Here is a 57,671-nt window from a genome sequence, read left to right on the forward strand (position 1 = left end):
TAAATCGTTGTTCTTTATCATCGGAGGAATGATTCTTCTTGGACTCAGCTGGTTCTTGAACCGCCGGAAAAAGCAGGTTTTGGAGGATGCAAAGGAGGGGAATCGGCATGAGTAACGGAAATGCGGTTTCGGTAAAGCGCCGTTCCTTGCTTGTGTACGGATTGGCGGTGCTTCAGGCGCTGGTGCTGGTCGGGGTCGCCGTGTCCTATTATGCGGTCGGCTGGTTCGGTCAAGATGTCCGTGTCCGAACGGTGCCTGTCGATCCCAGAGATTTGCTGTACGGGGATTATGTGACTTTAAGCTATGACATTAGCCGGTTGGACCCTTCCTTATGGAAGGACTCAAAAAACAAAGCGGAGCGGGGCAAAGCGATTTATGTGGTTGCGGCCCCGGGAAGCGACGGGTTGATTGAGCCCAAGGCCGCTTATGGGTCGAAGCCCTCCGTCGGGGAGGGGGAGGTCGTCTTGAAAGGGCGAATCGATTACAGCTGGGATGAAGCGATTGCGGTGAAATATGGCATTGAAACATATTTCGTTCCGGAGAATACGGGCAAACCGTTGGAGGAGAAGGCGGACCGATTGATTGTTCACCTGAAGGTGGCGTCCTGGGGTCAAGCTGCCATTCAGGGATTAGAGGAACGAAAAGACTGAAAAAGGCAGAGGCGAAGCGATTTTGCCTCTGTTTGTTATATTCTGCGTGCGGATGCCGTTTACTTGCAACAAAGGGCGTTCCCTTTTACAATAGGGGGTATTGATTTTGTGACATACATAGAGGGAGTATATCATGAGCGGATTAACCGATTTGCTGATTCTTGATCGGTCCAATGATCTTACGGAACCCGATGTTCTGTATCCTTTTGCCTTGGAGGAGCTGCTGTGCAGGCATGTTGGCGAGGGCGGAGTGCCTTTGGTCCACCTGTGGCGGCATCCCCGCGCCTTTGTCATGGGCCTGCGTGACAGCCGTTTGCCTCATGCGGGAGCTGCGGTCGAGCGGCTTGAAACGAAGGGCTACTCCGTAGCCGTCCGTAATTCCGGCGGAGCGGCCGTCCCGCTGGATCTCGGCGTTGTTAATATATCGCTGATCCTGCCCAAGCGTAGGCAGGGGGAAATTGATTTTCGCGATGACTTTGAGCGGATGGTTGAGCTTATCCGCTTGACCCTGCAGGAAACCGGTGCAAGTGTGAGCACGGGAGAAGTGCAGGGCGCTTATTGTCCGGGTGATTTTGACCTGAGCATTGGCGGCCGCAAGTTTTGCGGCATTGCGCAGCGGCGTCAAGCCCGCGCTTATGTCGTGCAGGCTTTTATCGTTGCCGAAGGAACGGGCATGGAAAAGGCAAGGCTGGCCCGCGAATTTTACGAACGCGCTTCGTCTGAAGGCGGCGGTGCGGATCATCCGCAGGTAACGGATGAGAGCATGGCCAGTCTGGAGGAGCTTACGGGAATCGGCAGGAACGCCGCGGTAACGTTTGCCGACGGAGCCAAACGGGTCATCCGTGAGCGTCAAACACCGGAAGGGATGGGAAGGGCCGCCTCCGGACTGTGGCTTCCTGAACGCGATCAGGTGATCGAGATGATCGGTACGTTGAAGCAGCGTTACGGTATACGAAAAAGCTAGCGGTAATTACTTAAGAAACAGCTTCAGCATCCCGGGCAGTTCGTTCTGCCAGAAGCCCCACAAATGCTTTCCGGGCTTTTCCTCATAGTTCATCGGGCAGCTCCTCGCTTCGAGGAGCTGCTTGGTCATTCGGTTAGCTGCCACAAAATCAAAGGTTCCCCGCTCCGTATGGACTTCTGTTTCATCCAACCCCACCACCATGGACAGTTTAAGCCAAGATAAATCGGTTTCCTGTGCAACACGGTCCCGAGTCGATTGGAAAAATGCCCCCGATAAGGATATTACTTTGCAAAATAGGCTAGGATAATCTAAGGCGAGATGCAAGGATACGGTTCCCCCTAACGAATCGCCTGCGACAATCCGTTCGTTTAATTCCCGCCTAACAGGGTAATGATTTTCAAGGAAGGGCACCAGCTCCATGGCGAAAAAGCGGCAGTATGCAGCAAATCTGTCGCCTTCAGGTGCGTACTCCGATGTACGGACCGACTTATCCACATCCACGCCGACGATCAGAGCCGGCTCTACATTTTCGTCATAAATCAATCGGTTCATGGTGGTGGCGATCCGGCCGAAATTGAAAAAGTCCTCGCCGTCCTGACAGTAAATTACAGGATAAGATAACAGCTCATTGTAACCGGGAGGAAGATAAATTCGCAAGGAACGATCTTCACCGAGTTCCGTGGAAAATAGGGTTTCTTTGACAATGGTTCGCTTGTAGTACAAGCTGTCATCCATGGGAGTCATCCCCTTTGTATTATAATAGTTTTGTCGAAAAGCTGTATCTGTATCACTTATTTTTAACATCTGTTATAGTAATATGCATGCGGACATTTCATATTTTTCAAGTAAGTTCTTGTCTTGTTGATGAAAACAGGTTTATAATAATAGTATAACAGAATTTTTTAAAAATCGACATTTCATGCTTTTTAAAATCTATCTTTGAGGTGAATTTGATCATGAGCAAGCCGTATATAGTTGACGTGCAAGAAGTTCAGCCGTTGTCCGTTCTGGCCGAGGATGGTACGGTAGTCAATCCGGAAGCGATGCCGAAGCTCTCCGACGATCAGTTGAAGGAAGTTATGCGCCGCATGGTATTTACACGGACATGGGACCAGCGCGCCGTAAACTTGACCCGTCAGGGCCGTCTCGGTTTTTATGCGCCGGTTTCGGGTCAGGAAGCGACGATGATCGGCAGTGAGTTCGCTTTGAATAAGGATGATTTCATCTGTCCTGGATATCGTGATATGCCGCAGATCGTGTGGCACGGTTTGCCGATGTACCAAGCGTTTTTGTATTCCAGAGGACATCAGCACGGCGGTCAAATTCCCGAGGATGTACACGTGCTGATGCCGCAAATTATTATCGGGGCACAGTATTTGCACGCAATGGGTGTAGCAATGGCGTTCAAACAGCGCGGTGAAAAGCGTGTCTCCATCACATATACCGGCGACGGAGGTTCCTCCGAAGGCGACTTCTATGAAGCGATGAACTTTGCCGGGGCTTTCAAACTGCCTTCCATTTTCGTGGTTCAAAATAACGGTTATGCCATCACGACTCCGTTCTCCAAGCAAACGGCTGCGTTGTCCGTAGCTCACAAAGCGGTAGCGGCAGGGATTGAGGGCGTACAAGTAGACGGTATGGATGTGCTTGCTGTCATCAAAGCGGTACAGGATGCAGCGGAGCGCGGACGCAATGGTGAGGGAGCGACGCTGATTGAGGCGGTCACGTACCGGTTCCTGCCGCATTCCATGTCTGGCGACGACCCGTCCAAATACCGTACGAAAGAAGAAACGGCAGAATGGGAGCAGAAGGACCCGTTGAACCGTTTCCGCAACTATCTCGTGAGCAAAGGCCTGTGGTCGGAAGAGGAAGAGGCCGCTGTGATCGAGGATGCAAAGAATACGGTGGCAGAGCAAATCAAGAAAGCCGAGCAAACGGAAAAAATGACGGTGCCGGGTCTCATCGACAGCATGTTCGAAACGACGCCGCAGCCTTTGGAAGAGCAGAAAACGGATTACTTAGCGTAAAGGGGAGGAACAATCAGCCATGGCTCAAATGACAATGATTCAAGCGATCAAGGACGCGATGCGGGTTGAGCTTCAGCGCGATCCTAACGTGGTAATATTCGGTGAAGACGTAGGTAAGGTCGGGGGCGTGTTCCGGGCTACGGAAGGGCTTCAGGCGGAATTCGGGGAAAATCGTGTATTCGATACTCCGCTGGCGGAATCGGCGATCGGCGGGATGGCGGTCGGAATGGCTGTTCAAGGGTTCAGACCGATCATGGAAATCCAGTTTATCGGGTTTATCTTTGAAGCGTTCGATCAAATTGCCGTTCAGGCAGCACGGATGCGTTACCGTTCAGGCGGTCGCTACAACGCTCCGATTGTAGTTCGCACACCGTTTGGCGGCGGAGTAAAGGCGGCGGAGCTGCATACAGATTCGCTTGAGGGTCTTATGGTGCAAACGCCGGGGATCAAAGTTGTCGTACCGTCCAATCCTTATGATGCGAAGGGCCTGCTGATTTCGGCTATTCGCGACAATGACCCGGTCTTTTTCATGGAGCACTTGAATTTATACCGTTCGTTCCGCGCCGAAGTGCCGGAAGGCGAATATACCGTTCCGATCGGCAAAGCCAATGTGGTGCGCGAAGGCTCCGATGTCACCATCATCACTTACGGAGCTATGGTGCATACCTCGCTGAAGGCCGCGGAAGAATTGGAAAAATCCCGCGGAGCGAAGGTCGAGGTCATCGATCTGCGCACGCTGGTGCCCCTTGACATCGATACGATCGTGGAATCGATCAAAAAGACGAACCGTGCGATCGTTGTACAGGAAGCGCAAAGAACGGCCGGGGTTGCGGCAGAGGTTATTGCTCAGATCAACGAAAAGGCGATCTTGCATCTTGAAGCACCTGTGCTGCGCGTAGCTCCTCCGGATACGGTATATCCTTTCGCGCAAGTGGAGGATCAATGGCTTCCGAACCCGGCGCGCATTGTTGCCGGCTTGAATAAAGTGCTGGATTTCTAATTCCGATAAATCGTAAGGACGGTGAGTGACCGATGGCAAAGTTTGAATACCGTTTTCCCGAGCTGGGTGAAGGGATTCACGAGGGCGAGATTGTCAAGTGGCATGTAAAGCCCGGAGATACGGTAAATGATGAAACGATCCTGATGGACGTTCAAAACGATAAATCGACTGTAGAAGTACCTTCCCCGGTAGAAGGGAAAATCGTCGAGCTGAAGGTCGGCGAAGGTACAGTATGTACGGTTGGCGATGTGATCGCCATTATGGAAGTGGAAGGCGAAGTGCCTCAAAGCGCAGGCGGACACGGCGAAGCTCCGAGTGCAACGCCTGCTGCTGGCGAAGCGGAGGCGTCTGCTGCCAAAGGCGGAACGGACACCGGCGCAGAATGTGCAGTTGGCGGAGCTGTTGCGGCGAATGTGAACGCAGCGAAGCTGGATACGCCAATGGCAGACGGCGCGTCTGCTTCCGAAGAAGCGGCGGCCAAAAGCGACAAGCGTGAGGTCTTGGCTACTCCGAGCGTACGAAAGCTCGCTCGTGAGAAGGGCGTGAACATCGCGGAAGTTACGGCAACCGGGAAGAACGGGCGCGTAACGAAGGAAGATGTCCTTGGCTTTGTAAACGGCGGCGGCAAGCCTGCTGCGCAGGAAGCGGCGGAAGCGGCGGCTCCAGCTGCGTCGAAAGCGGCCCCTGCGGCATCGGCTGCCGTGAGCGGGGACCGCGAGGAAGAGCGCGTGCCGCTCAAGGGCATCCGCAAGGCTATCGCCAATGCGATGGTAAAAAGTGTTTACACAGCGCCTCATGTGACGCTGATGGACGAGGTCGACGTGACACAGCTCGTCGCGCTTCGTACCAAAGCCAAGCCGATCGCCGAGAAGAAAGGCGTCAAGCTGACTTACCTTCCGTTCATTGTGAAGGCACTGGTTGCCGCTGCACGTCAATTCCCAGTGATGAACGCGATGATCGACGAAGAAAAGCAAGAGATCGTCTACAAAAAGTACTACAACATCGGGATTGCTACGGATACGGATAACGGTCTTATCGTTCCAGTGATTCCGGATGCCGACCGCAAGAGCATGTGGACAATCGCCGAGGCGATTAAGGATTTGGCGGCCCGCGGCCGTGATGGCAAACTGGGACCTAGCGAGCTGAGAGGCTCGACCATCACCATTACCAACATTGGCTCCGCCGGCGGCATGTTCTTTACACCGGTGATCAACTTCCCTGAGGTGGCGATTCTTGGTACAGGCCGCATTACGGAAAAGCCGGTGGTGAAGAATGGAGAAATCGTTGTCGCTCCTGTAATGGCCTTGTCCTTAAGCTTCGATCACCGTATTATCGACGGTGCTACGGCACAAAACTTTTTGAATTATATCAAGCAGCTGCTGGCCGATCCGGAACTGCTTGTCATGGAGGTGTAATCCGCTATGGTAGTTGGAGATGCATCGGTTGAAATCGATGTGCTTGTCATCGGAGCGGGTCCCGGCGGATATGTCGCGGCCATCCGTGCTTCCCAGCTTGGCAAGAGCGTGCTGGTGGTGGACAAGGCGGAGCTCGGAGGGGTCTGCTTGAACCGCGGCTGCATTCCGTCCAAAGCCTTGATTTCCGCAGCGCATCAGTACGAGCTGGTCAGTCATGCCGAATCGATCGGCATCTCGGCAGAGAATGTCAGTGTCGATTTTAACAAAGTCCAAGAGTGGAAAAACGGCATCGTCAAAAAGCAATCCGGCGGTGTAGGCATGCTGCTCAAGGGTAATAAAGTACAGGTGTTTAACGGCGAGGCGTTGTTTATCAACGAGCATGAAGCCCGCGTATTTAACGATAACGAAACGGCACGTTACCGCTTCAACCACTGCATCATAGCGACGGGTTCTCGTCCGATTGAGCTCAAGGCGTTCCCGTTCGGGGGCAGGGTGATCTCTTCCACAGAGGCACTGTCCCTAAGCGAAATTCCAAAGAGCATGGTCGTCATCGGCGGAGGCTATATCGGAATCGAGCTTGGACAAACCTTTGCCAAGTTCGGTACGAAGGTTACGGTGCTTGAAGGCTCGGACACCATTCTTCCTGGCTTTGAGAAGGATCTTTCCCAGCCTGTAGCACGCAACCTGAAAAAGCTGGAAGTGGACGTCGTTACGGAAGCGATGGCACAGGGCTGCGAGCAAACCGATAAGGATGTTACGGTAACCTACACGGTGAAGGGCGAGGAAAAGAAGGTAACGGCTGACTACGTTCTGGTAACGGTAGGCCGTCGTCCCAACACGGACGGCGACCTTTCCCTGGAGCTTGCTGGTGTGGAAATCGGAGAGCGCGGCCTGATCAAGGTAAACGAAAAATGCCAAACGAACGTGCCGCATATTTATGCAATTGGTGATATCGTTCCGGGTCCGGCTCTTGCCCACAAAGCTTCTTACGAAGCGAAAGTGGCGGCGGAATCGATCGCAGGGCTGCCGAGCGTAGTGGACTATAAGGTTATTCCGGCCGTCGTATTCTCCGATCCGGAAATTGCGGGCGTTGGACTTAGCGAGACAGAAGCCAAAGAAAAGGGCATCAATGTCGTCGTAGGAAAGTTCCCGTATGGAGCTAACGGACGCGCGCAGTCGATGAATGCTACTGACGGTTTCGTGAAGCTGATCGGCGACAAAGACACCGGCCTGTTGGTCGGCGGCTATGTTGTCGGTGCAGAAGCATCCAATCTGATTGCCGAGCTGACGCTGGCCATCGAGATGGGGGCTACGCTTGAAGACATTGCTCTTACGATTCACGCGCACCCGACGCTTGGCGAGATCACGATGGACGCCGCCGAAGGCGCGCTTGGCCATCCGATTCACCAGTTAGGGAAGTAAGAATGAAATCAAAAGCCGAGGATGGAGGCATTCCGTCTGTCCCCGGCTTTTTTGCCGTTTAAGCAAATCATCCCGCTGCTTCGGGCATGTTATTGATAAGCACACTTCGTTATACTTAAAGCAGAGGTGTTTGGTTGGCAGGTCAGAGTCTCTAAACGTCATCTACTGTTGTCGTTTACTATCATCGGAGTTTGACGGCAACCTTCCCGTTTAGCCAGAGATTGGACACTGAATGAGCCGCTGTCGGTTTGTTGCGAGTTCGTGTAGGCTGTCGATTAAGGATAGATCCATGCTTTGTTGCTTTTTCTGAAACAGGTGGTCTGCGAACAGACGCTGCACTTGAGCTTCGGCTTCCGGTTAGGTCCGATTTGTCCCTTTCTTTCTTTTCTTGAATCGGGATTCTGTGAATCGGGGCACCGGATGCCGTCAGTGTAAGGGCTTTGGTGGACTGGTTATATTCCAGCTGACAAGCCTGTCCCTGACTCAATCCAAGCCTCGCGGCGGTTGCTGCGGAAATCCGAAAATCCTTATCCAGCTCATTATTTGGCACGATCAATCTCAGCTTGGCGGTGACAGGGCCGCGAATTAGCGTTACTATAGCAGGAAGCTTTGCAGCCATACCGAGCATGCAGAGCTGTGCATAACCGATCGTAACCGCAGGCGCCTTATGCTTCCGTCGGACGATTTGAAGCGGAACCTGGATTCGGCTCACCAAGGCTCGCGTGAGGACAAGCGTTTTGCTCAGCTCATCATATTGTATCTGATAACGCGCCCCATCCCGCAGTTCCAGCGCTTCTGCGATTGCTGTCCCGACCTCGATATAGTGGAAGCCGCATTCATCTCCCTGTCCCCGGCGGATCAAGACTTGGCGCTCCGCTTCGTCTTTTTTAACTGTCACTACAGCTCCATCATGAAGCTCATGCAGATCGTGGGGAAATCCGTTCATGCAGTTTAGGACGAGAATCATTTCGTCTTTAGGCAATGGTTTTGAAACCGACACGTCTACGATTCCCGCCATTTTATCCATATCCTTTCAGATGCGTATTTTCTTTTTTATCCTTTGTCCTATTTTATGTATAGAGGTTTCTTAGGGTTTGTATTTTTGTCCGTATAAACATGTTCCGGCATGTCCGAGAAAGCCAAAAGGATGTATAATAAAGAAAATGATTAAGGAAGTAAAAGGGCGTGTTCAATGATGCAAGCGCATACCTGTTTTTTACAGAATGGGAACATAAACGTGCTTTGGGGTACTGGACGGTGGCTGAGCCGTGTCGTCAAGTGAATGTCAGATGAGCTCAAGCTCACCTGCGGAGCTCATGAAGAACAGATCCTTTGTAGGCATTGACGGCTGTGCATCGGGCTGGGCAGCCGTGGAGCTGACGCTTGACGGGAGCTGGACAGCCGCTGTGTTCGCAACCTTGGAGAGTCTCTGGGCAGCGTATCGGCAGTCAGAGCTATTGCTGATTGATATGCCGATCGGTATGGCTGACGGAAGTGAGCCGCGACGCTGTGACGTAATGGCACGGGAAATGCTGAAGCCTGGACGGGCATCCAGCATATTCCCTGCTCCTGTACGAGAGGTGCTGAGCGCTTCGGACTATACGCAAGCGAATGCGGTGCAGCGCAGGCTTAGCGGCCGAGGCTTATCGCGCCAATCCTGGGCGCTCGTGCCGAAGATTCGCGCGCTCGATGATCTGCTTCACAAGGATGAGGCGGCCCGGTTAAGGTTCCGCGAGTCACATCCGGAATTATGCTTCGCCCGGCTCTTTGGTGCTCCAATGCGGAATGGAAAGAAGAACCATGCGGGCTTTGACGAGCGAATGGAGTATTTGCGAGGAGTATATCCACAAGCGGATGATGTCGTCGATGAGCTGATGCTGCGATATCCTCGCAAAGCGGCTGCCCGTGACGATATCGTTGATGCGCTCGTGCTCGCGGTAACGGCATGGCTGAGCGGCGGCAGTCTGAAGCAGCTGCCCGAGGGCGGAGACCGGGACCGTATGGGAATGCAAAGGACAATAGCATATTATTGTTTTCTTAAAAGATGAAAGGTTGGAAAAGAAATGCCGAATCATTGGGCTAAAATGATGGTTGAAAAGGCTGCAGACGGTATTTGCCTTTGTAAATGGGATGGCCGTCAACTCACGGTCGAAGAGGCAAATCCGGCTTTTTTCCAGATCATCGGCTATTCAAAAGAAGAACTTTGGACGGATTCCTTTCTATCTTTTCTATCGGTTGAATACAGGGAGTGGGTATTAAAGCGTTTGGAGTTTTTTGAGCATGATGATATCCTGTTCTCAGAAGCGAGATGGACCGTGAAGCACGGCCTTCAAGTGGACGTGGAGCTTTCTTTACGCGAAACGGTTAGGGATGGAGTCTATTACTATGTTATGGTTGTTCGTGACGTCAGCGACAAGAAATGGATTTTGCGGCAAGGGGCGGGATACGATGTAAGCGGAACGCTTACAGAGAAGTTCCGCATTATCGATTGCTCACTCCACTCTGCATTGTTGGATTTACACAAAAAAGACTTGATCGCGCAGCCGTTTCTTTCTTTTGTCGGTTCAAGACATCTGCTTCAAGTAAGGCACTCGCTTCGCCAGGCCTTATGGTCCGGGTCCAGCTTCAGTATGACGCTGGATTGGGTCCATAACAACCAAAAAGCCAGTATCGAGTTTCGCTTTAAACCAATATTAAACGGCAGGAAAGAAGTCGCACGAATTGCATTTGTCGGAAGAAGCTTAACGCAGGAGCAACCACAAAAGCAGTCCGGATTGGCTCATGCGCTGCGGATGCTGATGGCGGAACGTCATATGACGGCAACCAAGCTTTCTGAGCTCACTGGTCTTTCCATAGGAACGATCTCCAAAATGAGAAACGGAAAAATCACGAATCCGCATAAATATTCCATACAATGTATTGCGGATGCTCTAAGTGTTCATATCAGCGAGCTTTGGCGCGATTAAACTTGTAAAGTTATGTAAAAATATATGAAAATAATGCAATCTTTTATCCTTTTTGTCGAAATTTAGCGAAAAACTCACACCTGAAATACATTCAACAAGCATAGATTAGTCCTTTTGTTTTAGACAATGTTGTCGGTTGTCTATATACTTGATTATAATTTAATTAAAATCACATATTCATTACGATAAATGGCAAACTTGTCGAAAGGCAAGGACGCAAAGCAATGGGCCTAAGGTTAGCAATCTAAGCTATGGCAGCCATGCCGCCGATAATGGGAGGATACATGACTCAATGCACCTTTCCCCGGCTGGAGAAAGGTGCATTTTTTCTTCATTACGATATGCTTGATCCCTTGAAAGGAGGTAGTCCCGATGTCCGACTCTATTACGGAAATTGAATTGGTCAAAATGATAAAATCCATGGCGCTGGATTCTACGGAGAATGTTACCGATTTGTCGGATTATTCCAAAGAGGAAGACTTCGGCAATGAGGGAGGGAATAAGAGCCTTAGTTGGTTCAGGGTAAGCGGAAATGAAATTTTTGTGCATACCTCGGATGAAGTTACATCACCTCTTACCATTGAAGCTATACCTCCGGTCAAGCTAACTGTAAATGGAGAAGCGGTATCCGGTGTAGTCACCGTAACATCTGAAGACAAGCTGAAATGGTCCATAGAGGAATCTCCTTTATTTGAAATCCAGGTATCCGAAGATCATATGCTAGCCTACTTGATTGTACGTTCACCTGTAAGGTATGTATGGAAGCTTAGCGAGTGTGAGCCTGCCGCCCACCTGGTTCTTAGAGCGGAGGAGGATCAATCGATCATACTTAACAAGCTTGAGCTTAACGATATTATCTATGAACTGGATCGTTTGTCGATCACGAAAAACCGGAATATCGGGGCTATTTTTGAAGAAGTTCATAACCCGACATTCGAACCGATTCTGATCGCACGGGGAAAGCCTCCCGTTCCGGGAAAGGATGCGGAACTGCAGCTGTTTTTCACAGAACAAGTGGAAACTCAGTATGTGGAAATCGGCGGCGTGATCGATTATAGAAATCATTTAAATATTCCTTCGGTAACCCCTGGAGATGTGATCGCCCGAAAAACTCCGCCGGAAGAAGGGACCGTCGGCTACGACGTTTACGGTAATTTTATTCGTCCGAATGAACCGCAGGACATTGTTATTGTAGCCAAAGACGGGGTGCAAATTCGGGAGGACGGCTTTGTTATCGCTCTTAGCGAAGGAAGACCGCGCATTACAGGCAACCAAACGAAGTTTTTTGATATTACCAAGGCATTTATCGTTCCCGGCGATGTCAATATTGAAACGGGACATATCGTTTTTTCCGGTGACATTATCGTGTATGGTAACGTTATGGAGAATATGATCGTAGAGTCGCTTGGTAATGTATATATATCCGGAAGTGTGTACAACGCCACTGTCACGGCAACCGGAAGTATTCGCATTCAAGGCAACGCCATCAAAAGCAACCTATACTCCGGTTATTTCGGGGTATTGTATAACCGTCTTTATAACAATTCGAAATTGTTAATGTCCCAATTCGAGCAGCTGCTCGAAGCAGCGAAGCTTCTCTCCGATATGGTGGAGAAGAAGGGGCAGAAGCCTCATTACGGACAAATTATACTACTGCTTGTGGAGAACAAGTTTAAAGACCTTACCAAGCTGATCAAAGAAGCATTATCGGTCATTATTAATATCAGGTCACGGGACAAGACGGCCTGGTTGAATCTGAAAGACATGCTGGAGCGATTTCTACAGCTCTCGAGAATGCCTCAAATGATCTCTAACGGTACGGTACTCGGCATTTTGAACTCTCTTAAGGAAACGGTGCAGCACGTTGGGAGCATGCAGGAAGCCAAAGTGAGGATCGATATGGGGCAATGCCATCTATCGACACTTAAATCTAACGGTGACATTTTGATCCGAAAAGAAGGGGTTTTGCAAAGCGACCTGTACTCAGCGGGCAACATTGTATTTTATGATAAAGATGCCGTATGCCGAGGCTCTCGTTTGGAAGCGGATGGCATCATCTCTGCAATGATGGTTGGCGGTCAAACGGGAGCTCCGTCGGTACTCAAATCCAAGACGAAAATCATGCTGAAGAGCATGAGCTCCGGAAGAGTATGCATAGGAAATTATTGCATCGAAATTCTGGATAGCATTGAGGATCAGACGATCGATATGGATTGGATTAAGAGTCGCGTATATGCCGCAAGAGGCATTCAAAATCCACAGACTAATGGTAAATTGGCGTGATGAAGAACGAAAAAGAAGTAAATCCGTTGATGGAAATGTCGCATCTCTTGGGCAAGAGGTTGAATAAAAATATATATAATCGATATGGACTATTAATTCTTCCGGCTTCCTCCATTCTTACAACGGAACATATTTTATCGCTTCATGAGCATGACCTAAAGCTTAGCAGTACAGATGTGATTCTTCCGAAAATTGAGCCTGAAAAGCTCGTAAGATTTGCTATCCATGAGATGAAGGAGATGTTTGTAGATATCCGTACCGCCGGTCGGGTACCTATTGAGAAAGTATGCCGTACGGTGCTCCCAGCCCTCATGCGTATTACGAGCGATTCGGACACGTATCGTATATTGTTGGCGCTGGAGCAGCAGGATGAGGACACGTTTAAGCACAGTGTCGGAGTCAGTGTATTGGCGGGTTTAATCGGCAAATGGCTCGGATTATCCGTGAATGAGCGGGTGCGTGTCAGCCTGGCGGGTTTGCTGCATGATGTGGGCAAGCTGTTTGTTCCGCAATCGATCCTTCAAAAGCCGGGCAAATTAAATGAAGACGAATACCGCGAAGTGAAGCGTCACTCTCAGTACGGTTATGATCTTCTTGTTCGCGAAGCGGGTTTGGATCCGCATGTTGCTTTGGCTGCGCTGCAGCACCATGAACGGGAGGATGGCAGCGGGTACCCTGCCGGATTGACCGGAAACCGACTGGAACTCGTTAGTAAAATCGTAGCCGTCGCCGACGTGTTTCATGCGATGTCTTCAAAAAGGGCGTACCGAAACGCATTGCCTTTATTTGATGTTCTCCAAAGTATTGCTGATCATGCTTATGGTATGCTGGAGCCGGGGATTGTTCGCTGCTTTATCCGGCATGTGACCGAATGCACGATTGGCAGTCATGTCGCCTTGTCGGATGGAACGCAAGCCACCATTGTGATGGTGCGGGAGGCCGATCCTTTTCGCCCCTTGGTGCATGGAGCCGGTGGGTTTATCGACCTGAGGGAGTGCCCGGGTTTGAAGATCGGAAGGCTAAGCGATGGAGGAACCGTTTCCGTATAGTTGAAATTGTGTAGGGCGCCGGGCGGATTACCGCTGATCGGGCGCTTTTTCAATTTGCGGCTTACGACTATCGTCATTAATGAATATAGTCGTGATTATGCCATGTTAAGGATGAAGAAGGATCAGGAAAGTCATATCGGGTTAGAGGAGATCATATAATACCCATTACAGGAGAATGAAGACGTTTTCGGACAACCTTGGCACAAGAAGGCGATCCGAAGGCGGTTGCCATTCGCAGCAAGACATGACTAGCCTGATGTGGAGGTGGTTTCTATGACCAGCAAACCTTGGCTCAAGCATTACCCGGCTGAGGTGCCACCGACCTTTGATTATCCGAAGCAGAACCTGGCACATTTCTTAAAGGAGTCCGCCCAAGCCTATCCGAAGCATGCCGCTTTAGATTTTATGGGCAAAAAGTTGTCTTATCGGGAACTGCTCGATGCAGCCTACCGGTTTGCGAATACGCTGATCCGGCTCGGAATTCGAAAGGGTCATCGTGTAGCGATAATGCTTCCCAATTGCCCGCAAGCTGTGATTTCTTACTTTGGCACTCTTCTCATGGGCGGAGTGGTTGTCATGACCAACCCGATGTACACGCCGCGTGAGCTGGAGCACCAGATCAAGGACTCGGGGGCGAGCGTGATTGTGACATTGGATTTATTGTTCGACCAGGTGAATCAGATAAAGGAGAAAGCGGATATCCGCCATATTATTGTAACGTCTCTCAAGGATTATTTGCCGGTACCTCAAAATTGGCTGTATCCTGTTTTTGCCAAGCTTAAAAGGATGAATCGAGAGGTCATTTACGGTAATGGCGTATATTCTTTTGTCAAGCTGTTAGACCGGGCATCTCCTGAGCCGTGCGGCGTGAAGCTGGATGCGGAGCATGATCTGGCACTGATTCAGTACACGGGCGGGACGACAGGTCAGGCTAAAGGCGTGATGCTTACTCATTTTAATTTGGTTGCCAATACGATTCAAAACCGACTCTGGGCTTACCGCTGCAAGCAGGCCGGTGAGGTTTATTTATCTGTGCTGCCTTTCTTCCATGTGTTCGGCTTAACGGTGCTGATGAACCAATCGGTATATTTGGCTGGAAAGCTGGTGCTGCTGCCGCGCTTTGACGTCACCATGCTGCTTGAGACCGTACGTCGTGTGAAGCCGACGGTATTCCCAGGCACCCCGACGATGTATATGAGTTTGATCCAGAATGCCCAGACCGTGCGCACCAATTTATCGTCACTGGAGGTATGTATCAGCGGCGCGGCTCCTCTTCCGTTGGAGCTTCAGCAAAGGTTTGAAGCCATGACGGGCGCCAGGCTGGTGGAAGGATATGGCTTAACAGAAACATCACCGGTTACTCATGCGAACAACATATGGGAGAAACGCAAAATCGGATCGATCGGCATCCCTTTTCCCGACACGGAAGCACGGATCGTTGATCCGGATCAGGGAACGGAGCTGCCGGCAGGGGAGATCGGAGAACTGGTCATTCGAGGACCTCAGGTGATGAAAGGCTACTGGAACCGTCCGGAGGAATCGGCATCCGCTTTGCGGGACGGCTGGCTGTATACCGGAGATATGGCCACAATGGATGAAGACGGATTTTTTACTATATTGGACCGGAAAAAGGATATCATCATTGCCGGAGGCTATAATATTTATCCGCGTGAAGTCGAAGAGGTGCTCTATGAGCATCCCGAGGTCGAAGAGGCCGTGGTGGCGGGGGTGAGCGACCCGTATCGCGGAGAAACGGTGAAAGCCTATTTGGTGATGAACAAGAACGGTGAAGCCGATGCGGAAGAATTGAACCGCTGGTGCCGGCAGCGGCTTGCAGCTTATAAGGTGCCTCATGTGTATGAATTCCGCCATTCGCTCCCCAAATCTTTGATAGGTAAGGTATTGCGCAAAAGGCTTGTGGAAGAAGAATTGGAGAGGATGAATGACGACGATGATACGCAGGATAGTTGAATGAGGAAGAAGTATATCGAGTCACGCCGTTTGAATTCATTGATGATCGAGGTGAGCTATGGCCATTCGGGATGAGCTCCAACGACTTGTGGATCGAATGAACGGCAGTCCTGAGGCGTTCCGGACGCTGCATGCGGTATATCAATTCAATATGGCAGAGGATAACGTCTTGCAGGTACGTTTTCATGCAGGACAGGTGGATCTATTGGAGGGGATGCCTTATTCTGCGGACTGCAAGCTGACGATGACGGAGGGGATGCTTCGTAAGCTGATGAACCGTCAACTGAACGCGGCAGCCGCATACATGTCGGGGGATCTGAAAATAGAAGGAAAAATGACGGTCGCTTTCCGGCTGCAGGAGGTTCTGAAGGCTTATTCATAAGGCTGTTGGCTTAGAAAAATTGGTGATGCCCCCAATTCCATTGGATCGGGGGCTGTTGCTATGAATTCCATTTGAAATATGAGTCGATTCGAATTATATCTTTTGCTCAAGCTGCGGTGAATCTCCATTAAAATTTTGAATAAATAATGAGGTTAAATCAGGATCCCACTGGGTTCCGCGACCTTCCTTCAAAATGTTCATGGCTTTCTCCACACTCATTCCTTTACGGTATGGCCGGTCGGATGTCATGGCGTCAAAGGCATCCGCTATGGCGATAATTCTGCCCATTAACGGTATATTATCGCCTGCCAGCCCATCCGGATATCCGCCTCCGTCAAAACGCTCATGATGAGATCTTACTCCGGGCAATATTTCGGACATCGCTTTAGAGGGTTCGATTTGCCGTAAAATTTTTTCGCCGAGAACCGGATGAAGCTTAATGAGCTCGAATTCTTCATCCGATAACCGGCCTTCCTTCAGAAGAACGGTATCCCGAACCCCAATTTTGCCTATGTCATGCAGTAGAGCGGTTTTTTTCAGCACGTCTAAATAGTGCTCAGAGAAATTGGCCCATTGGCCAATTTGCAAGGAATACTTGGCAACTCGCTCGGAATGCCCTGCCGTATAAGGGTCACGGGCGTCGAGTGCCGCGGCAAGTGTAGTGAAGTAGCTTTGAATCAGCAGGTTGTTCATGTTTTCCCGCATCTTTAAGCCGCTCACCATATGATTAAATCCCGCCACCAGCTTGGAAAATTCATCGGAATATATGTCGGGTGTACGGACGTCGAAGTCTCCATTTTGCACGGAGCTCATGGATCGGATGATACTGCGGATCGGATGTTGTACTTCTCTTGACAGCACCCATGCACCGAGCGAAGAGAAAGCGATGCCTGTCAATAAGATGATGGTCGCCCAGTGCAAGTAATCGACTGTGTTTTGTTTTGGAAGTACATCTTCACGAATATACCCGCTCAAAATGAACAGGAATAAAGGAAATGCACCGATCAAGAAAGCACTAAACTGAAATTTCCGTTGTACGGAAACAAGAACCTTCCCGTTAAGGGACAGATCGGTTCCATAGCTATCGATGGAAAGCTGTCTGATGTACATGGCGAGCGGACGTATGGATTGGGCAGTAAGAAAGAACTCGATAAACGCGTGCATACATGCCACAAGCGGTACGCCGATGGCTGCCAGTAACAAATAGGAATAGGGAAGGACAACCCATCCTTGTTTAACACTATATATCAGCATGATGGTAGCAGGGATAGATAACCCAAACAAATGGGGCCCGAAAATACGCTTAATCGCAAGAATGGGGAAACGATGGGTGTGAAGATAAACGGATTCAAGCATTTCGAGGGAAGGCTTGTTTTGCTGGAACAAGGTTAGGATGGGGCGCAGATCCCGATTAAAAACATACAACTCTACAACCACCATAATCATCAGCGAGATGAACAGAATGGTGAATAATCTGATAGCTTCTTGACCTGACACTTGTAATGCAGAAAATATAAAAATACTTCCTACGCCTAATACCGCTGCCGTTGATCCGATGAGATAGTCTCTGATAAGTCGTCTGATAAAATTTTTATAAATCTGCAAAATATCGCCTTCTCCTTAGTTGATGTGGGTGGACACTAGGACATCTATTTACATTCAACAAACTACATTCAACAAATCTCGGCATAATCCTTCTTTCGGCGGGAAAAGTTAATCGTTTAACTAAATAAAGCAGGGGCTATTCGCTCCCTGCTTCTTGATCATTATTGTACCCAGTATTTGCCTATTAACATCCGCATGACTTTCTTGGAACCAAGGAAGTAGGGATTTGAACGTGTTTAAAATAACTCGGATTATTCATTTTGTTGACGAGTAAATCGAATGCGGTTCGACCTATCGTATCCGGCGGTAGACTAATGGTTGTGATCGGAGGATCGGTGACCGTAGCAGCTTCAAAATCACCAAATCCGATCAAGGCGATATCTTCTGGACATTTTAGCATTAAGCTGGTTAATGCTTTCATGGATCCAATGGTCATTAAGTCATTTAGGACGAATATGCAAGAAATGCTACTTTCGCGCATAAGCAGAGATTTAGTTGCATGATACCCGCCATCGACAGTGGCATGGCCCATTTCAAGATAATTTTCATTAAATGAAATGTTATATTCCTTAAGAGCAGTTCGATATCCCTCGATACGTTGATTCGTTGTTGTTACATTAGGCCTGGCATAAATTAAGCCAATATGCTTATGGCCGTGTTGAATCAGATGTAAAGCGGCGTCATAGCCGGCTTGAAAGTCATCGGCCGTCACTCTGGGCACATCGGTTATGTTCGGATCATAGCGGATAGCGAAAACCATCGGTACCTTTTGTTCCATTAATTTTAGATCAACGGTATTGTAGGTTGGTGACAAAATAATACCGTCTACTATGCTTGGCGACAAGAGCTGAATGGTTTCCCGTTCATAATTCGAGTCCTCATTCGTGTTTACAAAAAGCAGGCGAAATGCTAATTCTCGCGCACGGGCGCCTACCCCGTTTACAATTCCCGTAACGTATGAATCTGGAAAGGCAGATACGATTAAACCCGCTGTATTGGTTTTTTGCTGCCTTAAATTTTTAGCTCTAGTATCGGGAACATAATTATATTTTTCAATAGCTTGCATGATTAGTGTATATTTCTCTTTGGATATGCGTTTTGTACCGTTGATGACGTGAGAAACTGTTGCAGTGGAAACACCAGCTTCCTTCGCAATTTCTTTCATTGTTATTTTCATATCAGTCACCTTTATTAAAACGTTTTACTATTTTTGAAAAATCCTTATTAATTATAATTGAGTATAGCAAAACGAATTCTAATATTCAACAAGCATCAGAATGAACGGCGGAGTGAAAATCGGCTTAAAAACAGTTTTTTAGAAGATTTCGAATAATTTATGCTTGACGATTACATTTATTTACTGGTATAGTTTACCGCATAAAGGTTAATGCATTAACTTTATGAAATATAGGTGTTACATGAGGCCTTCATCAGCTGATTACCGTCAGATTTGCCCTAATGTTGTTTTTTTTAAAAGAAGAGGAGTTACATATTAACAAGTTGAAAGCGCTTAAGTTTTTCCCTCGGCATAATAATCCTTGATACCGGTGATGAGACAAGCTTCGGAAAGGCCAATGAGTGCGGGGAATTTATGCTATAAAAATCCAGCTAAAGGTGATGAACGTAAATGAAGGTGGCTTTATTTGATAAGATTAAGCACATGTCTGTTATCGACAAAGAACTTCCTGAAGTAAGCGGCCGGCAAGTGTTAATTAAAGTGATCACTACAGGGATATGCGGTTCGGAAATTCATGCGTTTAACGGCAGTCATCCGTTTCGAAAGCCTCCGAGCATTCTGGGTCATGAAGCTGTAGGGCTAGTAGAGAAGACCGGAGTAGATGTTAAAACGATTGCGGTGGGTGACTTTGTAACCATCGAGCCTCATTACGGCTGTGATCAATGCGGTTATTGCTCGAAGGGAGACTATCATTTGTGTAAAGATAAAGTTGTACTAGGAACAACGAAATGGGAAGGCACATTTGCGGAATACGTTGTCGCTCCTGAACGAACCGTATATAAATTGCCTTTGGGGCTGGCGCCTGAACTTGCGGTACTGACGGAGCCCTTGGCGGTTGGGATCCATGCAGTTAACGTCGCTCAAATCAGAAAAGGGGATAAGGTAGCTATCCTCGGCTCCGGACCTATCGGACTTTTGGCAGCGGTTGCAGCTCATTATGCAGGTGCCCAAACGGTTTGTCTGACGGATGCGATTGACCGAAATCTTGAGGTTGGGCGCAATTTAGGTGCCTCTCATACAGTGAATGTTAAAAATGAAAAAATCCAAGATTATGTATTAAACAACATCGGCGAATTGGATGTCGTATTTCTCACTGTCGGGTTCCCATCGGTAGTACATGATGCTTTATCGATCGTTAGACGGAAGGGGAAGGTGATCTCCATTGCCTTGTTTGAAGAAGAGGTTGCTTTGAATTTCAATCAATTAATGATTTCGGAAACCCGGATATTTGGTTCTTCCATGTATACAAAAGAAGATTTTCTAAAAGCCATCGAGCTCATTTCAAGCCAGAAATATCCTTTAGAGCAATTGGTTACTCACCATTATCCTTTCAACGGCATTTTGGAGGCAATGCATACGGCTTTAAATAAGAAGGGTTTTCCGATTAAAGTTTTAGTTGACCTCTAATAAAAAAATAAGGGAGAGTGTTAGTTATGAAGAAAAAGTTATCGATTGGTGTCATCGGAATGGTCATGACGGGCCTGCTGCTGTCTGCTTGCGGCAGTAAACCGGCAGCGGATGTTGGGACACAAGGGGCGGAAACCAAATCAACGGGTGCTGTGAAAACGATTAAAGTGGCACATGTATTGGCGGAGAATCATCCTTATCACAAAGGATCAGTAAAGTTTAAAGAAATCGTAGAAAAAGAATCAAACGGCCGTCTGAAGGTGGAAATTTATTCAAGCGGCACGCTGGGTGGTGAAGGCCAACTGGTAAACAGCATGCAGTCCAATACGATTCAAGCGGCCATTATCGGAGGGACAATGGGAGTTGTTGATCCTAAATTTTTGGTTATCGATCTCCCCTTTGCTTTTAAGGATAGGGAGCATGCATACAAAGTTTTAGACGGCGAACTGGGCAATAAACTGTTTAGTTATCTTCCCGATAAGAAATTAAAGGGGCTTGCCTATTGGGAAAACGGATTCCGTCATATAACCAACTCGGTTCGCCCGATTAAAACGCCGGATGATTTAAAAGGAATCAAGCTGCGTGTTCCCGAAAATAAGGTCTCCATCTCGATCTTTAAAGCACTCGGTGCCGCTCCTACGCCAATTCCGTCGCCAGAGGTGTTTACTGCCCTGGAACAGAAAGTCGTTGATGGACAGGAAAATCCCATTGCTAACATTCACAGTTCTAAATATCAGGAAGTTCAAAAATATATGTCTTTGACAGGGCATATGTACGGAGCTGCTCCGTTCGTGATGAGCTTAGCGTTTTATGACGGCTTGTCGGATGATTTGAAGAAAATCGTTGATAAAGCTGCGTTAGAGGCAAGAGATTATAATCGTCAATTGATCAAGGATAATGAAGCCAAGTTGTTAGAAGAGATTAAAGCTGAGGGCGTCGAAGTCATCGAAGTGGATAGAAGCTTGTTCCAAGCCCAAACGAAATCGGTTTATACGGAAATGGAGTCTGTAGTTGGTAAAGAGTTGATTGATACCTTATTAAAGCAGTAAAGCTCAACGCGAAAGCTCCATTTATTATGGGGCTTTTGCTCTTACTTGTTTTGCCCGATGAATGCGATGCAGGGGTCACTTCGGACAAAGTTGTAGAATATTAAATCTGGTTAAGGAACGGTGGTGAATGTATGGAACGTTCTTCTAATGCATTTGATTTAGGTATTTTGGTTTGTAAGCATTGCGGTGAAGTCATGGGTTCCCTTGATACGGAAAAAGTCAGTACATTTTACGTTGAATGCCATCGAGAGGAATGTGATGGTAAGTTAAAGCCTGAAGACAACATTGACAGCTGTATTTAGGAGATTGACGTCTGAAATTGATTACCGAAATCACATCATAATAGAATACAATGGAGTCACTTTCCCGGGCTATAATCCGGCTATTAGAATTTTTGATCTGTACAGGCACCGATAGGCTGCCGCCCACATACAATAGTACTAATCTCATCATGGGGGTGGCTTGAGGTGGCTGGATTTTTTTCTGCAATCGCTTTGTTTATTAAAGAGTTAATGCTGCTGGTCTCATACGTTAAAAACAATGCGTTTCCCCAACCGCTCGCTGAAGATGAGGAGGAGAAGCATTTACGTTTAATGGCCCAAGGGGACCAACACTCCCGCAATGTGCTGATTGAACATAATCTTCGCTTAGTTGCTCATATCGTCAAAAAATTCGACAATACCGGAGAGGACCTTGAGGATCTCATTTCCATCGGAACCATTGGGTTAATCAAAGCGATCGAATCGTTCAGCCCCGATAAAGGAACCAAGCTGGCAACGTTTGCGGCGAGGTGTATAGAGAACGAGATTCTGATGCATCTGCGTTCGCTGAAAAAGACCCGCAAGGACGTTTCGCTTCATGACCCGATCGGTACGGATAAGGAAGGAAATGAAATTACATTGATTGACATCCTCGGTACGGAAGCCGACGATGTCGTGGATAAGGTTCAGCTGAAGATTGAAAAATCGAAGATTTACCGTAATTTGGATATTTTAGACGGGCGGGAGCGGGAGGTGGTCGTTGGACGCTTTGGACTTGAAGCGGGAGGTGAGGAACGTACGCAGCGCGAGATTGCCAAGGAGCTGGGGATTTCGCGTTCGTATGTATCGAGGATTGAGAAACGGGCGTTGATGAAGCTGTATCATGAATTTTATAAGCAGAAAAGATAGCGTTCATATGAAATGGCCTACTTAGAGTAGGCCATGAATTTTTTTATGGGAGAAGCGCTTTTGGGTTGTAGTGCAAAAGATTGAATTTCGGAAACCTAAATTTTTAAGAAAACAATACTTGAAATATATAGAAGGTTCTTATAAAATAAAACTGTAAGCGCTTACTGGTATTACCACATACCTCTTACATATAACAGCGCTAAAATGAATCTAAGGAGGACAACTGCATATGCGAAGTAAAGTCAGGGCATGATCAAATATCCGCCTTGATCGAGATCATTCTTGAAATCATGTGTATTTGAAGCCCTTCGTTTATACCTGATGAAAATCAGCCCCATAGTTGGTGGTCATACGATACCGGCGCTATTGGGATGCATCATGGTTTTTGCTCTTATTGATCTTGCCCTCGAAAGAATGGTTTGAAGTTGAAGTGGAGTTCTCCGACAAAAAGGATCTGCGATTTATTCTATTGACGCTCATTATCTTGCTCGATTACCGGATTACAATGAAGTATTGTATTTGGGGTATCTCCTTTCCACAGCTATTTTCTCACTCCTGTTATACGAAATATCGGGGGCAATACGTGGTTCAAATCCGTGATCAGGTACTTGTTACTGCAATTGTCATTTATGCAATTTGTTTTGCAATAAAATTTGATTTTGCCTGAAGGGCTATTCTCGATTTAACGGTCAGGAGGATATTCATGGAAACACTGCAATATTTATTATCTGGATTTGCTGCAGCGTTAACCCCAATAAATCTGCTGATGGCCGCTTTGGGAGCTTTATTTGGAACATTGGTCGGTATGCTTCCAGGGCTGGGACCTACATCCGCCATTGCAATTCTACTGCCCCTAACGACAGTCCTTGAACCCACACAAGGGGTTATCATGATGGCGGGAATTTATTATGGCGCTATGTACGGTGGTTCTACAACGGCTATCTTGCTTAATATTCCTGGGGAGATTTCCTCGGTACCTACCTGTCTCGACGGTTACCCGCTTGCGAAGCAGGGGCGAGGGGGGCCGGCACTGGGAATTGCAGCGATTGCGTCTTTTGTTGCGGGTACTTTAGGTGTTATAGGGTTGGTGTTTTTTGCTCCACTGTTGGCCGACCAGGCATTAAAGTTTGGCCCCCCCGAATACTTTGCCCTTATGATTCTGGCGTTGACAGTAATAGTCAATCTTGCGGGCAATTCAATTCTAAAAACACTCATTATGGGAATTTTTGGTTATATTCTTTCTTTGATCGGAATCGGCCCGACTGCCGGTCTTCCTAGATTTGATTTCGGTCTTAACAGTTTAATGGGTGGCATTGAAATGATTAGTATTATTATTGGCTTATTCGCCATAACAGAGGTTTTGAAAGGGGTGGAGGAGAAGCAAACGGCAATCTCTACCGACAAAATTGGAAGCGTTTACCCCGGGATTAAGGATCTGAGGGATAGTTCGAGAGCTATGTTTCGTGGTGGGTTCATTGGTTTTCTATTCGGTCTTCTGCCGGGCTGCTCTGCAGCGGTCAGTACGTTTTTTGCTTACGATATTGAAAAGAAAATGTCTAAAAAGCCTGAGGAATTTGGCAAAGGAATTATGGCCGGTGTAGCTGCCCCTGAAGCGGCTAACAATGCAACAAGCTCAGCGGGATTCATTCCTTTGCTGGCGCTAGGGATCCCTGCATCTCCTCCATTGGCTATTTTATTGGCAGGTCTGATGATTTACGGCTTAGCACCTGGTCCGGTACTGTTCGAGCAAAATGCCCCATTCGTTTGGACAGTTATCGCCAGTATGTTTATCGGTAATGTTATGCTGCTCATTCTCAATTTACCGTTGATCGGTTTATGGGCAAGGGTTACTATGATCCCTTTTGGTGTTATTGCCCCCATCATTCTCATTTTGAGTATTATAGGGACGTATACGGTGCGCAATAATGAATTCGATGTTTTAATTATGTTGATATTTGGTGGTTTAGGTTACATTTTCCATAAATACAGATGGCCGGTGGTTCCGCTGATTTTATGCTTTATTCTAGGTCCGATTGTCGAGAACGCCTTTGTTCAATCTATGGCAATGTCTGCAGGAAGCCCGCTTATCTTTTTCTCACGGCCTATTTCATTAACCATTCTCGTACTGGCCTCGATTATGCTGTTTGTTTCACTTAGACTACTGAAACACACGAAAGCCAAAGTTGTCGAAGCTGTCGGTACGGAAGCGGATATTTCAAATTAATAAAGGGGGTAATGGATCAAAGATAGTGTATGGGCTATGGGGACGGGAGTCTCACTTCCTGAGGGGAACCCCATGTTGTCTAACGATATGAGGAGCCACCGCAAAAATAGTGCAGGACAAGGAATTTCTCGAAAGCTGAAAATATCAATAAGGAAGCCTCTTAAATTCCGTCGATTTCTCAATAATTATTAATGAGGAAACCAAGTATTTTCCTCACCTCGCGATTAAAAAAGAGATTCATAAATAAAAGTTAAATTTAGGTATTGTCAGAAATAAGATAATAAATTATACTTTTGGTAATTGGTATTACCACATACCTATTACCAATATTAAAACAAAAAGGAGGTTCATCTCATGCATAAGTTTCTAATTCATAAGCAAGGTGACCATGTCGGTGTTGCCACCGCAGATATGGAGGCTGGGGAGAAGGTGATCGGCGTCTACATGGATAACGATTCTACGATTGAAGTAACTGCGGCAAGCGCTATACCGTTGGGGCACAAAATTGCAATCCAGGATATAGCCAAAAACGATCATGTAATCGAGTACGGCTTGCCGATCGGTTATGCACCGGAAGGCTTTAAGTTCGGCGATTATGTTCATACACATAACATTAAAACATTGAGGTGGTAGATATGAAACAATTATTCGGTTACAGACGTGAAAATGGTAAAGTAGGCATTCGTAATCATGTAATTATTCTTCCTGTGGATGATATCTCCAACGCGGCTTGTGAAGCGGTCGCCAATAACATTCATGGCACTATGGCCCTTCCTCATGCTTACGGACGTTTGCAGTACGGTAAGGATCTTGAACTGCACTTCCGTACAATGATTGGTATCGGCTCCAACCCGAACGTTGCCGCTGTAGTTGTAATTGGCATTGAGCCTAACTGGACGAACATTATTGCCGAAGGCATTGCCAAAACGGGCAAGCCGGTTGCGGCAGTCTCCATCGAAGGAAAGGGAGACCTTGAAGTCATTCGGCAAGCTTCTTGGAAGGCCAAAGAATTTGTCCAATGGGCATCCGAATTACATCGCGAGCCTATCGAGTTGAGTGATCTTACAATCAGCATCAAATGCGGCGAATCTGACACAACTACCGGCTTAGGTTCCTGCCCGACGGTAGCTCAAGCGGTTGATCGTTTGGTTGACGCAGGCGCAACCGTATTCTTCGGTGAAACTTCAGAGCTGACCGGCGGCGAGCATCTGATTGCCGACCGCTGCGCTACACCTGAACTACGCCAGAAGTTCATGGGTATTTACGACAACTACATTTCTGAAATAAAAGGATCGGGCGTGGATCTGCTCGGGTCCCAGCCGACACAGGGCAACATTGCAGGCGGCTTATCCACCATTGAAGAAAAAGCGCTAGGCAATATTGAGAAAACAGGCACGAAGCAGATTATCGGTGTTCTTGAACCGGCTGAAATGCCGGAAAACGGGTCAGGGCTTTACTTCATGGATACTTCATCCGCAGCAGCTGAATGTATTACCCTGATGGCTGCAGGCGGCGCGGTTCTCCATTTCTTCCCGACCGGTCAAGGAAACATCATTGGAAATCCAATTGAGCCGGTAATTAAAATAAGCGCCAATCCGAAAACAGTAGGTTCTATGAGCGAACATATCGACGTAGACTGCAGCGGTCTGCTGTCCCGTGAAATCAACCTGACCCAGGCGGGAGATATGCTGATGGATTACATGTGCCGGGTAGTTAACGGCCGTTACACGGCTGCCGAAGCTCTTGGACATAAAGAATTCGTAATGACAAAGCTATACCGCAGCGCATAAAATAAAAAACCGAGACTAGATGATATATAGTTGGATGTCGCTTATGGTATCCAACTATATGTTTTTATGAGGTGATTCTTAGTGTCTGAATGCAAAGCCGCTACTCCTTACCGGGCAATTGATCTGGTTGATTTCGGAAAACAAGTGCTCATAAAGCTGGGCATGACTGATGCGGATGCCGTTATTGCTGCCGATTCGTTGGTGCGAGCTGATCTTGAAGGGAATGAAAGCCATGGGATCAGCAGACTGCCTATCTATTCGAAGCGGATTCGGGAGGGGAGGATTTCTGCGAATCCAGGCCTTGACTTTGAACAACTGGGTACGGTCTTGAAGGTGAATGGAGGCAATGGACTGGGACAGGTGGTCGCATACCGTGCTATAGAAACAGCCATTCCTATGGCAAAGGAAAACGGTATGATCGGTGTTTTCGTTCGCAACAGCAATCACTTCGGCACCGCCGCTTACTTTTGCCAGCAAGCGTGCAAGGAAAATATGGCACTAATCGCCATGACCAACTCCCCTCCAGGAATTCCGCCATGGGGAGGAAAAAAGGCATTTTTCGGTACCAATCCGATTGCTTTCGGCTTCCCGAAACGAAATGAGCCTCATGTCATAATCGATATGTCATCCAGCGTGGTGGCACGTGGGAAAATTATTTTGGCGAATAAAACTGGAGAGAAAATCCCAATGGGCTGGGCGATTGACGAGAATGGCGTCGAAACGACGGATCCGGGTGCAGCACTTAAAGGAGCTGTTCTTCCTCTGGGTGGAGCTAAAGGGTATGCTCTGGCGATGGCTATAGAATTAATGTGCGGTGTATTGAGTGGTGCCGCATACGGCCCGCATGTAAGTAACCTTTATAAGGATGGTGACCCGGCGGCCAATGTGGGACACAGCTTTATACTGCTGGATATATCAAAGTGGATGTCCATTAACCATTATTTTGATATAATAGAAGAGTTCCTTCAAGCAGTAAAAAGCACTCCGACAGCAGCCGGTACGGATGAGATTTATTATCCGGGTGAGCGTAGGTACAAGGAGTATAAGACGCGCTCCGTTAACGGATTAACAATCTCTCATGAAGTCTTCAAAGAGCTAAAGCATCTTGGAGATGAAGTAGGAGTGGCATTTCCGGAAGGAGCGTACAAATGAAGGTTGTCATTACCGAGCTAAATTGGCCGATTGGCATTGAAATACTAGAGGCAAAAGGATGGGAAGTCGTTTACGATCCTGAACTTTGGAAAAATCGTTCGCAGCTGCTGAAGGAACTGAAATCCGCCGACGCCGTTATTGTAAGAAACCAAACCAAGGTGGATGCAGAATTATTAAGTTGGGAGCATCGCTTGAAGGTTATCGGTCGCTTGGGCGTAGGGCTGGATAACATTGATCTTCAGGCAGCGGCTGACCGAAACATTCAGGTGGTTTTTGGGAAAAATGCTAATGCAACATCCGTCGCTGAATATGTTATCTCCGGGTTGTTTTCTTCAGCACGTTTGCTTCAGGAAGCAAACGTGGATGTCAGATCCGGTGGCTGGAATCGGAAGAAGTACACAGGAACTGAGGTTTCAGGTAAAACATTAGGACTTATAGGAGTCGGGGAAATCGGCCATCGTGTGGCTATACGTGCAAGAGCGCTTGGCTTGAAAGTCATCGGGTATGACCCTTTTGTTGCACCGTACGATTTCCCGGTAATGGAAAGTGGAATCGAGCTTGTCAGTTATGACCGGGTCCTTACAGATTCAGACTATGTAAGCCTGCATGTGCCGTTAACGGCTAAAACTCGAAATCTTATTAATGGAGATTCTCTTGGCAGAATGAAAAGATCAGCTATTGTTATCAATAGCTCTCGCGGGGGAATAATTAATGAAGTTGAGTTAAATGAGGCGCTTCAGAGCGGGGTTATAGGCGGAGCGGTATTAGATGTGCTTGAGCAAGAGCCGCCCGCATTCGATCATCCGCTGCTGCAAAGGGAGAACTGTATCATTACGCCGCATATCGCAGGATTAACCAAGGAATCTCAGGCTCGAACAGCAGAGATGGTTTCGAATGAAGTCATTAATGTGATGGAAGGGCGACATTCCTTATGCAGAGTGAACGTTAGAAGGTAGGGGTTAGCATGTTTAAATCGATCAATGAGGAACGCAAAACATTTTCCCGTAAAGTAGTTGAGAATATTAAGGAGCTTATCTTGTCCGGTAAGCTAAAGCCGGGAGATAAGCTGCCGCCGGAGCGCGAGCTTGCCGAAAAAATGAATGTTAGTCGACCGACTATACGGGAAGCGTTCAAAATTTTGTCCGCTATGGGATTGCTTGATATTAAGCAAGGCAATGGCGTCTTCGTTGCTGCCCAAAGCGTGCGGCTGGACAACCTGGCATCAGTTCTGTTTATGCAGTCGGACACAATTCACGAGCTGTTTGAAGTACGTAAAATGATCGAAGCGGAAAGTGCGGCAAAAGCCGCCATAAGCGGGACGCCGGATTATCTGGAAGAAATCTTCGAAACGACCAAGGAATGCTATAACCGTGTAATCGTTTCGCCACAGTTCGGGACACGGGAAGAACGAGAGAAGTTTTTGTCCGAATCGGATCAGGCGTTTCACTTAATGGTAGCAGAGGCTGCCGGCAACGAGGTAGTCGTAAGAATTATGACTAACCTGATCGATCTTTTGCGGCAAAGCCGAATGCAATCCATGAAAATACCAGGACGGGTTGAGCAGTCGTTGAAGGAGCATATGCTGATCGCCCAAGCACTCAAAGAACAAAACGCCGAATTAGCGCGTTCCCATATGATCGAACATCTAGCCAGTGTAGAAACTGCCCTTCTGCTCGAGTTGAAAGATACAATCAAAGCAGAAGATGTAGAGGAGTAATGATAAGAACAATATCAGGGAGTTGGTAGTTTGCAAATGCCATCATTTCTACTTCGCTCCGCACCGAGTACGGTGAAGCCAGATTCGGCTCCGCGCTGGAAAGGGCTTTTAAAAGGAATTGTACTAACGGTAACGTTAGCCATCTTATCAGGGAAAATTGCTGAGCTTCCATTCTTCTCGATTATGGGCGTTATGATCATTTCCATAATGCTCGGTGTTGTGTGGAAGTCAACTATGGATGTGCCACATGACGCATCCGCAGGAATTACATTCAGTAGTAAGTATCTTCTACGGGCAGGCATCATCTTGATGGGGCTTCGTTTGAATCTAAACCAAATTCTTGATGCCGGATTTTCAGTATTAATGATCGATGTTATTGTGATCGCGTTTACCTTGGTTGTAATGATTTATTTGGGACATAAATTGGCAATCGACAAGCATCTATCCGCATTGATAGCAGTCGGAACAGCTGTATGTGGTGCGGCGGCCATCGTGGCTGTTGCGCCGCTAATCGGTGCTAAGAAGGAATTAACGGCGATTTCAGTCGCCTGCATAGCTACACTTGGAACTTTGGGTGCGATTGCTTATGTTTTTCTGTATCCGTATCTGGGTATGGACCCCTATTTGTACGGTGTGCTTGCAGGCTCGACCTTGCATGAATTGGCACACGTTATCGCGGCGGGGGTTCCAGGAGGGGATGTAGGAAGCGATGCAGCGATTGTTGTCAAGCTGGGCAGGGTTGCCTTATTAATTCCAGTTGCGTTAGTGTTGGGTTATGTCTACAGATCTAAAGCTGAACAGGAAACCAGTGAAAAAAAGGGTTTAAAAAACTTGCCCATTCCTTGGTTTATCTTTGGATTTTTGGCAATGAGTATGGTTAATACAATCGGGATTTTACCGGAATCTTTCGTAAAGGCATTGATTACCGTGAGCGTTTTCTTGTTGTCGGCTGCGATGGCTGGTCTTGGTTTAAGCATTAAGCTGGGTGACTTTAAGAAAGTCGGCAAAAACGCCATTATCGTCGCAATCATTGGATTCATAGCTCTGGCGATGTTGGGAAATCTCTTAATTGCGGTATTCTATTAATTGGGTTGTAAAAGAAAAAGTACGATCTACCTGTAAACATAAGGGGGAGGTCGTACTTTTACTTATTTACAGCGCTAGATTTTTTAAAAGCCATGATGTTCCTCTTTTAGCAACTTATCTTGTTTAATCTCCATAAAAAAGAAAAATGTAGCTGCACCAAACAATAGGCCGATAGCGACTTCTTGGAGTAATAAAATCATACAAATCCCCCTAACTCATTACTTAAAATTCATATTGGATTACTTGTATTTATTGTCATATATTTCTGTATAATTGTCAATACCCAAGTTATTCTATCGGAAATATTGTTTCGGGTAATCGAATGCTTGCGGAGCTTTTGATGCATTTGATCAGGTGCCTCTGCAATGAACAACTGTTCCTTAGACGATTGTTCAACCCTTCCCCGGGTATTTCTAGTCCATCCAACCTTAGTAAATCGATCAAGTTATGTATCACGTGAACGACGACCTCGTTACTGGCTGCCTCAGGGATCATCAGTTGAAACTATTGATCGGAGTGAGACAAAAGCTTTTCCGGAGAGAGCACCGACCCAAACGCTTGATAACGTATATCGGAATTGTCCGTAAGGTGGTCTTCCCACACCTCATAATAAAATAATAGTTGGATACCCAAATGGGTATCCAACGAACGTAATCACCGATTTAAATCCTTCCGGAGCGTATCCGGTCGGCAAACTATACCAATGACGGGGCCAATAGACGCCGATCACTTTCTCGCCGGCTTCGATGTCATTCGTCGCTACACCGACGTGATCTACCCGTTTGTGAATCAGAAACTTATGCATTCCGCTAGCCTGCTTGTAGATGCTTAAATTAATATTACTCATAAAAGGTAAGTGGTATTACCCATGGGAGATTGGTTATAATTAATCAACCATGTTTAGGCAATAAGAGTTTCATTTTTCTCCTATTCATAAGATGGAATGCGGACGTTATTTGCGGATCTCTTTTTTCGTCGCCAAATCCGTAAAGTATTTCGTTTCATCTTCCACCAATTTGGCAAAGTCTGTGGAGTTCAAATAGGCGGCCTCCACGTGGATGTTCTTTAATTTATCAAGGAATGCTTGATCTTTAGCCATTTTACTGGTCGCTTCTTCCCACCGTTTGACGACATGGTCCGGCGTCCCGACGGGCAGGGAAATTCCCGTCCACCATTCAGCCGTCATCGTTACCCCTTGTTCTTTAACGGTCGGTACATCTGGAAAAAAGGCGCTGCGCTTATCTGAATTTATGGCCAATATCTTCACTTTGCCCGAAGAAGCCATAGTATGCACTTCGTTAACGGAGTGAACGGCTAAAACGGCATGTCCGCCCGCGACTTTCGGCATCGAATCGGCTGACCCTGTCGATGTTACCATGCGGGTTTTTTTGAAATCGACGCCGATCGCATCAAGCCATTCGGCAACGGCGAATGCGGATATTCCCGACGGTCCTACACTTGTCCAGGTTAATTGTTCGGGATTTTTCTTTACCCATTCATTAAATTCCTTGAAATCTTTCCATGGTGCGTCGGTACTGACGGTAAACGTCATAGGATCCTTTACGACCCGCGCGACGAACTTGTGATCCTCGATTTTGACGGGCGGATTGACCATGCCCGCGTTTAACATTGTAACACTGGAGTTGTTGTTGGCCAGTACCGTATATCCGTCCGCCGCCGCCTGTTTCAGTGCGGCCTGTGCCCCGGTGGCACCACCGCCGCCCGGCTTGTTTACTACGGTGACCGGATGCCCGAACTCTTTACCTAAATATTCCGCTACCGCCCTGGCGACCAAGTCTACTCCTCCGCCTGCAGCAAAAGGTACGATATATTCGATTTGTTTCGTCGGATAGTTAGGTTGGCTCTGTTTGCTCGAGCCGGAACATCCAGCGACGACTATTGCCAACGATAAGACTGCGGTTATTGCTAGTTTTGAACCAATTTGTTTCATTCTACAATCCTCCCCTACCTAATTTTGGATACTGTTAGCATCATGCTAAGCACGACCTGACCAAATCACCCGACATTGTTCATTGAGATTGTAACGGCTTTGGTTGTTCACCCCCGGTTCGCAATATAGAGGAGGCAGAATCATTCAGGTGAAACTATCAACTTCTGCCTCCACAACCTCCTCGACGCTTGATTTTGTAAGCTTTAGAAGCCTAAACGAGACACATAACATTACGGTTGCAATGATGAGAATGGTTAACGATACGGAGTAAGTTCTTAGATTACTTAAAAGGAGTGTAATTGGGGCCATCATCTGGAACGCAACTTTGGGCACATAAGTCAACTAACGATAAATTGAGGGTGAGGAGCATCACATTGCCGATGAACATCCTTGCGATAATGGTTCAAACTTCTGCGGAGTGCTGTTCGAACAGTACCGGATCCGGAACCAATCCGTAGATCATTAAACTCGCCAGGAAGATCGTCAAGGAGGGAGAGGCTGAAGCATCCAACGCTAACTTGGATTATCACAAGGAGCTGGTGTCGTTGTTGGCAGCTTCCGGCGCAGTCACTTCAACCGTCTCGCCTTTACTGAATCGTTCCGAATTTTTGGAAATTTTCTTTTCCATTTTTTCTAGTTGGTAGCCATCCAGACAAGTGGCTAACGATAACACCCCCGTACATTGCTCTGTAATCAATGTCTGCCATCATAATAATTCCCTGGGTATTACTTCAAAGATTCCATAGGTGTTCCTCCTGGTGAATATATCTACAAAAGTCCTTCGGGCAGTACCATGTTCAACCAGTATACGAAAATCAAATAAATAACGGCTGTTGTTGCTGAAGCATATAACGCTGACCTTATCCACGGGTATGATCCCGTGAGCCGAAACAAAAACAGAGCGGACAGCAAAGTAGATACAACATAACCTAAATATTCCATCATGATCCAATATCCGAACATGGCAGCACCGATACCAATCATAACGCGCATCGTGTTTCGATCTGAAAATTCCGCCTTAAAGGCTCCGCCCTTTATAACAAATATCAGCAACGTCCCCAAAACGACCATGATGATACCGAGAAGAGCCGGCATGGTATGGTCTCCGACCATAACGCTAACTTTCATAGGATATAATCGTACGGCCTCGATAATCGAAACTATTCCGATCAAGATAGCGATGAGGCCAGCCACAACATCCGAAACCGCTTTATTGTGAAACATCTAATCCCTCCTCAAATTTAGCTTTATTAGTTTGATCCATGAATCATAAAGAAAGGTGAGTAGAAAGATATGAGGTAAGTGGTATTACCAATAAAACGCTTACATTTTATTTTAAACGAGCCTGCATTATTTGGCAAGATAGTTTTTTAGGAGATATTTATTGCAATTTTATGTTGTGTGGGGAGGACCTTCAAAAGCAGCGGTTTTATTAAAGTGAGGCAACAACCTTGTTGTTCGCTTTTTCGAGTAACCCAGATACCCGCAAATGTTTATTTATGCTTTGACGTCTGTTGAGTCTGGGAATCGCGCTGCTTTGGCGGCAAACGAATGAGAATAACGGTAGCCGTAGTTACAATGGCTAAGGAAGTCAGGATCGTCCAAGCGGCGGCAGCGGAAAAGCCGTTCAACTGCAGCAGATCGGCCCAAATTTTCATCGCTATGACAATAATTGCCGCAGCCATAATGGAGCGAAGAACCTTTGACTTCATCCTGCGTCCGAGACGCGAGCCGATGAGTCCGCCCGGTATAGCGCCGATAGCTAAGAAGAAACCTTCCAGCCACGGCAAACTAGAAGCGCTTACTTTACCGATCAGGGCTCCGAGTACCAGGAAAATCGCAACCGCTAGTCCGGTGCCGACAGCTTTCCTAGACTCGATTTTGAAAATATTCATCATCACAGGCAGATATAAAAATCCCGCTCCGATTCCAAACATTCCGCCCAGTAAACCGATGCCGAAACCTAACATAACGGCCAAGCTTTTATTACGGTAAGGAGGGGTCTCGGCTTCCACCCGACGCAAAAACATAGAGGCTGTAGCAATCAGAGAAAGCACCGCAAATATGGCGGTAAGCAGCTCATTGCTTATTTGCTCGGACAAACCGCTGCCCAAAGCGCCGCCGAACAAAGAACTGGGTCCTATATAGCGAATGAGGAAAAAATCGATCAAACGGCTTCTCCAATAAGTGAACAGTCCCGAACCTGAAGAAAAAAACGTCTGAATGATCACCATGCCGGCAATCGTATGCATCGTATATGACTCTCCGAACAATGGCGGCACAAGCAGCAGCAAAAAAATGAGAATAAGCCCGCCCCCAACCGACATAAGTCCTGTCAGTATCCCGCCGGTCAATCCGATAAGCATCAGTGTGTATATCAAGCTGCCATCACCTCATTTGTTTTGTTGGGTCGTATTTCTAATCCCTTCAACCAACAAGAAGTTGCCAGGTACGGTAACGTTGAATTCGCATTTGTCCGCTCTCAGGTATAGCTTGATATGTTCGATCGGCTGCTCATCGATCGTATAACTGGTGCGTGACAGCTGGAGCAAAGGCTCCTTGGGACGAATGTTCAATATTTCCGCTTGTTCTTTATTCGAGGGAAGAGCGCGAATCGCCAAACTTGCGTTTTTCAGAGTGTATCCTGCATGTTGGATCAACAGCGAATAGCCGGCATTTTTCTCCGCTAATTGCCACGTGACTGAGGAGGCCAGATCCATCGGCAAATACATGAGGCTGAATCCGTAAATTTCATCTTGCCGATAGTAGACTCGTTTTAAATGTAACGACTGAGCGAAACGATCACCTAAAATTTCGATAACTTCCTCCGGCGTATCGGTTACCTTCATTTCCAGCAGCTTGGGCACCAAGTCCTTTTGCAGGAAAGAATCGTAAAACGCCTCCATTCCCCCAAGCTCCTGACGAAGCATCGGTCCGATGACAAAAGTTCCCTTTCCCTGTTTTCTGACCACCAATCCTTTGTCATCGAGAATTTGGATGGCCTGTCGAGCCGTCATGCGGCTCACGTTATACTTTTCCATCAATTCGGCCTCAGTAGGTATTTTTTGGTCCGGTTGAAGTTCTCCCGTACGTATGGCCGACTCGAGAAGAGAGGCGATTTGTGCATACATGCTGATGTGGCTCATGCGATCTATCATGATATGAGAGCCCCCTATTATAGGATATTATAATACAATTTAATACAAATTTTCCAGATTATATTTTGCGTGACTCTATAGTTATTATATATCAAATGACAACTCAACACTAATTTCATGAAAGCGATTAAAATTTTATTATTGACTATATGTTATATAAGGATATAATACAATATATAACGATTGTTCACAATATTGCTCTTGAAAATATTTTTAGGAAATGGGGGATCCCTTTGGCAAAGATAAAAGTACATGTGCTTCGCTATCAGCCCGAAGCGGACGCTGAGGCTAGGTATGACACCTACAATGTAGACGCAAAAGAGAATATGACCGTGCTGGATGCATTATTTATTGTTTTGACTGAACAGGATCCAACGGTTTCATTTCGCTGCTCGTGCCGTCTCGGGATGTGCGGATCGTGCGGGATGATTATGAATGACAAAGAGGGACTGGCTTGCCGTACCAAAATTGCCAAGCTGGGGCGGGAGATTACCGTGCGGCCGCTGAGGAATTTGCCGATCATCAAAGATCTTGCCGTCAACATGGATCCGTTTTTTAAACAATGGCAGCGCATTAAACCATATTTTGTACCAAAAGAAGACGCCGAGAAAGACTTTGCCCTCATTCCGCCGGAATCCGGCCGCCGTGAAATTATTGACCAGAGTATTGACTGTATTACGTGTGGAGCCTGTTATTCCGCTTGCACGCTGGTAGCATTAGATGACAGCTATATTGGCCCTGCAGCATTGAATCGAGCTTATACGCTGGTAGCTGATGAACGGGATAAAGGGACGAAGCAACGCATGGAGGTGGCATCGGGAGAGGATGGAGTGCTACGCTGCCATACTTTGTTCAACTGTATGGAAGTTTGTCCTAAACATCTTGTTCCCACTTGGTCCATTCAAAAACTGAAGTCGCGGGCGGTTGCCAGCGCGTTAAAAGGAGGGAGTGAATAATGGAGCGCGTGCAATGCGATATTCTTATTCTCGGCAGCGGAGGCGCAGGCTTGTTCGCCGCCCATCACGCTTATGACCGTAATCCGAAATTGAAGATCCTCGTAGCAGCCAAGGGATTGGTCGGAAAAAGCGGATGCACCCGCATGGTACAAGGCGGTTACAATGTTGTTTTGAATCCGAAGGATTCCGTAGACATGCATTTTAAAGACACTTTAAAGGGCGGAGGTATGATCAACAATCAAGAATTGGCATGGACATTGGTGAACGATGCTCCCAAACGAATTCTGGAGTTAGAGACGAGGATGGGCTGCTTCTTCGACCGCAATCCGGACGGGACGATTCATCAGAAGCCATTCGCGGGCCAATCGTTTGACCGTACCGTACATCGGGGCGACTTAACGGGAATTGAAATTATTAATCGTCTGAGGGATCAACTCTATGCGAAAGAAAGTGTTGTTTGCTGGGACGAAATGCGTGCCGTCGAGCTTTTGTATAATGACGACCGCACGGTTGTGGCAGGCTGTTTAATGTTAAATCTGCGCACGGGAACATTTGTTGCAGTTGAGTCGCTGGCTGTCATTATCGGCACGGGGGGAGGGGCAAGCATGTTCAAAATAGCCGCCCCTTCGTTGGAAAAAGCCGCAGACGGCATGGCCATGGCTTATCGGGCTGGTGCCCAATTCGTCGATATGGAAATGATGCAGTTTCATCCTACGGGATTACTGGCGGAAAACTCGCGCTTGAATGGAGGCGTATTGGAGGAAGGACTGCGTGGTGCGGGAGGTCACCTTTATAATTCGCTCGGCGAACGGTTTATGCAAAAGTATGATCCGGAAAAGATGGAACGGTCAACGCGAGACCGGGTAGCGCGGGCCGCCTATATGGAAATTATGGCCGGACGAGGTACCCGTTTGGGAGGCGTACAGATTTCAGTTGCTCATTTGGGCCGTAAAAATGTATTGAAAATGTTCCCGGGTATGGTCGACCGGTGTAAAGATGTCGGGCGCGATCTTAGTATTGAGCCCGTAGATGTAAGTCCCACCGGACATTTTCACATGGGCGGCGTAACGATAGATAAAGATTGTTTCAGTGGTATACCGGGACTATTTGTAGCAGGCGAGGATGCCGGTGGCATACACGGCTCGAACCGCCTTGGCGGTAACGGTGTGGCCGATTCCACCGTTTTCGGCGCACGGGCAGGAGATGCGGCTGCCGAATATGTGACGGCTGTGAAACGGCATCGAGTGTCCGAACGCCAGGTCAATGGATTTATAGACCAAATGATGCAGCCGTTTTACCGTGACAAAGGTGAAAATCCTTTTCAATTGCGCAAAGAACTTGGCGACTTAATGTGGGAAAAGGTTGGTCTTGTCCGAAACGGTGCTGATCTCAAAATTGCTATTGAGAAGCTGGCGGAATATGAACAGCGTGTCAATAACTGCAGCGTATCAGGAGTGAAGGAATATAACCTTGCTTGGCATGAAGTATTGAACGTGAAAAACATGGTGCAAATCGGACAAATGATTGCCGTTGCCGCTTATTTACGGACGGAAAGCCGGGGCTCCCACTATCGGCAGGATTACCCGGTGACCGACAATGAACATTGGTATCAAAACATATTTATGAGGCAAGGTAAGGACGGGCCTGAGACGGACGTTCGGGAAGTTCGGTTTACTCATGTACAGCCTGAAGAAATGTTTGGTGAAACGGCGAGAGCGAAAGTCGCAGCCAGTTAATATTACGGAGGGTGAAATCAATGCTGCAAGTCAAAATAACGAAAGACCACAAGCTGATCGATGTCGATCCCCAGGTTCCAAAAGTCGACGTATTGAGACGCCATTCCGTGGGGATGAAAGCCTGGATCGTACACCGCATTTCCGGCGTGGGGCTGTTGTTGTATTTGCTTGCCCATATCGCCACGATGGGGACGGCCATGTTTCTTGGAGACGAAGCGTTTAAAAAAACGTTTGAGATTTTATTTCATAATCCCGTGTTTCTCTTCTTTGATTTAATTATTCTTGCGGGCGTCATCATCCATGGTTTAAACGGGATCCGTCTGGTTTTAATGGATATGGGCTTTTTTGTCACGAAACAAAAGCAATTGTTTGCAGTGATCGTCTGTATGTCGGCAGGACTATTTATATGGCTGTTTACCCGAGCGTTTCTTTAATCGGGAAGGAGATGAAACGATGAGCACGATGGGGAAAACAAGAAAAAACGTTCTCACTTGGCTTTTTCAGCGCATCAGCGGCGTTGCCCTTGTTTTTTTAATTGCGGTTCACATGTGGAATTTACATTATGCAAATCCCGATGTACATCCGACTTATGCAAATTTGATCGAACGTTTAAGAACGATCGGGTACATAGCTTTGGATTTCAGTTTGCTTGTTCTTGCATTGTTCCATGGACTTAACGGGGTCCGCAATATCGTCCTGGATTACACAAGCAACGGCACTGTCATTAGACGTTGGAACTTTGTGTTGACTTCGGTAGGAATCGTGTTTTCCCTTTGGGGAGGAGCCGCCTTAATTAAAATCATATTCATGGGTTAATTCGAAATGGGAGGGAATAACAATGGAAAGTTTAAGTACGGTTTGGCAAGTAGGGGACGAAGTGTATGAAGAAATTGCGGAAGCATGTAAGGAATTGTACGTCCGGTCTTTAAAAGATTTGCCTCCCGATATACGGGCAGCGGTTCAGAAAGCTTACGACAAGGAAACTTATGCAACCGGAAAACAAATTTTGAGCACTATTCTGGAAAATATCGATGTGGCGGATCAGCGGAAAATGCTCATTTGCCAAGACACTGGCATACCGGTGTTTTTCGTAAAAATCGGCCGGAATGTTCGTTTTGACGGGATGCGCTTGGAGGATGCCATCAGCGAGGGGACTAAACGAGCTACTTTGCAGCACCCTTTACGCTCCAGCGTGTGCAATACGATTACCCGCAAGAATACGGGTACGGCTACCGGCAAAAGGGTGCCTGTACTTCATTGGGAGTTTGTTGAAGGAGCATCCATTGAATTGCTGGCGCTGCCTAAAGGCTCCGGGTCTGAAAACATGAGTTATTTAAAAATGCTATACCCGGCGGAAGGGCTTGATGGTGCCAAGAAATTTATTATCGATTGCGTGGTCGGCTCCGGAGCTAATCCGTGTCCGCCGACACTGGTAGGAGTCGGTATGGGTGGGACGGCGGATCTGTGTACGGCCTTGGCCAAGAAGGCGGCGGCGAGAGAAATAGGAAAACCGAATCCGGATCCTTCGATTGCCGCACTAGAAGAAGATCTGCTCGATGCAATCAATCTGACGGGAATCGGACCCAACGGGCTGGGTGGAGCGTCTACGGCGTTAGCGGTTCATATCGAAACGGCCGATACGCATATTACGATGAATCCCGTTGCCGTAAATATGATGTGTTGGCCTGCCCGTCGTGCAAGAGCAACCTTTGAGGCAGGCAAGCCTGTCGTGATCGGTTACTAAAGGAGGGGATTACCGTGGCACACTATTATTTGCAAACGCCAATGACCGACAATTTTTTGAAGAAGCTTCGTGTGGGAGATACCGTTACGGTAGACGGTCATATTTTTGGCATTCGTGACGCTAACCTGATCCGAATTTTTGATCATAAGATCGATCCTCCGGAAGATTTAATCCCTCAATTGCAGGGAGCGGTATGTATTCATACGGCTCCGGGGGTCAAAAAACTGGAAAATGGAAAATACGAAAAGGTATGCATCGGAACAACGACAAGCACACGTATGGATCGGTTCGTAAGAGGTATGTTTGAACGATTCGGCGTCAAGGCGATTACCGGAAAAGGCGGGATGCTGGAGCCCGGGGCACAAGCGTGTATCGATGTCGGCGGAGTTTATTTTTCAATCGTCGGGGGGGCTGCGGCATTGGAGACTACGCAAATTGAAGAAATTGAAGATTTGTGGTGGGAAGACTTAATGCCAGAAGCCATTTGGAAACTGCGCGTCAAAAATTTCGGGCCTCTGCTCGTTTCCGTTGATAGCTATGGAGGAAATCTGTATAAAGATGTGAAAACTCAGGCAGTCAACAATTTGGAGAAAGTGTACGAGAGACTGGGTATTGTGAACTAAGACGGTACGGGAGACTAGGTCCTTCTTTCTGACAATGTCGAGCCGAGATATCATTTGGTTGATGGGTGGTATGCTAAGGAGATTTATGGAATACCGGTAGGCAGACTTGAAAAAGTAACCAATTCCCCAGTTACGTTACATTTTGACGTGAATTCCACACAATATATCTCTAAAAGTAAGAATCTTTGCATGTTCGAGGGTTCTTATTTTTAGGGGTAGCGTACCCTCATCGGAACCATTGGGTTAATCAAAGCGATCGAATCGTTCAGCCCCGATAAAGGAACCAAGCTGGCAACGTTTGCGGCGAGGTGTATAGAGAACGAAATCCTGATGCATCTGCGTTCGCTGAAAAAGACCCGCAAGGACGTATCGCTTCATGATCCGATCGGTACGGATAAGGAAGGAAATGAAAATGGCCTACTTAGAGTAGGCCATGAATTTTTTATGGACAGTTATTTCATGAAATTCGCGATTCATCTATACAAAACGAATGATATAGAAAAGTGAAGAGAGGAGGCGTTCGGAGAGGATAATTCACTAACAGAAAATGGAGTGCTCCTCTTATGAGTGCCTCCATTTTCCGGAACTTTATGACTTTCCCGGCTTGGTGAGATCAATGATCATCACAATGAGCATGAGTAAATTGATGAGCTCTGAAAGACTCATACCAATCTCCTCCATCTTTAATAGATGGCTCCCCAATCCGGGTACTCCTCTCCCAAGGAGATCTTTACGTTCAATACAGCATATGCCGCGTGAGATCATGAGATGACTTAAAATTAAGTCGAAATTTTTTTTGGTAATTAGGTAAATACAGGTATCAATCGGGATAAATCAAAATACAATCCAGATATAGGTATATACGTATAAACATTTAGACTAATTTGTAGGGGGGATCCGTGTGCTGCAAAGTGAGCCTGGAGTTAGTCTTTACCGGCAGGTGAAGGAGGAGATCGAGAGTCGCATCAAAACCCGAATATGGAAAACGGGGGAACAGATCCCTAATGAAGAAAGCTTGGCGCGGCAATGGGGAGTCAGCAGAGGGACAGTCCGTCAGGCACTACAGCAGCTTTGTAACGAAGGGCTGCTAATACGCCATCAGGGCCGGGGCACCTTTGTCGCGGAGCCCCGCATGGTTACCTTTGCGGTTCCCGATGTGTTCTATCGCCTTACTTTAGATGAGGATGCATTGAGGTTCAGAGTAATTTCCCATGATGTGTTACCGGCCCCGGAATGGGTATCCCAAATGTTGAATTTAGAACCGGAGAAGGAGGTATTTACGTTGCGACGGCTCCGGCTGGCCGGAGACCGTGCCGCAAGCATCAAAGCTGTATTCCTGTTCCCCCAGGAAGCCGAGAAAATGGATTCTGCTGCACTGGAACTGCCTGTGATTGATTTCGCTGTTAGTCGTTTAGGCTATTCCGTCGGATCCGTTGAGGTAATTCTTGAGCCGCTTATATTGAATACGACTGAAATCCAGATCCTTGCTGAGGAGCCTAACACCCCCGGGATGCGGGTAATAAAGCGCTATATGTCTTCCGGCGGCACACCATTAGTGGTTTCTGAGACGATCTTGCCGTCAAGATTCTGTCGGTACCATTTCACTGTACCCGTTGTGACCCGAGGTTAGCTTGGAGTTTGCTGCCCTCACCTCTGCAAGTCTAACTGACAGTTTGTCGAGAAGAACATGAGCAGTGGATAAGTATTCGTCCTTGAAAGGCCACTTGTCTTGGTATGAACGCTGCTGCCCATGTTCTTAACAATGAAATCTGCCAATGGATGGTATTACAATTCCATGATTAAATGTAATCGCTTACTTTCGGTTCCTTTTGTATGGTGAAGCGTTGATGCAAGCATTTGCACGATCATGACTATCCTCAGTCATTGAGAATACCGACTTAATGAACAAATTGATAAGGAGGCAGCTTGACATGAGTTTAATAGGTCCTGCTCCGAAGCTCCGAGAAAGTCCGAGCAAACTACAGAGCGGCAGTTTGTATACTAGTGACCGCCGTTTGGCATATTTACTGCTTTTACCGGGCGCCCTGCTCCTTGTTCTCCTGACTGTCGTCCCGTTTACTCACCTGCTTATTATGAGCCTACAGGAACCGTCGGGAGAAAGCTTCAGTCTTTCCAATTATGCATGGGCGTTGGGCAGCGAAGATTTCTATTCTGCATTGGGCAATAGCCTGATTTGGACCTTTGGCAGTGTGTCTTTGGAAATGCTTATGGGCCTGGGAGTTGCCTTGCTAATGCAGCAGCGGTTTTACCTGAGAGGCATCGCTCGTGCGCTCGTGCTTTTTCCGTACTTAGTCCCAACCATCGTCGCCGTTCTGATCTGGCGTTACATGTTTAACGACATGGTAGGTGTCATCAACTACGCGCTGATATCCATCGGCCTTCTGGATCGTCCGATACTCTGGCTTAGCAGCGAAGCCTGGGCCATGTTCTCCGTCATTCTGGTAGGCTTGTGGAAGTTCTTTCCTTTTGTTGTTATTGCATTGCTGGGAATCCTTCAAGCTATTCCTCAGGATCAGTACGAAGCCGCTCAAATGGACGGTGCTTCCATGTGGAAACAATTCTGGTACATTACACTGCCCAGCATCCTGCCGGTCTTCGTGATCACGGCCCTGCTTAGAACGATTTGGAGCTTTGACAAATTCGATATCATCTACTTGCTGACAGGTGGCGGCCCCTTGAAGGCTACCACGACGCTTCCGCTTTTAACTTATTTCAAGGCCTTTACCGATTACCAGATGGGGCGTGCCGCCGCAGTCGCCGTGCTTGCTTTCGCCTTTCTTTGTATTATCCTCATTGTTTACATGAAACTTCAGAAAAAAGCGGAGGATGTGTTATGATGACCGCTAAAATGAAGGCACCAAAGCGGCCGTTCTATCCCCGGCTGGTGAGATCCCTTCAGACAATGGGGCTTCATCTTCTGGTGCTGATCGTGGTATCCGCTGTTTCGTTTCCCATGTTTTGGATGATCACGACTTCTTTTAAGAGCCCGGATACGCTATACCTCTACCCTCCGACCTTGTTTCCAACGGCCTGGACCCTCGACAACTATCGTGAGCTTTTCGCCGTGACCAACTTCGTAACTTATTTTAAAAACAGTGTTCTGGTTGCCTTGGGCTCCACATTCCTTTCGCTAATGATAGGCAGTGTCGGTGCTTATAGCTTGAGCCGTTTTCGCTATAGAGGCATCTCGACTTATTCGAGGATGGTACTCCTAGCCTATATGCTTCCGACGAGTCTTATTGTCATTCCGATTTATGCGTATATTGTGGGTTTTGGGCTTGCCGATTCACTCTCGTCACTGATTATCGCTAACACGACGTTCACTCTGCCGTTCACGCTTTGGTTGATGCGTTCTTACTTCAATGCCATCCCGATCAGCCTGGAAGAGAGCTCCATGATCGATGGCTGCAGCAGGCTCCAGGCGTTGTTCCGCATTACCATGCCCATTGCGCTGCCCGGGCTTGTTTCCGTTGGGGTATTCAGCTTTGTGAATGCTTGGAATGAGTTCCTGTTTGCCCTGGTGTTCACTTCCTCAGAGGTAAAAAAAACGCTGCCGATTGGTCTTGCGACCTGGGTTGGGGAGGACAACATATCCTCATGGGGTATGCTTCTGGCGGCTTCTGTTCTGGTGACCCTGCCGGTTCTTACCGTATATATGCTGGTTCAGAAAAAACTGGTGGTAGGTTTGTCGGATGGAGGTGTAAAGGGAGGTTAGGTCATGTAACGATTGTGCTGTCTGCAGAACTGAGCAGTAAACAAATTTACTCACGTAAAGGGGGAAGCTGGCTTAGGCCGGAAACGTATGCATATTCAACACATTGAAACGATACCACTGGAGATTCCATTACCAAGGACATTCAATGGCAGCAAGTACCAGGTTGCAACCCGTTGCACCATCATTACCCGTATCCATACCGATGAAGGACTCATCAGCGAGGTGTACAACGGGGATAACCGTGAGCATGCAAAGGACATTATCCGAATTATCCACGATGAACTTGCTCCCTCGGTGATTGGGGAGAGCATCTTTCAACTGGAACGAATCTACGAAAAGATGTCCGCCATTACGTTATGGAACCGTGATCGTAAAGTAGTTATGGAAGCCATCGCATGTGTGGATACCGCTATTTGGGACTTAAGAGGAAAGGCGCTGGGCACTAACGTCGCTACTCTGCTGGGCGGATACCGGACTGAACTTCCCATCATCGCGATCGGCGGTTACTACGAGGAAGGTAAGACTCTTGCAGATCTGGCCAAGGAGATGGAGTGGCTTCGCAGTGTGGGGATGGCAGGATGTAAGGTAAAGGTTGGGGGCTTGTCTCCTGAAGAGGATGCGAAGCGTGTGGCGGCTGCACGTGATGGCGCCGGCTCTGATTTTATCATCGCGGTTGATGCGAACCGGGGGTGGAAGGTTTCGGAGGCTATTCGTTTTGCCCGATTGATCGAACACTTGGATATCCGCTGGTTTGAAGAGCCGTGCCACTGGTATGACGATGCCTCCAGTATGGCACAAGTTCGTAAGGCTACGCCTATTCCAATCAATGCCGGCCAAAGTGAAATCTCCAGCCATGGCATCCGCCGGCTGATAGCGGCTGATGCGGTAGACCTTATCAACTTTGATGCGTCGGACGGGGGCGGCATCACCGAATGGCAGCGTACGGCAGCCATGTGTGCAGTGCACGGAATCCAGATGGCCCATCATGAGGAACCGCAGATCGCCACGCATATGCTTGCTTCAGTCGCTCATGGAACTTATGTGGAATGCTTTCCGAACCCGGATCGGGATCCTGTATGGGCGACATTGATTGCTAATCGGCCGGCCGTCAAAAATGGCATCATCCAGGTTCCTCAGGACCCCGGATTAGGCCTTCAACTCGACCCATCTGTCATTCAGAAGTACCGTCTTACTTAATATAAAGAAACATATGAGGGGATGATTATAATGAAAAAAAATGTCATTACCTCCACCATCCTGTTAGTTTCACTCGTTTCTTTGCTGTCCGCATGCAGTAACAATCAAGATGGCTCAGAGGGGAGTACTAAGGTTGTTCGCTTCCTGCACAACGAAACGGACCCCGCCAGCGTGGAGTTCTTTAATCAGGCGATCAAGGAATTCGAAGCGGCAAACCCCGGGATTGACATTCAAATGGAAGCTATAAGCACGGATGGCCGCAATCAGAAAATCAATGCTGCTTTCAGTTCCAGGACGGCTCCCGAATTATTCAAAATTTTGCCTGAGGAGCGCTCCAATTTTATACAAAAGGGCTACATTATACCTTTGGATGACGTGGTGTCCAAAATTGGTGAATCGGATTTCGTACCGGGTACTCTGACAAAGTTCGATGGGAAGATTTATGATCTGGCTTATACTTTGGGAAATTGGGGCGTCCTATGGTATCGTGATGACTTGCTCCAGGCCAAAGGAATAAAGCCGCCAACCAACTGGGAGGAGCTAAAGGCTGCCGCCAAGGCGCTCACCGAGGATACCAACGGGGACGGCCAACCCGATATTTACGGCATTGTCTTCCCGGCCGGCAAGAATCGCATGACCGATTTATGGTTCACCCAATTCCTTTGGTCGGCCGGAGCTACCTACTTTGATAAGGATCTGAATGTTGCGTTTGACAGCCCAGCGACCATAAAGGCATTGCAGCTGCTTAAAGACTTACAGGCCTATGCTCCTCCGGGGATTAGTTCTTACTCCTATGGTGAAGTGGCTGACAGTTACCTGTCTGGAAAAATAGCCATGGACATTTATGCCCCTCGTCTTGTGGACCGTGCATCAAAGAATGCGCCGGATCTGTTAAAAGTAACAAAGGCTGCTCCCATGCCGATGGGCCCGGCAGGTGTTGGTGTTAAGTTCGTATCTAACAACAGCTTTGCCATCGGATCCCCAGAGGTGGGCGCTAAGAATACGGCCGAGGCCAAAAAGTTTTTGGCATTCCTCATCACAGGAGAACAATCTCGTAAATTTAGCCTAACCGCATTCCCTCATCTGATTCCACCTCTGAAATCGGTACAGAATGAGATGCTAAATGGCGAGTTTCCAGAAGTGTTCAAGGGACGCAATGACTTGGTTAATGCAAGCTTTGACACTAAAAACAGTGCAGATTTTCCGGTTGAGGCAGGGATGGTGGTGAAGGATGGTTCCGTCCAACTGACGGGTCAAAATAATCCGTATATCGGTTCGATTGTCGCCCGGAATATTACATCGATGGTAGTGCAAAAGGTATTGCTTCAGAATGCCCCGCCGGAAGAGGCTGCCAAGTGGGGTGCCGATGAAATGAAGAAGGTTGTTGCCGAAGTGAAAAAATAGAGCCAGTAACGAACCGCGAATCATCCGACAGCATGTAATTAAGCGGGAGGGACGTTTCAATGCCAACAAATGAGCAATCTCAAGATAGAACTCAAGAATTACGGGAAGGTCATCATCAAGATCCTGTAACTTCACTGCGCGAGCGTGTTAAGCTGCCTCCGGCTGAAGTCATGGTGCGCGCTTACTATGCCCCCTCTGTCGAAAGGGAACTAAACTATTGCTTCGAAGCGGAAATGATGGTGCATCTTGCTCACGGGTTGATGCTAGCTCGCCAAGATATTGTCAAAACGAAAGAGATGCGTCAGATCTTGAGTAAAATCCTGGAGCTTCGATCAGCTGGACCCGATGTGCTGGAAATTGACTATACATTAGAGGATATGTACTCCTACGTGGAACGTTACCTAATCCGAAAACTGGGTCCAGAGGTCGGAGGGAGGCTTCATACCGCTCGCAGCCGAAACGATCTTCACACTACTACGTGGAGGTTGGCCCTGCGTGAAAAGCTCTGTGGTGTGCTGACCAGCTTGATTTTCTTGCGGGATACCGTATTGAACCTAGCCGATATGCATGCCGAAACGATCATGCCCGGATATACACACTCCCAGCATGCACAGCCGATTACCCTTGGGTATTACATGCTGACGCTAGCCGATCTGTTAAGTAGGGATTATGCCCGAATTCAGGCAGCTTTGTCCCAAACTAATCGCTGCACGTTGGGATCAGGTGCCTTAACGACCTCTGGCTTCCCTATAGACCGGGAGTATACAGCGTCGGTCCTGGGATTCCAAGAGATAGTTGAAGTAGCCTACGATGGGGTTTCGTGCCGAGATGATGTCCACGAAGCCACTGCTGCTCTTGCCATTTTAATGACAAATCTATCACGTGTCGCATTGGATCTGCAGAACTGGAACACAATGGAATATGGATTTATTGAGTTGTCAGACGCTTACTCCACTGTGAGCAGTATCATGCCCCAAAAAAAGAATCCGCAAGCGTTGGAGTACACCAAAGCAAGTGCGGCTCATGTTTGTGGCTCTCTAACTACTGTGCTCGCCAGTACGAAAAACACCTCTCTGAGTGACGTAAATGACGGGGTCAGTGCTATCAACGTGCCGGCACTCGAAGCTGCAGATCGTTCAGCCGTGACACTTGAATTAATCAACGGTGTTCTCCAAACATTAACCATCCGTCCAGACGTTATGCTTCATTCGGCCAAGATCGGGTTCGGTACGGCAACGGAACTGGCAGATGTGATCGTACGTGAGACAGGGCTTTCCTTTCGTATCGCTCATAACATCGTCGGGCGAGTCGTTGCGGAGACACTGGCAGCAGGAAAGAAGGCGACGGAAATCACGGTCTTAGATTTAGAGGCTGGATGCCATGCATTATTCGGTAAACCATTAGGGATTAATGTTGAAGCGGTTCGTCAGGCGCTTGATCCTGAGCTTAATATACAGGTCCGCAACGGAACTGGCGGTCCAAATCCATCGAATGTCAGAAAAATGGTGAGCGAACGAAAGCAGCGGCTCCATGCTGAGCGGGCTGACCTTAGCCAAATGAAAGCTCGCCTGAAGCTGGTAGGGGAGCAGTTGATCTCAGAGGCGCAAAAATTGGTACATGGTTAAATAGCTTTTTACTTTGCTTACCCTTCCCATGCGTTCCTAAATCAAGTGGGCCAATGGAGGTTTTTCGTTGGTCCATTTTGTCATATAAGGAATCATTATATTATATTTACATATTTTTCAGGACAATGCTAATGAATTGGACAATTTGTTAATCATTAACTTCATAAACTTAGTTAACTTTTTAATTTTTTGATATATATAGAAAAACAGGAGATGAATACATAAAAGGTTCGAAATTTCGTCAATGATTGGGTATATGTGCTAGTTTCGCGTATGATATTTTTGTAATTGTGAGACAAAATTTTTGCCGAATCTAATGAATACGCAGTTCATTGGTACGGGGGACTTTTTAATTGGGGTGAACGTTTGATTGTTTAAGCAGACCAGGGAAACCTCTTCCCGAACCCGTCAACTAACCTCGGAGGCTCATTGGAGGAAGAGATTTTGAAGAAATTGGGTACGGCGCTCGTATTATCGAGTGCAATTTTGTTGTCCGGTATCTTGCCACCCCCTACAACCTACGCCGCAATGTACAACTATGATGTTCGGGTTCAAGTCGATGATCAGCTTGTCGGCTTTCCTGATGCACAGCCTTTCATTGATAAAGACCAAAACACAATGGTACCTGTCCGTTTCGTTTCCGAAAAATTAGGGTATAAAATTAGTTCGGAAAAAAATGGACAACAAATGAAAGTGACGGTTGAAGGACCGGGAAAATCGGTGATTTTCTCATCCGGTTCATCGGAAGCCGTTGTTAACGGCAAAAAGCAGAATTTTGGTACGAAAGCGGTATTCCGGGATGGGCGGGTATACGTCCCAATCCGATTCGTGAGCGAACTGTTTGGCCTACTCGTTCAGTGGGACAAAAATAATTTTATTGCCATTGTCAGTAAAGATGGGAAATATCATGCTCCTGCCTGGTATAGGCCCGCACCAAAGGTAGCTGCTGCCCCTGCTCCAGCTCCGGCCATAGGGGACAAAATCGTGCAGGATGCCAAAAAGTATATTGGCACTGCTTATCTCTGGGGTGGATTAACGCCAAATGGCTTTGACTGCTCCGGATTTCTGAAATACGTATATACCCCAAACGGCGTATATCTGCCAAGAACATCCGCTCAAATGGCTACTGTGGGCACTTGGGTAAACGCACCTAAATCCGGAGACTTGGTTTTTTTCTCTGAAAGAGGAAGGAATATCTCTCACGTCGGGATTTATGTCGGAAACAATTCGTTTATCTCCGCTACAAACAGTGGTGTAAAGATTGATTCTCTCGGTAGTTTTTATTGGGGATCTAAATTTGTAGGGGCAAAGAGAGTTGTGTAATATAAAACCTATAATAAAATATAGACAAGCTGCGCAAAAGAACAGCTTCAGGCTTAGGCTATCGGGAAAGTCCCGATAGCCTTTTTTAGACGATCGCCATGCGGGAAGGCTGCAAGGATAGCTCACCCGTAAGAATTTTACACCCGCAAAAGCCATTGCTCAGGGATACCCGGTGACGATGAGCTTATTGGCTAATCGTTCAAAATGCGGCTTAGAAAGCTGAAACCTGCCATTGATGTTTTTGACATGGTTCACGAGAGGAGGCCGTGGTCATGGCGATCTTCTCAGCTGTGACGGAAACCGGACTGATGCAATGAAAATATTAAAATAATACAAGATTACATTTAAAACATGCTTTTCATAAGATAAGGGGACCGCCAACTGTTGACGGTCCCCTTATCTTAATCCTCATTTTAATTGTAAGCTCAAAGTCCGGTAGAGAGATAACATTTAGAAGCTGCTTGCAACTGCACTCGTTTTTACAATTCCTGCGTGAATAATTTCTTCTGCCTTGTCAGGGAATTGGTTATGCCCCTCTACAATGACAGTTTGGATGTCTGTTACTCCCCAGAAGTTTAAAATATTGGTTACATAATTGACGGCCATCTCGGCAGATTGTGCGGGTCCACTGGAATAGACGCCGCCCCGTGCATTTAACAGAACAACCTTCTTATCCGTAAGCAGTCCAACAGGGCCATCTTGAGTATAGCGGAAGGTCTTGCCTGCTTGACCCAGATAATCCAAGTACGTATGAAGTACGGAAGGAACAGTGAAGTTCCAAAGCGGGAATGCAAATACGATCTTGTCTACGGCAAGAAATTGGTCCAAGTATTTAGTTACCGTTTCAACTGCCGATTGTTCCTCTGGAGTGAGATCCAAGCCTCTTCCCAATTTAAACATGCCGTTAATTTTATCCGTATCATAATACGGTAAATTTTCCTTAAACAGATCCAGTTCAATGATCTCATCTTGGGGATGGGTTTCTTTGTAGCTTTCCAGGAAAGCCTGGTAAAGCTTAACACTGACAGCTTGCTCAATCGGACGGGAATTTGCTTTGACAAAAAGTACCTTAGCCATAATAACCTCCAGTAAATGATGTTGTTTTGTTGTTGTAGCAACTATTGGGCAGGAGTAAGCTTTCTACTCCACATTGGAACACATTTTAGTAAGGATTCGTCTGAGCTCCGTCAGCTCTTCACCGGTAATACCTTTACATACTAAATGATTAAATTCCTCGGCTACGGGAATCACTTGATCGCCTAATTTTTTTCCTTCTTCCGTCAGGAAAACCTTTAATGAACGCCGATCGTGCTCTCCGGTCACTCTGCGAATAAAGCCTTTTTGCTCAAGATTAAACACCATACGGGCAATATTCGTTTTGTCTTTTTTCAGCTTATCGGCAATTTCATTTTGATTAAGGCCATCTTTTTCCCAAAGGAGCATCATAATCAAATTTTGCTCCGGAGCGAGATGAAAAGGAGCTAACTTGGATTTGATATAATTGGTGAGGGTTAAATCCGTCTGATGAATAAAAATGCTTATATATTCTTGAAAAGAAAGCATCAAGTTCATCCTCCACCTCAATAAGTTGCTATAACAACAATTGTTATAATGTGATTATATTCTTAAATCGTACTGGTGTCAAATGGAATTCGGTGAAAGATGCCGCGATTCGATGTGAATGCTAAAAATTGACATCATAAAATATCTAAACACTTAATATTGTAAACAATTTAATTGATCAGGATTGTTTGACAATCTTGGCGGATTAAAATATAATAATAATCACAGATTGTAAGCGTTACCAATAAATTCAGGTCAGAAGGAAGGTAATGGTCTATGGCAAATGAGCCGGTGGTTATTCATGCCCTCATCAACGGCAATCAGGTGGAGACTAAAGAACGGTATGCACGCGAGAATCCCGTCAATCCAAATGAGATTGTAGGCTACGGTCCGGTCAATACGCGAGAGGATGCTATCCGTGCGATCGACGCTGCAGCAGCGGCATTCCCCGGATGGGCAGCGACCCCGATGGATGAGCGAATCGAACGGATGCGGCGTGCGACTGAGAAATTGAGAGCAGCTGCACCCGAATTGACCCAGTTACTGTCTAGAGAGCATGGAAAGCCACTATTTGATGCTGAAGGAGAAATATTTGTATCAGCGATGTGGATGGATTATGCCTGCAATTCGGTTAAGGAAGTTCTCAAGGACATTGTAGAGGAGCATGATCATGGCAAGACCATTATCACACATGATCCGATGGGCGTAGTGTCAGCCATTTTCCCTTGGAATTATCCTATTTCTCTCTCGACCATTAAAGTAGCTCCGGCCCTTTTGACGGGCAATACACTAGTTCTTAAACCAAGCCCATATGCGCCGCTTGCTGTCAGTAAAGCGATGGAAATCATCGCCGCCGAATTCCCTCCCGGCGTGATTAACATGGTTCACGGAGACACGGATGTGGGTGTGGAGCTGACATCGAATCCGAAGGTGGCTAAAATTGCCTTTACGGGGGGCACCAACACGGCGAGAAGCATTATGAAATCGGCTTCGGATACGATCAAGAATATGACATTGGAGTTGGGCGGTAACGATGCAGCTATCTTCCTTCCGGACTTTGACGTGAATGATGAACGCGCCATGCGCCGCCTCGTCATTTCGAATTTTCTTAATGGCGGCCAATTATGCATGATAGCGAAAAGAGTTTATGTACATCGCTCGATCTATGATAAATTCGTGGAAAATTACATTGAAGCGGCCAACAAGTGGATTCGTGTCGGCAGTCCCTTTAACCGGGAGGTCACGATCGGTCCGGTGAACAATGTTGGTCAGCTGAAATACGTTCAGGGCTTGATAGACGATGCCAAAAGCCGTGGCGCTAAGGTCATCCCGTTAGGACGCATTCTGGATCCCGAGCTTTTTGAGCAAGGCTATTTTATGCAGCCCAGCTTAGTACTGGATGCCGGCTACAACGATCCGATTGTGGTTGAGGAACAGTTTGGACCGACGATACCTATTCTGCCTTATGATGACGAAGAGCAGGTTATCTCCTTGGTCAATGATAGTATCTACGGTCTGACAAGTTCCGTCTGGGGTGAGGAAGAGCATGCCATGCGGGTTGCGCGACGCATCGAGGCCGGTACTACAATGATCAATACAGCCGCCATTATGGGACTTGATGTACGTTTCCCGTTTGGAGGAGTGAAGCAGTCGGGCATAGGACGTGAGTACGGTGCCGAGGGGCTGCTCATCTATGTTGAAAAGCACGTCCTTAGTGTGCCGAAACCCGGTTTTCGCGATCTGCCATATATCCCGGAATAAATAACATCATCAAATTGTAAGGTTGTATCCAAAATGTTCAATCAGGCGGGGACAGGCGAATGATGATACCATTTGTTCTGTCCTAAATTATTCTAATGGCTTTTATATAATCCATAGCGGGAGGAAACGGATGTCAACTTATGTATTGATTCATGGAGCATGGCACGGTGCATGGTGTTGGGAAAAAATCACTCCCTTGCTGGAAGAAAAGGGACATAGGGTTCACGCGATCGATTTGCCGGCCCATGGAGCTGATCAGACGCCGATAGAACAAGTCAACGTGAAAGTATATACGGATAAAGTCTGTTCGGTAATAGATGACATGGATGAACCGGTGATATTGGTTGGACACAGTATGGGCGGTATCGTCATTAGTGAAGCGGCTGAACGGCGGCCTGAAAAAGTAAAATCATTAGTGTATGTATCCGCTTTTATGCTCAAAAACGATCAATCCATTGATGATCTCAAGCACCTTGATCCTGAAGTGGCGGCAAGTTATTTTGTTACCAGCGACGGCATTTCTTTTTCAGTCAAAGAAGACAAGATCAAACAGCTGTTTTACGGCAATACAAGCAACGAGGATATCGAGAGAGCCAAATCTCTTCTTCAGCCTGAACATTTTCTGGTTGTCTCTTCAACGAAATTGAGCCTCTCGGATCGTTATAGCAGCATACCTCGATATTTTGTAGAATGTTTGCTTGATGCAGCGATTCCACATCCATTTCAAAGAAAAATGTACACGGAATCGCCCTGTAAGAAGGTCTTCACCATGAACACAGACCACTCCCCGTTCTATTCGGCTCCAGGAGAGCTTACATCTATATTGTTATCTGTCAATGATAAGAACTAAAAATATGGATATCAAGGAATGTTGACGGATAAGAAGCGGTCCTCGGCATCCGGGCTTGGATACAATCCCTTTTGAACAGACGGTAAAAGAAAGCAGCATGCTGTCTGGTTGAAGGGGATTTTGCTTTGGTAGTAAAGAAAACCAAGTGGATAATTTTCAAAAAATTGATTAATCCTGGTGTATTGACATGATAAAAATGATGTATTATACTGGTAAAAACATAATTGTATAACAATATAGTCAACAAAATTGAAATATAATTGAGGTGATATGAGACTCGAAAATGGGATTTAGATTTTTTTAATTTTGACTAAATAAATTGAGAGCGATTACAAAAAAGAAGTTTTTATTTGTTGGCAGGTAATTTTTTAAGATGAATTGGTAAGCGCATACATAAAGGATGCAGCTCTAATTTAATCGGTAGATATACATTCCGGCAGAAACAAAAGTTGTTCTTTGGAGGAAGCGCAGGAAGTGTTGAGAAGAATTTATTAAAAAAGATGAAAAGTGAGGGGTAAATTTGAAGAAGACAAGTCAATGGGTTGTAGTTCTGGTTTTGATTCTGACATGGATCGTATCCGGGTGCAGCAATACAAACAATACATCGGGTAATGCTGGCGCGGGAGAAAATCGAACATTTAAGGTTGCCCATAGTGGAGGAGCGTCTCATATTCATGCTAAATCCATGGCGGTATTTAAACAAGAAGTGGAAAAACGATCCAACGGCCGCATTAAAGTTGAGCTATATCCGGAATCGACTTTAGGAACCGACGGGGAAGTCATGAGTCAATTAAAGGCTGGTACAGTGGATATGGGAATTATTATTTCGGGAGAATTAGCAAACCACTCTAACAGCTTCAATGCATGGTTTATGCCGTTTTTGTTTGATAATGCACAACAGGCGTATGAAATGGGGAATACAGAGGAAGCTAAAGCGTTGTTTGATACATTAGGGGATGCCGGGGTCTATTCGTTGGGTTATTTTGTCATTGAAATGAGAGATGTGTTATCCAAAAATGGTTTGATTTCAGATATCAATAATATGGCCGGCTCAAATATTCGAGTGACTCCAAGTCCGGCGATCGTTGATTTTTGGAAGTCGTTTGGGGCTAATCCGACACCTGTCGATTTCACTGAAATATTTAGCGCGTTACAAACAGGGGTCATCAGTGCACTGGATTCCGGTCCGACCAGTATCATTAGCGGGAAGTACCATGAAATCGCTAAATATTATACACAAACGCAGCATATGGCATTTACATCCGCTGGCTTAGTTAGTGAAAAGGTTTGGAATGGTTTGTCCGCTGAGGATAAGCAATTGATCCAGGAATCCTTTGAATTGGCAAGAAAAAGCAACATTGATTTATACAATGAAATTGCAGCCCAAAGCGTTGAGGATATGAAAAAAGGCGGCGTAACGATAGGGAAATTGGAAATGAACGATAATTTAGCCCAAAAAGTCAGTGATTTCCACAACAAATATATTCAAAACGATGAAAAAATAAAAGCTTTCGTTGAAAAAGCCAAAGAGATATCGGGAAAATAAGAGCGTTATCATTCCATACCGGAAGAGGTTTTGTCGATATGAGTTCAATTGAAGCTTTCATAAGCAACATCAGCCATTTTTTTGAACGTTTTGTTATTATCATTATCCAGTTGAGTGTCGTGGTTTTGATCATTGATCTTAATATAGCTGTTTTGTTCAGATATGTTTTAAAGCTGCCCATCGTAGGTTCTCAGGAGATTGCTCTTGTGCTGTTGGCTTGGATTACATTTTTGGGAGCAAGTCTAAGCGTGAAGAATCATTCCATGGTAGCGGTCACGATTTTGTTGGATAAATTCGGAAAAATGCAAACGGCAGCGCGGGTTGGTATTCAATTATTGATATTCGCTTTTTCCTTTTTGTTCTTAATCGCCGGGTACAATTGGGTTACATCTCCCAATGTGCTGCAAATCAAGACGGCTGCACTGCAAATTCCGGCATGGATACCTTATTCGATTATTCCTTTTTCTATGCTCATCACCATGATTTTTAATATTGACAACATCTTCAAATTGGTTTTAAAGCCCAATCAGGACATTCATTAAGAAGCGGAGATGTTATAGATGCTATTGGTTTTTATAGTCTTTCTTGCCTTGATTGTTCTGGGGATGCCTATAGCATATGTGCTGGGCTTTAGCTCGGTATTTTATATCCTTACCAGCAACATGGGACTATTTGATTCGGCATCCTTACGGATTTATCAGGGCGTACAAAATTTTGGATTATTGGCTATTCCCTTGTTTGTGTTTGTAGGAGAATTAATGAATTCCGGTGGGATCACCACAAGGCTTGTACGTTTTACCAATGTTATTCTTGGACATTTTCGAGGCGGGTTAGCTTATGTCAATGTCGCCACAAATATGTTTTTGGCCTCCATTTTAGGATCGGCCAATGCTCAGACGGCCATGATGAGCAGAGTCATGGTGCCGGCGATGGAACGGGAAGGGTACAAGAAAGAATTCAGCTCGGCCCTTACAGTATCTTCAGCACTGCTGGGGCCTATTATTCCTCCCAGCTTAGTATTTATCATATACGGAGTGATCTCAGAAACCTCCATCTCCAGTATGTTTTTAGCCGGCATTATACCTGGGATATTATTATCGATCAGCTTTATGGTGTTAATCTATTTTATTGCAATTAGGGAGAACTTCCCTAAATCGGAGAGGGCTTCTCTAACGGACATAGTGAAAGCTTCTCTCTCCGTTTTTCCTGCACTATTGATTCCGGCCATTATTTTAATCGGTATACTTTCGGGTGTATTTACAGCTACAGAGTCCGCTGCTGTTGCTGCACTGGTGGCCTTTATTGTCGGATTTTTCATTTATCGTGAACTGCGGTTAAAGGATATTCCCGGTATTCTGATCAGCACCGCTCTGAATTCCGCAACCGTCACCTTTATCGTTGCTATGGCTAGCTTATTAAGCTGGATACTGGCATTTGAACGAGTTCCTAATCAAATCGGCGATTTTTTAATATCCATCTCGGATAGTCCTCTCGTATTTTTGCTTGTCTTAAATATCATCTTATTAATTGTAGGGATGTTTATGGACGGAATATCCGCGATGATCATCCTGGTGCCCATTCTATTGCCGGTTGCCCTAAACTTTGGTATCGATCCCATTCATCTCGGTATTATCGTATGCATTAATCTGACGATCGGATTGATTACTCCTCCTGTAGGCACAGCCTTATTCATTGCCTCGTCCATTGGCGGAGTAAGGATGGAGACCTTATCGAGATCATTGATTCCTTTTATTGTGGTTGCATATATTGTTTTAATCATTATTACTTATATCCCGAGCATTACGTTATGGATTCCAAAATTATTTAATTCATGAGCTTTGGCAACATCTAACAGCTGTATATTGTCCTCTTATATCTGATGTTGGACGACTAAAGCCAATGTCAGTGTATAGAGGACTTTTTTTATCGGACC

The 57,671-nt window shown here is 46.7% G+C and carries 54 protein-coding genes, 1 pseudogene and 2 riboswitches (1 of these 57 cut by a window edge); of the genes and pseudogenes, 43 read left to right on the top strand and 12 right to left on the bottom strand.

Annotation, left to right across the window (positions count from 1 at the left end; translation table 11 throughout):
* The 3 genes from ACZYR9_RS04645 to ACZYR9_RS04655 all read left to right on the top strand — a co-directional run.
* On the top strand, positions 1-115 hold the final stretch of the coding sequence (locus ACZYR9_RS04645) for a DUF2157 domain-containing protein (protein ID WP_488977294.1). The gene continues 1,112 nt to the left of window position 1, outside the view; only the last 115 of its 1,227 coding nucleotides appear in the window; its start codon lies beyond the left edge, outside the window; the stop codon is at positions 113-115.
* Complete coding sequence (locus ACZYR9_RS04650; RefSeq protein ID WP_488977295.1) at positions 108-650, top strand: GDYXXLXY domain-containing protein; 543 nt, start codon at positions 108-110, stop codon at positions 648-650. Before ACZYR9_RS04645 ends, ACZYR9_RS04650 begins: the two co-directional genes overlap by 8 nt.
* Positions 651-783: 133 nt before the next feature.
* Positions 784-1,614: a lipoate--protein ligase family protein gene (locus tag ACZYR9_RS04655; protein WP_488977296.1), complete on the top strand. Its 831-nt coding sequence runs from the start codon at positions 784-786 to the stop codon at positions 1,612-1,614.
* Between the two features lie 6 nt (positions 1,615-1,620).
* Here ACZYR9_RS04655 and ACZYR9_RS04660 read toward each other — a convergent pair whose 3' ends face one another.
* On the bottom strand, positions 1,621-2,349 hold the full coding sequence (locus ACZYR9_RS04660; RefSeq protein WP_488977297.1) for an alpha/beta hydrolase: 729 nt from the start codon (positions 2,347-2,349) through the stop codon (positions 1,621-1,623).
* A gap of 221 nt (positions 2,350-2,570) precedes the next feature.
* Here ACZYR9_RS04660 and pdhA point away from each other — a divergent pair, with 221 nt between their 5' ends.
* The 4 genes from pdhA to lpdA are packed head-to-tail and all read left to right on the top strand — an operon-like array spanning position 2,571 to position 7,478.
* Positions 2,571-3,641: a pyruvate dehydrogenase (acetyl-transferring) E1 component subunit alpha gene (gene pdhA, locus ACZYR9_RS04665; protein ID WP_488977298.1), complete on the top strand. Its 1,071-nt coding sequence runs from the start codon at positions 2,571-2,573 to the stop codon at positions 3,639-3,641.
* A gap of 19 nt (positions 3,642-3,660) precedes the next feature.
* Positions 3,661-4,641, top strand: a complete 981-nt coding sequence (locus tag ACZYR9_RS04670; protein WP_488977299.1) for an alpha-ketoacid dehydrogenase subunit beta — start codon at positions 3,661-3,663, stop codon at positions 4,639-4,641.
* 32 nt (positions 4,642-4,673) lie between these two features.
* Positions 4,674-6,056 carry a dihydrolipoamide acetyltransferase family protein gene (locus ACZYR9_RS04675; protein ID WP_488977300.1) on the top strand — a complete coding sequence of 461 codons (1,383 nt, stop codon included), beginning with the start codon at positions 4,674-4,676 and terminating at the stop codon, positions 6,054-6,056.
* A gap of 6 nt (positions 6,057-6,062) precedes the next feature.
* Entirely contained in the window at positions 6,063-7,478 is a 1,416-nt protein-coding gene (gene lpdA, locus ACZYR9_RS04680; RefSeq protein ID WP_488977301.1) for a dihydrolipoyl dehydrogenase, read from the top strand.
* Between the two features lie 181 nt (positions 7,479-7,659).
* Here the strand turns inward: lpdA and ACZYR9_RS04685 are convergent, their stop codons facing one another.
* Complete coding sequence (locus ACZYR9_RS04685; protein WP_488977302.1) at positions 7,660-8,496, bottom strand: hypothetical protein; 837 nt, start codon at positions 8,494-8,496, stop codon at positions 7,660-7,662.
* Positions 8,497-8,794: 298 nt separating this feature from the next.
* Here ACZYR9_RS04685 and ACZYR9_RS04690 point away from each other — a divergent pair, with 298 nt between their 5' ends.
* From ACZYR9_RS04690 to ACZYR9_RS04715, 6 genes are all read left to right on the top strand, one after another.
* Complete coding sequence (locus tag ACZYR9_RS04690; protein ID WP_488977303.1) at positions 8,795-9,526, top strand: DUF429 domain-containing protein; 732 nt, start codon at positions 8,795-8,797, stop codon at positions 9,524-9,526.
* A 15-nt stretch (positions 9,527-9,541) separates the two neighbouring features.
* Entirely contained in the window at positions 9,542-10,444 is a 903-nt protein-coding gene (locus ACZYR9_RS04695; protein ID WP_488977304.1) for a helix-turn-helix domain-containing protein, read from the top strand.
* A 181-nt stretch (positions 10,445-10,625) separates the two neighbouring features.
* Positions 10,626-10,715: riboswitch (cyclic di-GMP riboswitch) on the top strand.
* A gap of 101 nt (positions 10,716-10,816) precedes the next feature.
* The gene (locus tag ACZYR9_RS04700) at positions 10,817-12,727 is read left to right on the top strand and encodes a flagellar assembly protein A (RefSeq protein ID WP_488977305.1); all 1,911 of its coding nucleotides are present in this window, start codon (positions 10,817-10,819) and stop codon (positions 12,725-12,727) included.
* Positions 12,727-13,776 (top strand): HD-GYP domain-containing protein, encoded by a 1,050-nt coding sequence (locus tag ACZYR9_RS04705; protein ID WP_488977306.1) that lies wholly within the window; start codon positions 12,727-12,729, stop codon positions 13,774-13,776. Before ACZYR9_RS04700 ends, ACZYR9_RS04705 begins: the two co-directional genes overlap by 1 nt.
* Before the next feature lie 273 nt (positions 13,777-14,049).
* Positions 14,050-15,747, top strand: coding sequence for an AMP-binding protein (locus ACZYR9_RS04710; protein WP_488977307.1), 1,698 nt, complete (start codon positions 14,050-14,052; stop codon positions 15,745-15,747).
* 58 nt (positions 15,748-15,805) lie between these two features.
* Positions 15,806-16,129: an SCP2 sterol-binding domain-containing protein gene (locus ACZYR9_RS04715; protein WP_488977308.1), complete on the top strand. Its 324-nt coding sequence runs from the start codon at positions 15,806-15,808 to the stop codon at positions 16,127-16,129.
* A gap of 93 nt (positions 16,130-16,222) precedes the next feature.
* On the opposite strand, the gene ACZYR9_RS04720 is transcribed toward ACZYR9_RS04715, so the two are convergent.
* Both ACZYR9_RS04720 and ACZYR9_RS04725 read right to left on the bottom strand, forming a co-directional pair.
* The gene (locus tag ACZYR9_RS04720) at positions 16,223-17,734 is read right to left on the bottom strand and encodes an HD domain-containing phosphohydrolase (protein WP_488977309.1); all 1,512 of its coding nucleotides are present in this window, start codon (positions 17,732-17,734) and stop codon (positions 16,223-16,225) included.
* 184 nt (positions 17,735-17,918) lie between these two features.
* Complete coding sequence (locus ACZYR9_RS04725) at positions 17,919-18,911, bottom strand: LacI family DNA-binding transcriptional regulator (RefSeq protein WP_488977310.1); 993 nt, start codon at positions 18,909-18,911, stop codon at positions 17,919-17,921.
* 450 nt (positions 18,912-19,361) lie between these two features.
* Here ACZYR9_RS04725 and ACZYR9_RS04730 point away from each other — a divergent pair, with 450 nt between their 5' ends.
* From ACZYR9_RS04730 to ACZYR9_RS04780, 11 genes are all read left to right on the top strand, one after another.
* A complete protein-coding gene (locus tag ACZYR9_RS04730) occupies positions 19,362-20,378 on the top strand; it encodes a zinc-dependent alcohol dehydrogenase (protein ID WP_488977311.1) in 1,017 nt (338 codons plus the stop codon).
* A gap of 26 nt (positions 20,379-20,404) precedes the next feature.
* Positions 20,405-21,427: a TRAP transporter substrate-binding protein gene (locus tag ACZYR9_RS04735; protein ID WP_488977312.1), complete on the top strand. Its 1,023-nt coding sequence runs from the start codon at positions 20,405-20,407 to the stop codon at positions 21,425-21,427.
* A gap of 131 nt (positions 21,428-21,558) precedes the next feature.
* Positions 21,559-21,729, top strand: a complete 171-nt coding sequence (locus ACZYR9_RS04740) for a GapA-binding peptide SR1P (RefSeq protein ID WP_488977313.1) — start codon at positions 21,559-21,561, stop codon at positions 21,727-21,729.
* 165 nt (positions 21,730-21,894) lie between these two features.
* Complete coding sequence (sigK, locus tag ACZYR9_RS04745; RefSeq protein ID WP_488977314.1) at positions 21,895-22,596, top strand: RNA polymerase sporulation sigma factor SigK; 702 nt, start codon at positions 21,895-21,897, stop codon at positions 22,594-22,596.
* Between the two features lie 703 nt (positions 22,597-23,299).
* Positions 23,300-24,820, top strand: a complete 1,521-nt coding sequence (locus tag ACZYR9_RS04750; RefSeq protein ID WP_488977315.1) for a tripartite tricarboxylate transporter permease — start codon at positions 23,300-23,302, stop codon at positions 24,818-24,820.
* A gap of 354 nt (positions 24,821-25,174) precedes the next feature.
* Positions 25,175-25,453 carry a UxaA family hydrolase gene (locus ACZYR9_RS04755; protein WP_488977316.1) on the top strand — a complete coding sequence of 93 codons (279 nt, stop codon included), beginning with the start codon at positions 25,175-25,177 and terminating at the stop codon, positions 25,451-25,453.
* Positions 25,454-25,455: 2 nt separating this feature from the next.
* Positions 25,456-26,610: a UxaA family hydrolase gene (locus ACZYR9_RS04760; protein WP_488977317.1), complete on the top strand. Its 1,155-nt coding sequence runs from the start codon at positions 25,456-25,458 to the stop codon at positions 26,608-26,610.
* Positions 26,611-26,691: 81 nt separating this feature from the next.
* The gene (locus ACZYR9_RS04765; RefSeq protein ID WP_488977318.1) at positions 26,692-27,762 is read left to right on the top strand and encodes an Ldh family oxidoreductase; all 1,071 of its coding nucleotides are present in this window, start codon (positions 26,692-26,694) and stop codon (positions 27,760-27,762) included.
* Positions 27,759-28,718, top strand: a complete 960-nt coding sequence (locus ACZYR9_RS04770) for a hydroxyacid dehydrogenase (protein WP_488977319.1) — start codon at positions 27,759-27,761, stop codon at positions 28,716-28,718. Before ACZYR9_RS04765 ends, ACZYR9_RS04770 begins: the two co-directional genes overlap by 4 nt.
* Positions 28,719-28,726: 8 nt before the next feature.
* Entirely contained in the window at positions 28,727-29,479 is a 753-nt protein-coding gene (locus ACZYR9_RS04775) for a FadR/GntR family transcriptional regulator (protein ID WP_488977320.1), read from the top strand.
* A 36-nt stretch (positions 29,480-29,515) separates the two neighbouring features.
* Positions 29,516-30,565 (top strand): YeiH family protein, encoded by a 1,050-nt coding sequence (locus ACZYR9_RS04780; protein ID WP_488977403.1) that lies wholly within the window; start codon positions 29,516-29,518, stop codon positions 30,563-30,565.
* A gap of 604 nt (positions 30,566-31,169) precedes the next feature.
* Here ACZYR9_RS04780 and ACZYR9_RS04785 read toward each other — a convergent pair.
* The 6 genes from ACZYR9_RS04785 to ACZYR9_RS04810 all read right to left on the bottom strand — a co-directional run bounded on the left by ACZYR9_RS04785 (position 31,170) and on the right by ACZYR9_RS04810 (position 35,674).
* Entirely contained in the window at positions 31,170-31,370 is a 201-nt protein-coding gene (locus ACZYR9_RS04785; protein ID WP_488977321.1) for a hypothetical protein, read from the bottom strand.
* A gap of 147 nt (positions 31,371-31,517) precedes the next feature.
* A complete protein-coding gene (locus tag ACZYR9_RS04790; protein WP_488977322.1) occupies positions 31,518-32,516 on the bottom strand; it encodes a tripartite tricarboxylate transporter substrate binding protein in 999 nt (332 codons plus the stop codon).
* A 526-nt stretch (positions 32,517-33,042) separates the two neighbouring features.
* Positions 33,043-33,213, bottom strand: coding sequence for a hypothetical protein (locus ACZYR9_RS04795; protein WP_488977323.1), 171 nt, complete (start codon positions 33,211-33,213; stop codon positions 33,043-33,045).
* A 71-nt stretch (positions 33,214-33,284) separates the two neighbouring features.
* Complete coding sequence (locus ACZYR9_RS04800; protein ID WP_488977324.1) at positions 33,285-33,740, bottom strand: tripartite tricarboxylate transporter TctB family protein; 456 nt, start codon at positions 33,738-33,740, stop codon at positions 33,285-33,287.
* A gap of 269 nt (positions 33,741-34,009) precedes the next feature.
* The gene (locus ACZYR9_RS04805; protein ID WP_488977325.1) at positions 34,010-34,897 is read right to left on the bottom strand and encodes a sulfite exporter TauE/SafE family protein; all 888 of its coding nucleotides are present in this window, start codon (positions 34,895-34,897) and stop codon (positions 34,010-34,012) included.
* Positions 34,898-34,909: 12 nt separating this feature from the next.
* Positions 34,910-35,674: a GntR family transcriptional regulator gene (locus ACZYR9_RS04810; RefSeq protein WP_488977326.1), complete on the bottom strand. Its 765-nt coding sequence runs from the start codon at positions 35,672-35,674 to the stop codon at positions 34,910-34,912.
* 233 nt (positions 35,675-35,907) lie between these two features.
* Here ACZYR9_RS04810 and ACZYR9_RS04815 point away from each other — a divergent pair, with 233 nt between their 5' ends.
* The 14 genes and pseudogenes from ACZYR9_RS04815 (at position 35,908) to ACZYR9_RS04880 (ending at position 50,018) form a co-directional block, all read left to right on the top strand.
* Positions 35,908-36,630, top strand: coding sequence for a succinate dehydrogenase/fumarate reductase iron-sulfur subunit (locus ACZYR9_RS04815; RefSeq protein WP_488977327.1), 723 nt, complete (start codon positions 35,908-35,910; stop codon positions 36,628-36,630).
* Positions 36,630-38,366: an FAD-binding protein gene (locus ACZYR9_RS04820; protein ID WP_488977328.1), complete on the top strand. Its 1,737-nt coding sequence runs from the start codon at positions 36,630-36,632 to the stop codon at positions 38,364-38,366. Before ACZYR9_RS04815 ends, ACZYR9_RS04820 begins: the two co-directional genes overlap by 1 nt.
* A gap of 20 nt (positions 38,367-38,386) precedes the next feature.
* Complete coding sequence (sdhC, locus tag ACZYR9_RS04825; RefSeq protein ID WP_488977329.1) at positions 38,387-38,800, top strand: succinate dehydrogenase, cytochrome b556 subunit; 414 nt, start codon at positions 38,387-38,389, stop codon at positions 38,798-38,800.
* 19 nt (positions 38,801-38,819) lie between these two features.
* The gene (locus tag ACZYR9_RS04830) at positions 38,820-39,182 is read left to right on the top strand and encodes a succinate dehydrogenase/fumarate reductase transmembrane subunit (RefSeq protein WP_488977330.1); all 363 of its coding nucleotides are present in this window, start codon (positions 38,820-38,822) and stop codon (positions 39,180-39,182) included.
* Between the two features lie 22 nt (positions 39,183-39,204).
* Positions 39,205-40,110 (top strand): fumarate hydratase, encoded by a 906-nt coding sequence (locus ACZYR9_RS04835; RefSeq protein ID WP_488977331.1) that lies wholly within the window; start codon positions 39,205-39,207, stop codon positions 40,108-40,110.
* Positions 40,111-40,124: 14 nt separating this feature from the next.
* Entirely contained in the window at positions 40,125-40,733 is a 609-nt protein-coding gene (locus tag ACZYR9_RS04840; protein WP_488977332.1) for a FumA C-terminus/TtdB family hydratase beta subunit, read from the top strand.
* Positions 40,734-40,961: 228 nt separating this feature from the next.
* Positions 40,962-41,162: pseudogene (locus ACZYR9_RS04845) on the top strand (sigma factor); the annotation flags it as partial.
* 472 nt (positions 41,163-41,634) lie between these two features.
* Entirely contained in the window at positions 41,635-42,363 is a 729-nt protein-coding gene (locus ACZYR9_RS04850) for a GntR family transcriptional regulator (protein ID WP_488977333.1), read from the top strand.
* Between the two features lie 301 nt (positions 42,364-42,664).
* On the top strand, positions 42,665-43,591 hold the full coding sequence (locus ACZYR9_RS04855; protein WP_488977334.1) for a carbohydrate ABC transporter permease: 927 nt from the start codon (positions 42,665-42,667) through the stop codon (positions 43,589-43,591).
* Positions 43,588-44,469 carry a carbohydrate ABC transporter permease gene (locus ACZYR9_RS04860; RefSeq protein WP_488977335.1) on the top strand — a complete coding sequence of 294 codons (882 nt, stop codon included), beginning with the start codon at positions 43,588-43,590 and terminating at the stop codon, positions 44,467-44,469. Before ACZYR9_RS04855 ends, ACZYR9_RS04860 begins: the two co-directional genes overlap by 4 nt.
* 87 nt (positions 44,470-44,556) lie before the next feature.
* On the top strand, positions 44,557-45,666 hold the full coding sequence (locus ACZYR9_RS04865; protein WP_488977336.1) for a mandelate racemase/muconate lactonizing enzyme family protein: 1,110 nt from the start codon (positions 44,557-44,559) through the stop codon (positions 45,664-45,666).
* A gap of 30 nt (positions 45,667-45,696) precedes the next feature.
* Positions 45,697-47,070: an ABC transporter substrate-binding protein gene (locus tag ACZYR9_RS04870; RefSeq protein ID WP_488977337.1), complete on the top strand. Its 1,374-nt coding sequence runs from the start codon at positions 45,697-45,699 to the stop codon at positions 47,068-47,070.
* A gap of 59 nt (positions 47,071-47,129) precedes the next feature.
* The gene (gene argH, locus ACZYR9_RS04875; protein WP_488977338.1) at positions 47,130-48,695 is read left to right on the top strand and encodes an argininosuccinate lyase; all 1,566 of its coding nucleotides are present in this window, start codon (positions 47,130-47,132) and stop codon (positions 48,693-48,695) included.
* 295 nt (positions 48,696-48,990) lie between these two features.
* Positions 48,991-49,137: riboswitch (cyclic di-AMP (ydaO/yuaA leader) on the top strand.
* 2 nt (positions 49,138-49,139) lie between these two features.
* Positions 49,140-50,018, top strand: a complete 879-nt coding sequence (locus ACZYR9_RS04880) for a C40 family peptidase (protein WP_488977339.1) — start codon at positions 49,140-49,142, stop codon at positions 50,016-50,018.
* Positions 50,019-50,468: 450 nt separating this feature from the next.
* Here ACZYR9_RS04880 and ACZYR9_RS04885 read toward each other — a convergent pair whose 3' ends face one another.
* Entirely contained in the window at positions 50,469-51,095 is a 627-nt protein-coding gene (locus ACZYR9_RS04885) for an FMN-dependent NADH-azoreductase (protein ID WP_488977340.1), read from the bottom strand.
* 63 nt (positions 51,096-51,158) lie between these two features.
* Positions 51,159-51,581, bottom strand: a complete 423-nt coding sequence (locus ACZYR9_RS04890) for a MarR family winged helix-turn-helix transcriptional regulator (protein WP_488977341.1) — start codon at positions 51,579-51,581, stop codon at positions 51,159-51,161.
* Between the two features lie 276 nt (positions 51,582-51,857).
* Between ACZYR9_RS04890 and ACZYR9_RS04895 the strand changes: the two genes are divergently transcribed.
* The 5 genes from ACZYR9_RS04895 to ACZYR9_RS04915 all read left to right on the top strand — a co-directional run bounded on the left by ACZYR9_RS04895 (position 51,858) and on the right by ACZYR9_RS04915 (position 57,573).
* Positions 51,858-53,342: an aldehyde dehydrogenase family protein gene (locus ACZYR9_RS04895; RefSeq protein ID WP_488977342.1), complete on the top strand. Its 1,485-nt coding sequence runs from the start codon at positions 51,858-51,860 to the stop codon at positions 53,340-53,342.
* A 130-nt stretch (positions 53,343-53,472) separates the two neighbouring features.
* Positions 53,473-54,192 (top strand): alpha/beta fold hydrolase, encoded by a 720-nt coding sequence (locus ACZYR9_RS04900; protein ID WP_488977343.1) that lies wholly within the window; start codon positions 53,473-53,475, stop codon positions 54,190-54,192.
* A gap of 520 nt (positions 54,193-54,712) precedes the next feature.
* On the top strand, positions 54,713-55,738 hold the full coding sequence (locus tag ACZYR9_RS04905; protein ID WP_488977344.1) for a TRAP transporter substrate-binding protein: 1,026 nt from the start codon (positions 54,713-54,715) through the stop codon (positions 55,736-55,738).
* Positions 55,739-55,776: 38 nt separating this feature from the next.
* Complete coding sequence (locus ACZYR9_RS04910; RefSeq protein WP_488977345.1) at positions 55,777-56,280, top strand: TRAP transporter small permease; 504 nt, start codon at positions 55,777-55,779, stop codon at positions 56,278-56,280.
* 18 nt (positions 56,281-56,298) lie between these two features.
* Positions 56,299-57,573 carry a TRAP transporter large permease gene (locus tag ACZYR9_RS04915; RefSeq protein WP_488977346.1) on the top strand — a complete coding sequence of 425 codons (1,275 nt, stop codon included), beginning with the start codon at positions 56,299-56,301 and terminating at the stop codon, positions 57,571-57,573.
* Positions 57,574-57,671 lie beyond the last annotated feature (98 nt).

The sequence above is a fragment of the Paenibacillus sp. F024 genome (genome assembly GCF_057814255.1).

Bases quoted from the DNA above. Each gene is read 5' to 3' on its own strand.
- ACZYR9_RS04650 (WP_488977295.1), top strand. From the start codon at position 108: ATGAGTAACGGAAATGCGGTTTCGGTAAAGCGCCGTTCCTTGCTTGTG.
- ACZYR9_RS04655 (WP_488977296.1), top strand. From the start codon at position 784: ATGAGCGGATTAACCGATTTGCTGATTCTTGATCGGTCCAATGATCTT.
- ACZYR9_RS04660 (WP_488977297.1), bottom strand. From the start codon at position 2,349: ATGGATGACAGCTTGTACTACAAGCGAACCATTGTCAAAGAAACCCTA.
- pdhA (WP_488977298.1), top strand. From the start codon at position 2,571: ATGAGCAAGCCGTATATAGTTGACGTGCAAGAAGTTCAGCCGTTGTCC.
- ACZYR9_RS04670 (WP_488977299.1), top strand. From the start codon at position 3,661: ATGGCTCAAATGACAATGATTCAAGCGATCAAGGACGCGATGCGGGTT.
- ACZYR9_RS04675 (WP_488977300.1), top strand. From the start codon at position 4,674: ATGGCAAAGTTTGAATACCGTTTTCCCGAGCTGGGTGAAGGGATTCAC.
- lpdA (WP_488977301.1), top strand. From the start codon at position 6,063: ATGGTAGTTGGAGATGCATCGGTTGAAATCGATGTGCTTGTCATCGGA.
- ACZYR9_RS04685 (WP_488977302.1), bottom strand. From the start codon at position 8,496: ATGGCGGGAATCGTAGACGTGTCGGTTTCAAAACCATTGCCTAAAGAC.
- ACZYR9_RS04690 (WP_488977303.1), top strand. From the start codon at position 8,795: ATGAAGAACAGATCCTTTGTAGGCATTGACGGCTGTGCATCGGGCTGG.
- ACZYR9_RS04695 (WP_488977304.1), top strand. From the start codon at position 9,542: ATGCCGAATCATTGGGCTAAAATGATGGTTGAAAAGGCTGCAGACGGT.
- ACZYR9_RS04700 (WP_488977305.1), top strand. From the start codon at position 10,817: ATGTCCGACTCTATTACGGAAATTGAATTGGTCAAAATGATAAAATCC.
- ACZYR9_RS04705 (WP_488977306.1), top strand. From the start codon at position 12,727: ATGAAGAACGAAAAAGAAGTAAATCCGTTGATGGAAATGTCGCATCTC.
- ACZYR9_RS04710 (WP_488977307.1), top strand. From the start codon at position 14,050: ATGACCAGCAAACCTTGGCTCAAGCATTACCCGGCTGAGGTGCCACCG.
- ACZYR9_RS04715 (WP_488977308.1), top strand. From the start codon at position 15,806: ATGGCCATTCGGGATGAGCTCCAACGACTTGTGGATCGAATGAACGGC.
- ACZYR9_RS04725 (WP_488977310.1), bottom strand. From the start codon at position 18,911: ATGAAAATAACAATGAAAGAAATTGCGAAGGAAGCTGGTGTTTCCACT.
- ACZYR9_RS04730 (WP_488977311.1), top strand. From the start codon at position 19,362: ATGAAGGTGGCTTTATTTGATAAGATTAAGCACATGTCTGTTATCGAC.
- ACZYR9_RS04735 (WP_488977312.1), top strand. From the start codon at position 20,405: ATGAAGAAAAAGTTATCGATTGGTGTCATCGGAATGGTCATGACGGGC.
- ACZYR9_RS04740 (WP_488977313.1), top strand. From the start codon at position 21,559: ATGGAACGTTCTTCTAATGCATTTGATTTAGGTATTTTGGTTTGTAAG.
- ACZYR9_RS04750 (WP_488977315.1), top strand. From the start codon at position 23,300: ATGGAAACACTGCAATATTTATTATCTGGATTTGCTGCAGCGTTAACC.
- ACZYR9_RS04755 (WP_488977316.1), top strand. From the start codon at position 25,175: ATGCATAAGTTTCTAATTCATAAGCAAGGTGACCATGTCGGTGTTGCC.
- ACZYR9_RS04760 (WP_488977317.1), top strand. From the start codon at position 25,456: ATGAAACAATTATTCGGTTACAGACGTGAAAATGGTAAAGTAGGCATT.
- ACZYR9_RS04770 (WP_488977319.1), top strand. From the start codon at position 27,759: ATGAAGGTTGTCATTACCGAGCTAAATTGGCCGATTGGCATTGAAATA.
- ACZYR9_RS04775 (WP_488977320.1), top strand. From the start codon at position 28,727: ATGTTTAAATCGATCAATGAGGAACGCAAAACATTTTCCCGTAAAGTA.
- ACZYR9_RS04780 (WP_488977403.1), top strand. From the start codon at position 29,516: ATGCCATCATTTCTACTTCGCTCCGCACCGAGTACGGTGAAGCCAGAT.
- ACZYR9_RS04785 (WP_488977321.1), bottom strand. From the start codon at position 31,370: ATGCATAAGTTTCTGATTCACAAACGGGTAGATCACGTCGGTGTAGCG.
- ACZYR9_RS04790 (WP_488977322.1), bottom strand. From the start codon at position 32,516: ATGAAACAAATTGGTTCAAAACTAGCAATAACCGCAGTCTTATCGTTG.
- ACZYR9_RS04800 (WP_488977324.1), bottom strand. From the start codon at position 33,740: ATGTTTCACAATAAAGCGGTTTCGGATGTTGTGGCTGGCCTCATCGCT.
- ACZYR9_RS04810 (WP_488977326.1), bottom strand. From the start codon at position 35,674: ATGATAGATCGCATGAGCCACATCAGCATGTATGCACAAATCGCCTCT.
- ACZYR9_RS04820 (WP_488977328.1), top strand. From the start codon at position 36,630: ATGGAGCGCGTGCAATGCGATATTCTTATTCTCGGCAGCGGAGGCGCA.
- sdhC (WP_488977329.1), top strand. From the start codon at position 38,387: ATGCTGCAAGTCAAAATAACGAAAGACCACAAGCTGATCGATGTCGAT.
- ACZYR9_RS04830 (WP_488977330.1), top strand. From the start codon at position 38,820: ATGAGCACGATGGGGAAAACAAGAAAAAACGTTCTCACTTGGCTTTTT.
- ACZYR9_RS04835 (WP_488977331.1), top strand. From the start codon at position 39,205: ATGGAAAGTTTAAGTACGGTTTGGCAAGTAGGGGACGAAGTGTATGAA.
- ACZYR9_RS04855 (WP_488977334.1), top strand. From the start codon at position 42,665: ATGAGTTTAATAGGTCCTGCTCCGAAGCTCCGAGAAAGTCCGAGCAAA.
- ACZYR9_RS04860 (WP_488977335.1), top strand. From the start codon at position 43,588: ATGATGACCGCTAAAATGAAGGCACCAAAGCGGCCGTTCTATCCCCGG.
- ACZYR9_RS04865 (WP_488977336.1), top strand. From the start codon at position 44,557: ATGCATATTCAACACATTGAAACGATACCACTGGAGATTCCATTACCA.
- ACZYR9_RS04870 (WP_488977337.1), top strand. From the start codon at position 45,697: ATGAAAAAAAATGTCATTACCTCCACCATCCTGTTAGTTTCACTCGTT.
- argH (WP_488977338.1), top strand. From the start codon at position 47,130: ATGCCAACAAATGAGCAATCTCAAGATAGAACTCAAGAATTACGGGAA.
- ACZYR9_RS04885 (WP_488977340.1), bottom strand. From the start codon at position 51,095: ATGGCTAAGGTACTTTTTGTCAAAGCAAATTCCCGTCCGATTGAGCAA.
- ACZYR9_RS04890 (WP_488977341.1), bottom strand. From the start codon at position 51,581: ATGCTTTCTTTTCAAGAATATATAAGCATTTTTATTCATCAGACGGAT.
- ACZYR9_RS04895 (WP_488977342.1), top strand. From the start codon at position 51,858: ATGGCAAATGAGCCGGTGGTTATTCATGCCCTCATCAACGGCAATCAG.
- ACZYR9_RS04900 (WP_488977343.1), top strand. From the start codon at position 53,473: ATGTCAACTTATGTATTGATTCATGGAGCATGGCACGGTGCATGGTGT.
- ACZYR9_RS04910 (WP_488977345.1), top strand. From the start codon at position 55,777: ATGAGTTCAATTGAAGCTTTCATAAGCAACATCAGCCATTTTTTTGAA.
- ACZYR9_RS04915 (WP_488977346.1), top strand. From the start codon at position 56,299: ATGCTATTGGTTTTTATAGTCTTTCTTGCCTTGATTGTTCTGGGGATG.